Source organism: Flavobacterium chryseum, from assembly GCF_004362015.1.
Lineage (GTDB): Bacteria > Bacteroidota > Bacteroidia > Flavobacteriales > Flavobacteriaceae > Flavobacterium.
The window spans coordinates 230,686-288,356 of record NZ_SNWW01000005.1; the positions used below are offsets into that span (position 1 = coordinate 230,686).

Consider the following 57,671-nt stretch of genomic DNA (forward strand, 5'->3'; position numbering starts at 1 on the left):
GACTATTGGTACTAAACTTGATCCGTTTGTACTCATATTCAGGGCTTGTAATTTGTTTTTTGCTGCTTTTGCTCTGGCTCTTTCAACAGCTAATTTTGCTTTTACTTCCTGAAGAATTTTTCTCGGATTTACATTTTCATCACTTAATGTTTTCTGGCGATTGTATTCTAATTGCAGGTATTCAATATTGGCAATAGCCGAATTATAATCTTCCTGCATTTCAACGACTTCCAGATTTTGAATGGTTGCCAGCACTTTTCCTTTGTTTACAAATATACCTTCAAGAACTAAAATGTCTTTAACGGTTCCGCCAATTAAGGTAGAAATATTGGCCATATTTTGTGGCGGAACTGTTGTGTAACCATTGGCTTTTATCACTAAATTAAGGTTCCTGTTTTCTAAAAAGCCTGTTTGAATTCCTACCGTTTTGAACTGTATTTCAGTTAATGCCACTTCATTTTCTGATTTCTCTTCTTCATGAACAGCTTCTTCGGTTTTTTTATCAGCACAAGAAGTAAGAAGCACGAAGCAAGAAGCAAGAAGTGTTAGTTTTATCTTGATATTTGAAATTGTATTTATATTTTTACTCATAATTTTATTTATTTTTTTGAATTCGTGAATCTTCGATTTCATTATTGAGAAATTTTAGAAGTGGATGGAAACTGCAATTGTATAGCACTTTGATTGTAGGCATTTGTCGCCTCAGCATTTTGTTTTTTAATATCAATTGCCTGATTCAAAAAACTGATGTACGACCAGTAACTCATATCGCCGTTAGCATAACTTTTTTGAGCCGTTGCAATAATTTGTTCGGCATATTGTAAACCTTCGTTTTGATAATAGTCTAATGCTTTTTGCTGCTTATCAAAATCGTTTTTCAATTCTTGCATTTTCAATTTCAAAGCCAATTTATTTTTATCTAACTCTAATTGTGATTGCGAAATACTGATTGCTGATGCTTTAGCTTTGGCGGAATTTACTCCGCCAAATAGCGGAATTTGTAAACCGGCGGTAAATCCCTGAAAATAAGATTTTGTATCAATTGTTTGCCCAAAATATCCCAATCCTAATTTTGGTGTTCGCAACGCTTTAAATGTATTTGCTTCTTTTTCATACACTGAAATTTGTTGTGTATAATAATCCGTTACTAAAGTTTCGGCTTTTAATTGGTTTTCATTTGATTGTATTGAAAACTGTATTGGCGTTGTACTATCGGGCACAATATTTTCTTCGGTCTGAATAAAAAACTGCAATTGCTTTTGATAAATAGCCAAATCAAATTCAAGCTGTGCTTGCTGGGTTTCAATTTCTTTTGATTTTGCTTTGGCACTAATTACTTCAATTTTTCCGCTTTCACCAGTTTCAAACCGAAGTTCTGCATTTTTCAGGAATTTTGAATAAATGGCCAGCAAGTCTGCATTTAGTTTTTGAATCGAAAGTCCATACAAATATTGATAATAGGCAATTGTTACTGCTTTTTCAATTTCATATTCGGATAATGCTTTTCGCTTTTCAGCCAGTTTTACCAATTCTTCCTGCAATTGTCGGTTGGCTTTTGTGATTGTTCCAATGGGAAAATACTGTTGCACCGAAACATTATGATCATAATCGACACTGTTGAATTGCCCGCCCTGATATTGTACCTGCAAAGGTTCAACCTGAAAGGCTGTCTTTTTTAAGACCGTTTGTTTTTCAATTTCTTTATCAGCAATTTTTAAATCGACATTATTGGCTTTTGCCATTTCTATTGCTTTTTGTAATGAAACAGGCTGACTGTTTTGAGCGAAAGAAAAGCTGCTTATCAATAAAATAATTACGGTAACGATTGGAGTTTTCATTTTTTTTCTTCCTTTAATACCTTTTTCAAATAATAAATAAAGTATAGGTAAAACAATAAGTGTTAATAATGTAGCCGATAATAATCCTCCAATAACCACTGTTGCTAATGGTTTTTGAACTTCTGCTCCGCCGCTTGTTGATAAAGCCATTGGCATAAATCCTAAAGATGCGACAGCGGCTGTCATTAAAACCGGTCTTAATCGTGTTTTGGTTCCAATTAAAACTCTTTGCAAAGGATCAGTTATTCCTTCGGTTTTAAGTTGATTGAAATACGAAATTAGTACGATTCCGTTCAAGACTGCAATTCCAAACAAGGCGATAAATCCAATTCCTGCCGAAATACTAAAAGGCATTCCTCGCATCCAAAGAGCAAAAACACCGCCAATGGCTGATAGCGGAATAGCTGTAAATATTAATGCTGCCTGCTTTATACTATTGAAAGTAAAAAACAACAAAATACCTATTAACCCTAATGCAATGGGTAAGGCTATTGAAAGTCTTTTTGTAGCTTCAATCAGGTTTTCAAATTGTCCGCCATACGTAACATAATAGCCTGCCGGAAGTTTGAAATTTTTGTCTAGTTTTTGTTGAATTTCTTCGACAACGCTTTTAATGTCGCGGCCGCGAACGTTTAACCCAACCGTAATTCTGCGTTTTCCATCTTCACGGGAAACCTGAACAGGGCCTTGTTCATAAGAAACTGCTGCAACTTGCGAAAGCGGGACTTGCTGCCCGTTTGGTAATGGAATAAACAGATTACTTACATCCGTAATATCGGTTCGGTTAGCAGCATCCATTCGAACCACGACGTCAAATCGTTTGCTTTCTTCATAGATTTTACCGGCACTTTCTCCTGCAAATGAAGAGCGGATAATTTGATTGATATCTGTAATATTTAGACCGTATAAGGCAATTTTATTGTAATCATATTTTACGGTAATTTGTGGTAAGCCTGTTACTTTATCGGCTTTTAAATCGCCAATGCCTTCGATGTTTTTTACTTTCGAAATCAATTCATTTGCTTTGGCATCCAAAATTTCTAAATCATCACCAAATATCTTAATTGCAATATCGCTTCGGCTTCCCGTCATTAATTCATTAAAACGCATTTGAATTGGTTGCGAAATTTCGATGTTAGCGCCCGGAATAGCTTCCATTTCTTCTTTCATCGCATTGGCCAGGTCTTCCCAGTTGTGATATTTTCCGGTCCATTCTTTTTTATCTTTTAATACAATAATTAAATCGGCACTTTCAATTGGCATTGGATCGGTTGGAATTTCACCGCTGCCAATTTTGGCCACTATGGTTTTTATTTCCGGGAATTTTGCTTTTAGAATTTTTTCGTATTCTGTAGTTGTTTTTATCATTTGCGAAAGCGAACTTCCGGTCATAATTGTAGTATTTAAGGCCAAATCTCCTTCATCGATTGTTGGAATAAATTCTCCTCCCATATTTTGAAAAATCACTATTGCCAATACAAATAAACCAAGGGAAATTGCTAAAACTGCTTTTTTGAAACGCAACGTTTTTTCTAAAAACGGAGTATATATTCCTTCGAACCAAGCCATCATTTTATCACTAAAATTCGATTTATGTTCGGTGTTTTTTGATAAGAACATGGCACTCATCATTGGCACATAAGTTAATGACAAAATAAAAGCACCAAGTACGGCAAAACCTACTGTCATTGCCATTGGTTTAAACATTTTGCCTTCTGTTCCTATTAATGCCAGAATTGGTAAATACACAATTAAGATTATTATTTCTCCAAAGGCAGCACTATTTCTGATTTTCGAGGCAGATTGATATACCTCATCGTCCATTTCAGATTGGGTTAAATCTCTTTGCATTTTGAGTTTTTGAAGATGATGCATCGTGGCTTCGACAATAATTACAGCTCCATCGACAATAATTCCAAAATCGATTGCCCCTAAACTCATCAGATTTCCGCTTACACCAAAATAATTCATCAGAATTACTGCAAAAAGCATCGCCAACGGAATTACAGAAGCCACAATTAATCCTGCACGAAGGTTTCCCAAAAATAAAATCAATACAAAAATTACGATTAATGCTCCTTCAAGCAAATTTTTGGTTACAGTTCCAATCGCATTATCAACTAATTTCCCTCTGTCTATAAAGGCTTCGGCGACAACCCCTTCCGGCAGGCTTTTGTTAATTTGAATCATTTTTTCTTTGATTCTTTTTACAACTGCACTTGAATTTTCTCCTTTTAGCATTAAGGCTAAACCAGAAACAATTTCGCCTTTGCCATCTTTGGTAGATGCACCATAGCGCAATGAAACTCCTTCCCTAACTTCGGCTACATTTCGAACTAAAATTGGCGAACCGTTTTTATTACTCACTACCACATTCTCTAAATCCTTAACACCGGTTGCCATACCAACGCCACGAATAATATAAGCATACTGGTCTTTTTCAATATAAGCACCGCCGGTATTTTGATTGTTTTTTTCTAAGGCATTAAAAATGTCCGTAATGGTTACGCCTAAACTATTTAGTTTATTAGGATTAACAGCGACCTCATATTGTTTCAGTTTTCCGCCCCAGGTGCTTACTTCAGCAACACCTTCAACACCTTGCAATTGCGGAATTATAATCCAGTCCTGAATGGTTCGTAATTGTACTGCATCGTATTTAGTTTCGTATCCTTTTTTGGCGTACACGTCGTATTGGTATATTTCACCCAGACCTGTTGTAATTGGTGCTAATTCGGGAGAACCTACATACTTTGGGATATTTTCTTCGGCTTGCTTTAAACGTTGAAATATTTGCTCTCTTGCCCAATAAATATCCACATTATCTTCGAAAACAACCGTAACTACTGATAATCCAAAACGGGAAATACTTCGTAATTCGATAACTTTAGAAATGGTTTTTACGGATTGTTCGAGCGGATAGGTAATTAATTGTTCTACTTCCTGACTTGCCAAAGTGGGCGCAGTAGTAATAATCTGCACCTGATTATTAGTGACATCCGGCAAGGCATCAAGTGGTAAATTTTTAAGAGAATAGCTTCCCCAGGCTATGAGTACAAGGGTAAGCAGCAGTATAATGAATTTATTCTTTATACTAAATTGTATGATTTTGTCTAACATTGAGAATATTATAATGAATTAGAAATCAGCAAATAAAATATTTGCCGGTATTTGTGATAAGACCACAACTTTCTAACCCGAATTTATTCGGGCATCATTATACTATTTGAGGCGGTTGCCAAATACTTCCGTAAAAATTGGAATAGGAAATAGATTTGTAACCTGGTAATTGTAATTTAATAACTTCTGAAGCAATAGGGAAGTTAAATGTTGTTACAGGAAAGTAGGTTAATATTTGAACACTACAGCAATTGCAGACACAGAATGGCGAACACAAATCATTTTCTTCATTGTGAGAATGTTGATTCTGGTTTGAAGCAAATTCAGCTTTATTATCCAATGAAATATTTACTTTCATATCTGCGCAAGGCATACACGAAAGAATTAATAAAACAATTGATAATATGGTGTTTGTAAGTTTCAAGATTGTAAAAGTAGAATTTTTATAGATACAATTGTAACTTCTGTCATGTTAAATTCAGGATAAATTTTAGAAAATTATTCTGAGTAACATTCAATCGGTTGGAAATCATTTACACTTTATAAATACTTCGGCATCATGATTGCCATCATAAATGAATACTATTTTTTGAAAATTCAATTTAAAAAACAGGATAACTATCTAAATAACAAATTAATATTATTGAAGCTGTAAAATAAATTTTATTAGAATTATGGATTTACTTAAAAAACTCATACATTTAGTGTCCTTAAAAATAACCAAATGATAAAGAACGGAAATATCCTAATAGTGGAAGATGATGCAGATGATAAAGAAATCCTGGAGGATGTAATTGTTTCTCTAGGCAATACGAATAAAATTGTATGGAAGATGAACGGAGCCGAAGCACTTTCTTACCTTTCCTGCAGTGATGAAAAAATGTTAATTATTTTTTGTGATATTAATATGCCTATCATGAACGGACTTGAACTAAAGCGCCTTATAGATGCTGACCCTGTTTTGAGAAAAAAGAGTATTCCTTTTATTTTTTATTCTACTGCAGCATCAGAACAAGCCATTGAAGAAGCTTATACTACGCTGAGTATTCAAGGTTTTTTTACAAAAGAAAATGATTATCATAAAACAAAATCAATGGTTAATGTAGTAATTGAATACTGGAAAAACTGTGTTCATCCTAATACGTAGACTAATTCTGCCTTTGCTAACTTGATGCAATGTTGCTCAACTTAGTTACTTCAAACAAAAATAACGTGTGAGTCAAATGTGACTCACACGTTATTTTTTATGCCGTATTATGATCAAAAAAAACCCGCTTTATACATAAGTATAAAACGGGCCGTCCATAAAAACATAATCTTCCATTTTATGCTTCCATTTAATCTTCTTTGAGTGCATTTTTATAGCAATCTCAATAAAATATACTAATTCTGCTGCGATTTATTTTGCAGCTGGAATAATGTCAATTATCACTGTACGGTTGTAAAAACGTTCTTCAGGAAGTTTGTTTTCAAAAGCCGACATACTTTCGTCTTCTCCAAAACCATGTACTTCAAATTTCACATCTTTTCTGCCTGAATTGGATAATGCATTTTGTATAATACTTTTTACCTCATTGGCTCTGTCTAAAGATAAATTCAGGTTATAAGACTCCTCACCAATAATATCAGTGTGACCATGAATGATGACAACTGCATTTTTAGGTATTTTAGGCGTTACAACATCTGTTAAATATTTCTCATACATCGCAATTGCTTTTGATTTATTAAATTCAAAAATAATGCTGTATCTAAGACCTTCATCTGTTTTAGCAGGTGTCCATAATACCATATGTGTAGTGGTTACTTTTTCTTCAATAGTACCGTTTTTGGTTTTACCAATCATCTTTACTTTATAATCACCTTCGGCACGTGTTCCCATAATGCTTTTACCAGGAATACTTACTTTTTCCTGAGTATAAGGACCAAAAGCTTTTACTTTTCCGTCTGGATCTGTAGTTTCTAAAGACCATGACGAGTATGCATTTCCTGCACCAGCTGCATCAATTGTAATATAACTATCAATCGGTGCTTCTTGTACGGTAACAAGTTCTAAAGGTTTTAACGATGCATCCGGACCAACTTGAAATTCCATCAATAATTCAGGTGAATTGCTTTCAATAGAAACCCTGCGATCTCCTTCGCGAAGCAATACTAATTCTTTTGTTGCGCCAGGCTGTTCTGATGGAATGGTAGGTTTTAGTTGTCCTTTAGTCGTTATTCTGGCAGCATTTATTTGAAATACTGAAACTAAATAAGTCTTAATTGATTCGGCCATCGCAGTACCATCTTCGGTTCCTTTTTCAGAAGAACCAACAAGTGTAATATTAGATCCTGGATTTTTTACCATTCTGTTTCCCAAAATATTAATGACGTTATAATAAACTGTCATTTGTCGTCTGGAACGTCCTGAAGGATTTACACTAGCTGTAACTCCAATCTGATCTTCATCAAAATCTTTTACATCTTCTTTTTTCAATAATTTGTAACGACTTGGTATTTTATTAGAATTAAGGTCGAAAAAAACATAATTTCTTAAAGGAAATACTTCACGTACGCTACGTTCTCCCGGAATATTTTTAGGTGCATTTACAGAAAACTGCACTTTTGATGGAGTAATTGCTGCAACAGGCGTTTCAACTGCACTTCCTCGTCCGAACTTAAGAGCCATACCAACTCTAAGAGCAGTTACACTCCAGGTCTCGGTTGAGCGCGGATGTTGTCCAAAATAAGGCTGAAAATTTATAAAAGGTGATAAAACAAATTGTGTTTTATGATATTGTGATGATAACGGAATATCAAAACCTGCTCCAATCTGCATTGAAATAATCGTTTTGTTTATAGCATCAAAATCACCTCTTACATCAGCCGTTTCTTCCTGATCAGGATAAGCCGGATTAGTTCCTAATGAATATTTAAATGCTTTATCTACATTAAATGCCAGACGCGGTCCTCCATACAAATAAAAATTTGATTTAAAAGGTGCAAAACGAATGCTTGGTTCTATAGTAATATAACTTAAATCTGTAGATAAATCTGCAGGGCAGTTACATGAAGTCATTTTTTGATCAAAAGAACCTTTTCTACTATCATAACCAGCCTGAAACATAAATCCTAACCTCGTATCGGGTTTATGAAATTCAACAAGTGGCGCCAAATAAAGGCCTGCTCCTTCACCATTATGAAAAGTGACCGGAGGCGTTATATTGGAGTTAAGCTGATGGGTCGAACCACGGTAAAAACTATAGTTCGTAGCACCTGCTACACCAAAGAACCAGGAAGGCTTCGTATAAAAGACTTCTTGCGCATGAAGCGTTGCTTGAGCACTTAAACATAAGACAATCAAAAGTAAAAATCTGTTTAACAGAGTTTTACCTGAAGTCTTGGTGCTATATATTTTTGTTTTAAAACTAATGTTAGTTTTCATTTACGTTTATTTAGTTATTGTTTTTTATTGAGAAAAAATCCCGTCCGAAGACGGGATGATATACTATTTAGTAAATGTTATTTAAGGGACATTAATGGTTGTATTGACCATGGTAACAGAAGCAACTAAAGATATTGCTCTTCCGTTTAGCACTGTTTGGTTTGCATTTCCTGCAGTAGAAAAAGTAACGCCAGAGTTAGCAATTATAGTTCCAACCATAGTTCCGCCACCGGCACTGTTAATGGTAGCTGCACTACCTACGTACCAAAAAACGTTGTTAGGTAATCCGCCATTTATCATTTTAACACTTTTGGCACCTGTAGGTCCTGCAATTCCAACTGTTAATCCTGAAGCAGTTTGAAAAATCCAGGTTGCATTAGCATCACCCTTCGCATCAAGCGTCAAGTCACCATTAGTTATTTTGAAAGTACCACTTGCTGATTTGTAAACACCCGGAGCTAATGTCAAGCCGCCTAATTCTCCAGCATTTGGATCTGAACCACCCGGTTTTGCTGCTGGCGAAATACTTAAATATGCTGCATTTGCATCTAATAATGCTTTTTGTGCAAGTAGTAATGAAGTAGCTGTTCCGGGAGCTGGCGGTGCAGTAAAGATATCACCTGTAACATTTCCAACATTTAGAGGAGTTTCGGTGTAAACAATAAGGCCGTCATGAAATCCTGTAACCAGAGTTGAGGCTGCGGTTGTACCTATACTTCCATTGTTTATTACTGTATTTAGTCCCTGATTGGTGATTCCGGCGTTTCCACCAAAAGCTCCAAACATAGCAGCTGTACCAAGATCTATGATTATAGGTGCAGGTGGTAACAATACTGTAGTAAAGTTCCAAACATAGTCGTTAGCTAACGGAGTTCCCGATGCACTTTTTGCGGCATTTGTAATTGTAGCCGTATAAACTTTTCCTAATTCCAGTGAATTTGTTGGATTAAACGAAGCTGTAGTACCAGAGTACGAAACTGAACCGGGAACTGTTGTTGCACCTTGTTTTAAAGTAAATGTTGATGCTGCAGTGATTGATGCTGCATCCATTACCATACTGAAATTTGCGGTTACAGTTTGATTTAAAGCTACATTAATGGCATTATCCATAGGATCTGTAGCCGTTACTGTAGGCACCATATCTGTTGTAAAACTCCACGTATAATCAGCTGCCATTGCTGTATCTAATGAATTTTTGGCACCAGTAGTTATTGTTACGGTATAAATTCTATTTGTTAATAAAGGAGTTGTAGGTACAAAAGATACTATTGATCCTGTATATGAAATTGTTCCTGTTACTGCATTAACACCTTGATTTACCTTAAAAGTGGTATTGTTTAATGTAGCAGCATTCATAGGCATATTAAACGTTGCCGAAATTGTTTGATTTAATGGTACTGCAGTTGCATTATTGATAGGATCTGCAGTAATAACTACAGGTCTTAAAAGTGTTCCTGTCGAAAATACCCAAACATATTCAAGCTGCAAAAAATTACCTTTCAGGTCTTTTGCCTTTGTTGTAATTTTTGCCGTATATGTTGTATTCTCTGCCAGCAAAGTTTGCGGAGTGAATGTGGCTGTTCTTCCAGAATATGTAATTGTTCCTGTAATTGGTGACGTTCCGGCTACAATAAACGAAGTTGAAGTAATTGAACTCGGATCCATTTCTTCGTTGAATGTTGCAGTAATAACTTGTCCCAATGGAACATTTAAGGCATTACTTAGAGGAGTTGTCGACTCAATTATAGGACATACTCCTACGACTTCTTCGAAATCATCATTTTCGCATCCGGTAATTAGTGCGATACATAATATTGCAAAGGTTAGGAGTAAATTTTTAATTTTCATTTTATTTTGTTTTGTTTAAGATTTAAAATTTTTGATGGGGTAAAGGTGATGTCGAATGGAGGATAAACATTATACAATTACTTCTGAAGTTTGTATTATTAACATCTTTTGTCTCATAATACCTGTTTTTTTGATAAATATTTTTAAACATACGTAAAAACTGTCATTTTGCATTTTGCTTTAATTCGTTAAACAATAGTGAAAATTGAAATTATCTGTTCAGTGCCATACTTTATTTTTAATTTTTATGGCACAATTTAAATTGGCAAATCTTATATATTGATTGTATCGTAAATTATTGACTTTTATTGTTGCACCCTAAAACGCAATCGCAGCGTAAAATTTTAATAAATATTATAATAGGGATTGAAGAATAAAAATGCTGAAATTTTAGCTTTATAAACGGTCGCGCTAAACCCTTGACAGAAAACTTACTACATAGGAAATTGTTACTATACCGCGAATTAAGAACATTCCTTTCAATATCTAAAACGGCGGGTAACAACTGAGTTGCCAAAGGGAATAAGTGGTAACTATCTATTACATTAATATTAAAAGCATACAAATAAACTAACAGCTTATCAAGGAGTGAAATTGCCTATCAATTGGAGTTTGAATATCCTCAAACATTCGGAAACCTATTTAAGAAAAAACTAATCTTTCACCGTTGGAATTTAGACAGTTGTTTAATTAAAAGCGATTATAAAATAGCGGCAAGTTTAAAAAAATAGAGTTATGAAGAACAATTGGATTAATCATCCAGTAGTATTAAAAGGAAATGAAATAGAACTAGTCCCTTTAGAAAAGAACATTTAGAAGTCTAGCGCTTAGAAACACTTAAAGTAAATGCAGCCTTTTTGGTGATTTTAAATATTTAATTAGTTAAAAGTTTTTCTAAAACCCATTGGAGTCATTTCTGTGTAGCGCTTAAAGAGTTTGTTAAAAGACTGAGGATGCTCAAATCCTAATTGGTACGCAATTTCCGCTACCGTAAGCCTCGTTGAGCCCAATTTTTCTTTTGCTTTCTCAATCAGTCTGTTATGTATATACTGCTGGGCACTCAGTCCGGTTAAGGACTTTAGCATGTCGTTTAGATATCTGGGAGATACATCAAGGTGAACTGAGGTTTCCAGTACAGTAGGTATTCCCCCATCCTGATGCGCAAATCGACCAGCCAGATAGACATCCATTTCAGTAATAAGGTCATTATGAACGGCTCTACGGGTAAGGAATTGTCGATTGTAAAATCTGTTGCTGTAATTTAATAGCAATTCAATTTGTGAAACCAAAACATCCTGACTAAAATTATCTGTATTATTGTCAAGTTCTGAAGCAATATTCTCAAATAGTCCGATAAGTATTTTTTTTTCTTTATCAGATATAAAAAGTGACTCGTTTACAGCATAAGTAAAGAAACCGTACTGTTGTATCGTTTTTCCCAGCTGATAATTTCTAATAAGATCAGCGTGAAAATATAAATTGTATCCATCCTCATAACAGCTTTCATCAGTCGACATGGTTATAACTTGATTAGGAGCAAAAAAAGCAAGACCTCCTTCTTCAAAATCATAGTATCCTTGTCCATATTTTACATTACCGCTAAAATTCTCCTTAAAAGAAATTTTATAGAAATCTACAAGAAAACTTCGTACGGCATTTTCGCGGCTAACTTTATCGCCATCGTATTTTATAAGCGCAATTAATGGATGCAAAGGTTTAGGCAGTCCTAAAGCTCGCAAATACGAGGAAATCGTGTTGAAAAAAATAGGTTCTGCTTTTGCTTTCATAGTCAGCTAATTTACGAATTATAAAAATACATTAAACTATTTCTATTTTGTCCTGCCATTCAAAACTTCCAATTCTTTTTGATACAAGCCATTGACCATTTTCAAGAATATACTCATCTTCATAAGTCGCCCCTATTGATGTTTTAATCTTTTTATCATTTTCAATTCCTATCAGAGTGATCAGGCAATAAAGAACACCTGTAGCAATATCCTGGTTTATGTTGAGTTTTTGTTGTCCATTAAAATGATAAACAACATCATAGTCTTTTAAAAACTCCGCAAAAGCAGCTTTCATTTCAATTCTTCCTTTTAATCTTAGCAATGACTTACCATTCATAAAGGTTTCAGAAATTGCATCTGAGGAAAATATTGCAATTGTTTATCAAAATCTTTTTTATCTCCATAAATGGAAATGTTATCAACAAGTTCCCTTAACAAGATCTTATCTGTCAGTTCTTTTATATTCATTTTAATTAGTTTTAAGAGAATCATTAAATTACAAGGCTGTCTTTAATTAAAAACAGCCTTGTAATACTTATAAGTTAATCTACTGTAAGAACAATTTTACCCTGAATGTGCCCTTGTTCTGCCCTCTTGTGAGCCAGTTGAGCATCTGCAAGCAGAAATGTACTGTCGATAGCAACACGGATTGTTCCATTTGATAATAAAGGGGCTATTTTTGCAAGTTGAGAACCACTTGATCGTACTTGAGTTGCTGATACAATAACTCCAAGTTTCTCAGCCTCCTCATTCCCTGAGAATCCCAATGGAAATATTGGAAACAATGCACCATTTTTATTTAATGTTTGTAAAAAGCGGCCGCTGGCCGGACCTCCAACAGAGTCAATTACCAAATCAATTTCATGAGCAACTTTTTCAGGTTGTGTTTTAGTGTAGTCGATAAATTCATCAATACCAAGATCACGCAGGAAAGCTTCATGTTTTCCCGAAGCTACCGCAATTACATAAGCGCCCTGCCACTTCGCTAATTGTACAGCAAAATTACCCACTCCTCCTGCGGCTCCATTCACCAAAACCCTCTTCCCTTTTAAGGGCACTGGATGATGCGTATGTGCTTGAAGTGGATTTGGTTCATTATGACCTAGTTCAATCATAAATTGCCATGCTGTAAGTAAAGACATGGGTGCTGCTGCCGCTTCAATATGACTTATTCCGGAAGGCTTGCGAGCCAATTCTGAGGCTGGTACAGTTACATATTCCGCGTAGGCTCTACTAGGTCCATAACTAGGAAAACGAACCATTGCATACACTTCTTCACCAACAGAGAATTCTAACACATCATCCGCTAAAGCTTCTACCACTCCTGAAATGTCAGTACCTAAAATTACAGGAAAAGGCACCTGAGGCTGCCACTCCGGAGGCAGCATTTTATATCCGTCACGAAGATACCAATCTGGAGGATTGACACCAATTGCATGTACTCGGACGCGAACTTCTCCGGGCTTTAAGTCGGGCATTGGAGTTTCTTCATATTTCATTACTTCAGGACCCCCAAATTCATACTGTAAAATGGCCTTCATTTTATGATCTGATTCGATCTGATTCGGTGTTTCTATACTATCTTTCATCATTATTAATTTTATTTAACAAAGGTAAAAGAGTGCAATTACAGAAAATTAGCCTCATTTGTCAAAAGTGTAGCCAAATTGCGGGAAGGTGAAGTTGAATAAGCAGTTTTAATTTAGTTTTGGAATTCTTTTGGAGTTAATCCTCAATATCATAAACTTCAGTTACTAAGATACAAGCATTAAAAAAAACGTATTTTTCTTTTTAGTCCAAATATTTTTCTCTTTTAGTTCTTAAACAATCCATCTATTTATAAGTAGAAAATATTGTTCTTATAGTAATTTAGAAAAATCTATCCCTCTACATCAGATTGTATAAATATCCGCAAATCAATATTAATTTTCAGTTTCTGATAGTAATTAAATAATCTAAAAGAATCAATCTTCGTATATATAGTTAAAGCAATTATATATGGAATCTCATCTATCTTTTTTTACAAAAATTCTTCAGATACTTGCTGACAAATACAGCACGAGCTACACTTTAGAAGAGTTGACAAAAGTTGTAACATCAGTTTCTAATGTTTCGAAATTTACTGATAATATTGCTGAAAGGGAAAATCAAGCAAAGCTGCTAGATACTTTAATCTTGCTGGAATACGAGGGTTATATATTTCTTAATTCAGATACTGACGAAAGTTTAATAACTATAAAAGGCCTTATTAAGATAAATAATAAAATATTATGGAATTAATTTTTTTCAAAAAAAATTGATATTAAAAGTGGTTCGGACTTTAGCTAAAATAACGCTGTTAAAATTATTTTCTACAAAAACAGAGTATAATTCATCCCTTTTATGCTATTTAACAAATCCTTTTTTAAAACAAAGTACTGTAAATCAAATTTTAAAAATGGTTCTAATCCTGTTACCTCATCGAACGCGCACATCGAACCAATTGCATAAAAAAGCTTTAGATAAACCTGAAAGCAGTAATTTAAAGGGTGCAGCAATATTTCGTGATAAAGAAGGTTATTTTTATTGGTAGTAAAAAACGACAAACAGTCCATAATTTAAATAAGAAATTAAATAACTAAAAATCAATTATTTAAAAATAAAACCTTCAAAAATATAAAATATATTTGGAGGTCTGTTGAACGCAGAAGGATTCGAACTACAAGCTCTCAGCTCCTGTAAACGTTGATATTTTAATTTTAAAAATCGTCTCTGCCACACTTTTGCCACAGAAATTTAACAATTTTAAAAAACTAAAATTACGCAAAACAAAAAGAGGATAATCGTTACGATTATCCTCTTGAGTGATCCCAGAAGGATTCGAACCTTCGACCTACGCATTAGAAGTGCGTTGCTCTATCCAGCTGAGCTATGGAACCATAATAAGTTTTTTATAAAAGACTTATAAAAAAAAGTCGGGGTGGCAGGATTCGAACCTGCGGCCTCCTGCTCCCAAAGCAGGCGCGATAACCGGGCTACGCTACACCCCGAAGGCAAAAATTAAGCGGAGAGACAGGGACTCGAACCCTGGCGACGGTTACCCGTCGACAGATTAGCAATCTGCTCCATTACCGCTCTGGCACCTCTCCAAGCTCAAGGAAACATGTCCTATTTTGCGGTTGCAAATGTAAGACAACATTATATTACTCACAACTATTTCTGCGCTTTTTTTTATCTTTTTTCAATCTTTTTTTTAAACCGCTTAACAATCAAACGAATAGAATTAACAAAAAATTCATATTAAATTTAAAATCCAATCGAATTGCTCCAAAATTTGAATTTATTCAAATAAAGAGTAAATTTGCTTGATTAACTAATATTAACAGAAAATGAACAAAAGAGTTGTTATCGTTTCTGCCGTTAGAACACCTATCGGAAGTTTCATGGGAGGTTTATCTACCGTACCCGCACCAAAGTTAGGCGCTGCTGCTATAAAAGGAGCCCTTCAAAAAATTAACCTTGACCCAAAATTAGTTGATGAAGTTTTCATGGGAAATGTAGTGCAAGCCGGAGTTGGACAAGCGCCAGCACGTCAGGCAGCACTTTTTGCCGGATTATCTGAAGAAGTTGTGGCTACAACTGTAAACAAAGTTTGTGCCTCTGGAATGAAAGCTGTAATGTTTGCCGCGCAAGCCATTGCTTGTGGAGATGCAGAAATTGTAGTAGCCGGAGGAATGGAAAACATGAGTTTGATTCCACACTACGTGCAAATGCGTAACGGAAACAAATTTGGTCCTGCAACTATGCTTGACGGAATGCAAAAAGATGGTTTGACAGATGCTTACGATAACAACGCAATGGGAGTTTGCGCTGATTTATGTGCGTCTGAATACAACATTAGCCGTGAAGAACAAGATAACTTTGCTATTCAGTCTTATGAAAGAAGTGCAAAAGCCTGGGATGCAGGAAAATTTGACAGCGAAATTGTTCCTGTTGAAGTTCCGCAAAGACGTGGCGAACCAATTATTGTTTCTAAAGATGAAGAATACACCAATGTTAAACTGGATAAAATTCCTTCTTTAAGTGCGGTTTTTACAAAAGACGGAACTGTAACGGCTGCAAATGCATCAACAATAAATGATGGAGCTGCTGCTTTAGTTTTAATGTCTGAGGAAAAAGCAATTGCATTAGGATTAAAGCCTCTTGCCTATATAAAAAGTTATGCTGATGCTGCTCAGGAACCAAAATGGTTTACAACGAGTCCTGCAAAAGCGTTACCAAAAGCCTTAGACAAAGCCGGAATTGCAATTAGTGATGTTGATTATTTCGAATTCAATGAAGCCTTTGCCGTTGTTGGATTAGCCAATTCAAAAATCCTTAATCTTGACAATAATAAAGTGAACGTAAATGGTGGAGCTGTTTCTTTAGGACATCCTCTTGGTTGTTCAGGAGCCAGAATCATCGTAACTTTACTAAATGTTTTAGAACAAAATAATGCCAAAACCGGAGCTGCTGCAATTTGCAATGGCGGTGGTGGTGCATCTGCAATAGTTATCGAAAGAGCTTAAATAATATTACTAAATCAGGAGTTATTTAGTAATAAATAACTCCTGATTTTCAACTTATAAATTACCCTAAATGTTCGGAATTTGCAATCTAGCCATAGTACCCGTTCGATCTGAGCCAAGTGACAGAAGTGAAATCGTTACACAACTTTTGTTTGGCGAACACATCGAAATCTTAGAACGCCAAAATCAATGGTCGCGAATAAAAATTCATTTTGATGAATATGAAGGCTGGGTAGATTCTAAACAATATCAGGTTATTTCTGAAGCCAATTTTAACCAATTAAGCAATGAAGCCATTATTTTAAATGCTGATTTAATTGATTATATCACTTCTTCAAATAATTTATTATTACCAATTCCGCTTGGAGCCTCTTTATCGTTTTTGAATAATAGCGAAATCAATACCTCTAATTTTGATTTTGAAGGCACAAAAACAAGTGGCATAAAACCAAAAAGCGCTTTAATAAATACCGCTTTTATGTATTTGAACGCACCTTATCTTTGGGGCGGGAAAACACCTTTTGGTATTGATTGCTCGGGTTTTACACAAATGGTTTACAAATTAAACGGATATAAAATTCACCGTGATGCCTCGCAACAAGCACTGGAAGGCGAACCTTTAAGTTTTATTGAAGAAAGTGAAGCCGGAGATTTGGCTTTTTTCGACAATGAAGAAGGAAACATCATTCACGTTGGAATTATTATGGACAATAATTACATCATTCACGGAAGTGGAAAAGTCCGCATCGACCGCTTAGACCATTTAGGAATTTACAATGCTGAACTGAATAAACACACACATAACCTTCGTGTAATTAAGAAGATTATATAATTATTTTCTGCCACAAATTTCACAAATTAACACAAATTAAAAAATTATTTTAATCTGTATAATCAGAGGCAAAAAAAATCCGCGATAATCCGTGTTTTCGCTTGCGAATCCGCGTCATCCGCGTCCCATTATCACGCACTGATACGAATCGTTTTTCTAAATTCTGAAGGACTATTTCCTCGTTGCTTTTTAAAGAATTTATTAAAGTGACTTTCATCAGTAAAACCAAATTCATAAGCAATTTCATTAATTCGCTTTTCACTGAATTGCAAACGATGTTCAATTAATTTTGTTTTATAATTGCTGATATATTGCTGCATCGTTTCGTTAGCGTGCTTCTTGAAATAACGACCTAAATAAGTATTCGAAATTCCGAAATAATCACTTATTGATTCCGCTTTAATTCTTTCCGGATAATAAATATTGGTTTGAATGTATTGCAGAATATCCATCGCTTTTGCTTCAGAACCTACATTTACCTGTTCCGGCAAATACTTCGCAATATTTCGCGCTACAACAATAATTAAAGTATTTACCAATTGCTGAATCAATTCTTTATTATAAACATCTTTATCCTGATGCTCACGAATAATCGCTTCAACCATCACTTTTACCAAACATTTATCGGCATGATTTTTTAAAATGCAACCCGGCTGATGATTTGCATTTTGCAAAATATATTCTAAACGCTGAATATTTTCATTCTGTAAACTGGAATTCTTCAAATAAATATCATTAAATCTTAAAAAGAAAAACTTCGTTTCGGTTTCAATCGTAAAGTTATGACAATCCTCTGGTGTCAATAAAAACATATGTCCTGCATTGTATTCAAAAATATTTTTGTTGATACACTGCCTGCCTGTCCCCTCTAAAATATAGACCAATTCAAAAAAATTATGACGATCTCCAACATCCGGATATTCATCTAAAGTTTCAAAAGAAACGGTAAACGGTTCGTATAAATTTTCTTTTTTCATAATTCTGTTATTATTTGAGTTTGCAAATATACCTAAAAAAGACAAATATGTACAAATTAATAGTCTTAAAAATGGTATAATTTTGTCAAATAATTAAAATATAAAAATAATAAACAGTTTTTGGATGTTACACCGCAGAAAAAGCGGGATGGGGTTATCCGCTACATCTTTTATTTTTTAAAGAAAAAAAAGATATCGCTCCTACCCTCACATAATTCCGGAAACAAGAACATTTACAACATGAAGAAAATATTTATCATCAACGGCAGTCAAAATTTCGCACATTCAGGTGGAAAATTCAATCAAACGGTTACCAATTGGACAATCGAATACTTAAAAAGTAAAAATTACGAAATTAAAACAACCGACATAAAACAAGAATTCGACTTAGATGAAGAAGTCGAGAAATTCGTTTGGGCAGATCTAATTATTTACCACACCCCTATTTGGTGGTTTCAGTTACCAAATGGTTTCAAAAAATACATCGACGACGTTTTCACAGCCGGACACAACAAAGGAATTTACAAAAGTGACGGAAGAACAAGAACCAATCCAGATATTAATTACGGAACCGGCGGACAATTACACGGACGTAAATACATGCTAACCACAAGTTGGAATGCGCCTGCAACTGCTTTTACACTTCCGGAAGAATTTTTCGAAGAAACATCTGTAGATGACGGAGCGATGTTTGGTTTCCATAAAATGAATAAATTTGTAGGTATGGAAAAATTAAATAGTTTCCATTTTCATGACGTTGAAAAAGGTGCAACTGCTGAAAACATTGTCATCTTTGAGAAAAATTACAAAAATCATTTAGAACAAACCCTAAAAACTTTATAATCATGATATCCATAACTGCAATTATCAAAAGTAAACAGGAAAACATCGACGAAGTTCGCAACATAATCCTCAATTTAGTTCAACAAACCCGAAAAGAAGAAGCTTGTCTACGTTACGATCTTCATACAACCGAAAATGTTTTCATCATTTGGGAAGAATGGAAAGATCAAGCCGGACTTGATTTTCATAATAATCAGCCGTATTTGCAAGATTTTATTGTAAAAAGCGAATCATTTGTTTCAGCGCCAATTCAGGTTTATAAAACAACTCAATTACTATGATTTTTTGCCACGAATTGCACTAATTTTCACTAATTCAAATTTAATTTATTAAATAAAAATTTGTGCTAATTTGTGTAATTTGTGGCAACCTTTTACATTATTTAATTCCTCCAAAAGCGCCAAAACACATGTTCTTGTGTAAAATTTCAACACTTTTAAAACCAACTTTTTTCATTAAATCTAACTGATAATTCATTGATCTCGGTGTGTCCTCTTTTTCTATATAATCAAAGACATTTTGGCGATATGCTGCGCCGCCAATTCCTTCTAAATATTCGCCATAACGTTGCCACGTAAATTCATTTAATAAATCGCTATCTTGGGTAATAAAGTCCGAAATCATAAAGCAACCGCCCGGTTTTAGCAACTTAAAAATTTTGGTAAAAGTGGTTTCCCAATCCTGATCATCTCGTAAATGATGCAAAACGGCGCCCGCCAAAATAATATCAAAATGATTTTCTTCTAAAACTACTTCGCGAATATCGCCTTGCTTTACTTCTACTCTTCCGTTGGTTGCTGCAGACACTCTTTCAGAAGCTCTATCCAACATCGGCAAACTCAAATCGACCAGAGTGCAGTTTAAATTCGGTAATTTAGACAACATTTTTAATGTATAATTCCCGGCACCGCAGCCAATATCTAAAACATTTTTAGCATTTGGAATAATTACTTTAGAAGCTTCTGTAATTAATTCTAAAGAAATTGTAGCGTCTATTGTCGCGACCTGACCCGTTTCTAAATTTGAAAATCGTTCGACATCATTATCAAACCTTTCTCTGATCTCTGTAATAGTTGATTTTTTCATGGTTTTTATTTTAATTTTTCACGCAGATTTTAGACAGATTAAAGCAGATTTTATAATGATTTTCTTTTTTATTAATTTATATAATTAACATAAGATCTGCGATCATCCGCTTAAATCTGCACAAATTTGCGTGAAACTATTTTTTCTCAAAATTAGTACTTTGATATATACTTCAAAAATACTTATTTTGTTATTTATTAATACTTAAAAGGTATTTATGGAATTACGTCATCTGAAGTATTTTTTGGCTGTAGCCGAAGAATTAAATTTTACAAAAGCTGCTGAAAAACTTTTTATTTCACAGCCACCTTTAAGCAGGCAGATTATTGAATTGGAAAATGAAATTCAGGCGAAGCTATTCATTCGAAACAATAAAAAAGTTGAGCTTACGGAAGCCGGAAAATATTTTGAAAAAGAAGTAAGAGAACTTTTTCAGAATCTGGAACGCATTTCTGTAAAAACGAAAAAAATAGCAGAGAATGTTTCCGGAGAATTCAGAATCGCATATATCAGTTCTATTTATTCGGCTGTAATATCAGATTTAATAAAACATCTCAAAGAACACTTTCCGTATGTAAATTTTAAACTTTTTGAAGTCTCGACAACCAAACAAATTGATGCTTTAGAACAAGGAAAAATTGAATTGGGAATTATTCGTTCTCCCATAAAATCTCCCAAAATAAAATCGCAATTATGGTTTCACGACGGATTTTCTGTAGTTTACAATAAAAGTTTAATCCAGATTAATACTGAAAAAGAAATTCCAAATCTAAAAGAGGAAACCTTTGTGTTTTTCAATAAAGATTATGCGCCGCATTATCATGAAGTTTTACTGGAACTTTGTGCTTTTTATGGTTTTACACCAAAGATTATTCACGAAGCCAATAATATTAATTCGATTGTTCAATTGGTCAAAAATGGTTTGGGAATTTCGATAGTTCCTTCGAATATTGCCAAAAATAATCAGGATCCGGAAATTGGTTTTGTAGAATTGAAAAAAGTGAATTTATTTACGGATGTTTCCTTAATCACTTTAAAAGAAGATGATTCTGAAATCACAAAATCAGCCGTTGATTTTTTATTGAATTTTTCTAAAAAATAAATAGTTAGCAACAACCCGAGCGATAACGAACTGGCGAAACAATTCCACAAATTTCCACCAATTAATTTAAACTACGGTAATCCGTAAAAATTAAAATCAAAAGATATATAAATTGCACACAATAACAAGTAGAAAAAAATTAGCAAAAAATAGTGCAATTCGTGGCGAAGAAAAACGTTACAATTTATCACACCTTACTTCACCTTTAGAAGATAACTTTTAAATATCTTAGCAGATTATAATTCTACACAATAAAATCAATAAAAATGGCAGAGCAATCTTCAATTCAGTGTCCAAATTGCGGAACTAATATCGATGTAAACGACATACTGAAACATCAGTTAGAAGATAGCATCCGTAAAGAATTTCAGCAAAAAGCCAATGCTCAAGCCAGAGAATTAGAGCTTAAAAACGAACAATTCGAAAAAGCCAAAACTGAATTTGAAGCCAAAAAGAAACAGGAAAATGAACTTTTTGCAGAACGTTTAGAGCGCGAGAAAAAAGCAGCAGAGAAAGAAATTACACAAAAGCTAAAAACCAAACTCGACGAAGAAAACAAAGATCGTATGCTTTTGATGGAAAAGGAACTTTCTGAAAAATCAGAAAAACTTCGGGAATTGAATAAAATGACGGGGGAAATTGCCAAACTTCAACGTGAAAAACTGGAAATGAAAGAAGCCATTGAAGCCGAAGCACAAAAACAATTGAACGCTACTTTGGTTTTGGAAAGAGATAAAATCCGTAAACAGGAAGAAGAAAAAAACGAACTGAAAATTAAAGAATACCAAAAGCAATCTGACGACCAAAAGAAGCTGATTGAAGAAATGAAACGCAAGCAGGAACAAGGTTCTATGCAATTGCAAGGCGAAGTAATGGAATTAGCAATTGAAGAATGGCTGGCCAATAATTTCCCACTTGACAGTATTGACGAAGTTAAAAAAGGTGCAAATGGTGCTGATTGCCTTCAGATTGTAAACACTCGTGAATTGCAAAATTGCGGTTCTATTTATTATGAAAGTAAACGTACAAAAGCGTTTCAACCCGCCTGGATTGAGAAATTCAAAAATGATATCAGAACTAAAAGAGCCAATATTGGAGTTTTAGTTACAGAAGTTATGCCGGCCGGAATGGACCGAATGGGAATGCGTGACGGCATCTGGATTTGTACTTATGAAGAGTTTAAAGGTTTAAGTGCCGTTTTGCGTCAATCCTTAATTCAGGTGAGTCAGGCGGTTCAGGCTCAGGAAAATAAAGGTGATAAAATGTCGATGTTGTATGATTTTCTAACAAGCAATGAATTCCGTTTACAAATTGAAGGAATTGTTGAAGGCTTCACGCAAATGCAAGGCGATCTTGATGCAGAAAAACGAGCGATGCAGCGTATCTGGAAACAACGTGAGAAACAAATCGAAAAAGTCGTTCACAATACGTTGGGAATGTACGGCTCGATTCGTGGTATTGCCGGAAATGCAGTGCAAACCGTGAAAGCTTTAGAACTTGATTTTATTGAGGATGATAAAGAAGATACTAAAGAATTATTTGAATAATAACTTGAAATGGAACGCGGATTAAATGGGTTCGCTAAAGCGAAAACGCGGATTTACACAGATTTTTATTTGCATTTTGTTCACATTGTCATAAAAAAAGGGCTTCGAAATTAATCGAAGCCCTTTTTATTACTCTCTTTTTTAATTAACCTTTTTTGAAAGACATTGTTAATCCAAATTGATTAGAAAGGAATAGCTTATTATTCTCAATAGAATAACCTGAATTCGTTCTTAACAACTGCAAAAATTCATTTTCTTTTTTTGCATCACATTTTTTAGTTTCTGAAGTTAGATTCTGAAACTGAACTAGTCCTGCACCTTTTGAAACTAAATTTCCTTTAATCGCATTACATCCTGTAGATCCTGAAAAAGTAGAAGAAGTCATTACGATTCTTGGAAGGCTTGAAAAATCTTTTTCAGTAACAACTTTTCCATTTAAATTTTCCAAAACCCAGTTTTGTTGCAATTTCTTTTCAACTGTTTGTGCATTTGTACTTGTTGTAGAATTTGCAGTAGAATTTGCATCTTTACTTGATTTGCAGCTACAAGCTAATGATACTGCAATACATAACATTAAAATCTTTTTCATGTAAAATAAATATATAAGTTTTATTTTACAAAAATATTGCAAGCTTAATGCCTCTCTATGTATTCAGACGTCATTTTTAAACCATTCTAAGACATTTTTAAAATCTGAATTTTAATCTACTTTTCTAAAAACTAAAAGTTTCCCTGACGGATTAGAAAGTGTTAGTCTATTATTTTCAATCGAATAAGTAGTTGTACTTTGAAGTGCTTTTGAAAATTCATTTTCTTTATTCCCAGAAGCACAAGCCATTAAAGTTGAAATAACTTTAGAAAATCTAAGCAAATCTTTTTCATAAAAAATGGTACCGCTAATAGCATTACAACCTCCATAACCCATAAATGTATTTTCGGTCGAATTGATTTCAATTCGAGGCAATTCTCTTTGAAAATCAGTTATAAAAACTTTAAATCCGTTTAGTTCTTCCAAAACCCAAATATCGTGAAGTCTGTAATCAGTATTATATTTTCCGCAGCCGTCCATTTTTGTAGATTCCAATTCAGTATTACTTTTAATTTCTATCGAAACCTTATACGATAAAATAATACCGGACATCGAATTTTGACAATCTAATTGTTGAATCGTAATTGTTGCGCGTGAGGTTTCGTTACTTACTTTATACATTTTAACATTCGCATCCATAGCTTTTACAGCTTCAACAGAAGAAAAAACAAGCTTTTCTTTTCCCGGAATTAATGATGTAAAAACTGTATTTTCATTTCCCATCTTTAATCCCCAAAACGGTTCATTTCCTGTTGCTGTAAAATAATACTTCATCTCATCCTCCTGAGATCCATATTCAGAGATAGGTTCTGTAATCGAAGTTTTGCCTGCTGAAGATTTACAGCCTACCATTAAAGAAAGTAAAAGCAAGATTGAAAGTATATTTTTCATAACGTTTTTATTAAGAATATCATTTTTTACACAAAACATAGATAAAATTCTTATGAATTTACGACAATTTTTTGAAATCATTATTTAGAATGTTTTCAAATTTAAAATATTTTAAATGAATACATTCTTCCAAAACCTGCATTATGTAAATCATTACGATAAAATACGTAGTCAAAAAGTATTTATTCAATCAAAAAATAAAAATAATAAGTATTTATATAAGTATAAATACTTATATTTGCATAGTAATACTTAATTAAAGAAATCATGATTAGAGTAATAGTAGTTGGAAACGGCATGGTTGGTTATAAATTTTGCGAAAAATTCATTGCAAAATCAGGACAGGAAAAGTATCAGATTACCGTTTTTGGAGAAGAACCAAGACGTGCTTACGACAGAGTTCACTTAAGTGAATACTTTGGCGGAAAAACTGCAGACGATTTATCTTTATCTACAAGCAACTGGTATGCAGAAAACAACATTATTCTAAATACATCAGAATTAATTACAGACATTAACAGAAACGAAAAAACAATTCATACGCATTTAGAAAAAACACATACGTATGATTACTTGGTTTTGGCCACAGGTTCTTCGGCTTTTGTTCCTCCTATTGACGGAGTCGAAAAAGAAGGTGTTTTTGTATACAGAACCATTGAAGATCTGGATGCAATTATGGCCTACGCCAAAAAAATAAAACAAAAAGGCGCAACAGAAGCAGCCGTTCTTGGCGGTGGATTGTTAGGTCTTGAAGCTGCAAAGGCAGTTAGAGATTTAGGCTTAAATCCGCATGTTGTTGAATTTGCGCCACGTTTGATGCCGAGACAATTAGACAAAGGCGCAAGTGATATGCTGCAATCCAAAATCGAAGAATTAAACATAGGCATTCATCTTAACAAAGCCACGCAATATATCGATGGAAAAGAAAGCATAACAGGAATGATGTTTGCCGATGACGAATTGTTAAAAGTAGACATGTTGGTTATATCTGCCGGAATTAAACCTCGAGATGAACTGGCTCGTGTTTCAGGACTTGAAGTTGGCGTACGAGGCGGTGTTGTGGTAAACAATCAAATGCAGACATCAGATCCTTCTATTTATGCGATTGGCGAAGTGGCACTTTACAATCAAAACATTTACGGACTTGTTGCTCCAGGTTACGAAATGGCCGATGTTGCTGCTGAACAAATCTTAAATGGTTCTAAAACCATGAGAGAAACGATTGATATGTCGACGCAATTAAAATTAATTGGTGTTGAAGTGGCGAGTTTTGGTGATCCTTTCGTAGAAAATAACGACGTAACAGCCATTATTTATGAGAATAAATTAAGTGGAATTTACAAACGAATCAACGTTACCAAAGATTCTAAAACCTTATTGGGCGGAATTTTGGTTGGAGATTCCAGCGATTACAATGCTCTTTTTCAAATTTTCAGCAACGCAATGGCCTTGCCAAAAAACCCGGAAGATCTGATTTTAGGTTCTCGCGATGGCTCTGAAGGTTCTTCTTTAGGAAGCGTTATGGATCTTCCTGATACTGCTGTAATTTGTTCTTGCGAAAATGTAACCAAAGGTGCTATCTGCTGTAAAATTTTAGACGAATCTTGTACTAGTTTTTCAGATGTTGTAAAAGCAACCAAAGCAACTTCGGGCTGTGGAGGCTGTAAACCAATGGTTTCAGATTTGGTAAAAGCCACTCAAAAATCACTTGGAAAAGAAGTAAAAGATGTTATTTGCGAGCATTTTAGCTACACGCGTCAGGAATTATTCGACTTGGTAAAAATTAATAAATATCAGAGTTTCTATGATGTTGTAGATCATCACGGTAAAGGCGACGGTTGCGAAGTTTGCAAACCTGTTGTGGCTTCAATTTTCTCCAGTATCTATAATGATACGGCAAACAAACATGTTACTACACAAGATACTAACGATAGATTTCTGGCTAATATTCAACGAAACGGAACTTATTCTGTTGTTCCGAGAGTTGCCGGAGGCGAGATTACTGCGGAGAAATTAATTGTCATAGGAGAAGTGGCCAAACAATTTGATTTATATACTAAAATTACCGGAGCGCAAAGAGTTGATTTATTTGGAGCGCATTTGAGTGATCTTCCTAAAATCTGGAAAATATTAATCGATAATGGTTTTGAAAGCGGTCACGCCTACGGAAAATCGCTTCGTGCCGTAAAAAGCTGTGTTGGAAATGCCTGGTGCCGCTACGGAATGGATGACAGCGCCGGATTTGCCATCGAACTTGAAAACAGATATAAAGGAATTCGTTCTCCGCATAAATTAAAAGGCGGTGTTTCGGCTTGTATTCGCGAATGTGCCGAAGCTCGCGGAAAAGATTTTGGATTAATTGCAGTTGAAGGCGGGTGGAATTTATACATCGCAGGAAATGGTGGTGCAAATCCAAAACACGCTGTTTTATTGGCCGAAAAAATCGACAAAGAAACGGTTATCAAATATATGGACAGATTTTTAATGTATTACATCCGCACAGCTGGTCCGCTGATTCGAACTTCGACCTGGTTAGAAAAACTGGATGGTGGTTTAGAATATTTAAAAGAAGTAATTATCGAGGACAGTTTAGGAATCTGCGAAACACTTGAAGCCGAAATGGAAACTCTGGTAAACACTTTTGAATGCGAATGGAAACAAGTATTAGAAAAACCAAGATTATTAAAACGTTTTAATCATTTTGTAAACTCTGAAGAGAAAGATGACAATGTTGTTTTTGTTCCTTTACGAGATCAAAAGGCTCCAAAAGCGTGGTTGTAACTTTATGAATAATTTTAAACACATAGAAACATAGATTTATATAAATCAATAAAAAAGGCGTTTCACTTGCATTAAAACACATAGCTATTACAACGAATAGCAGTCTCAAAGATTTTTAATTTTTAATTCTCAATTTTTAATTAAAAAACAGCTCCAAAAAAAGAAAAAATATCACAAAAACGTTTGCTGTCCTTCTTACCCTCTTTTTTACTGCGCCATCAATTCTTGATTGTAAAAAGAGGGATAAGAAACAGGAAACAAAAAAATGTTATCATGGAAGAAATCTTAAATCAATACGAAACAGTGCATCCAAACGATGCAACAATTTGGTTCAAAGCAGGTAAAGTAGAAGATTTTCCAACCAATCGCGGTGGCTGTATCAAATACAAAAACAAGCAGATTGCTATTTTTAATTTTACGCGCCGTAACGAATGGTACGCTTGCCAAAACGCCTGCCCGCACAAAATGGAAATGGTTCTGGCCAGAGGAATGACGGGATCTGCTGATGATATTCCGAAGATTGCCTGCCCAATGCATAAAAAAACTTTTTCATTAGTTGATGGTTCGAACTTAAACGGCGAAGAATATAAAATTGCAATCTATCCAATTAGAGTAATTGAAAATGAGGTTTTTGTTGGTTTTGTTGATTGATTGCAAAATTTTAGATCTTATTGCGCAATCTTGTCATTTCGACGAAGGAGAAATCTCCACAAGTAACTCCGCAATGAGAATTCAATTCTTTGTCGAGCTTCTCGCGAAGATTTCTCCTTCGTCGAAATGACAAAACTATCGTAATTACATTCTATATTGCTATGTGCATTCATGCAAGTGAAACGCCTTTAGCCGCAAAACAAACCTATGTTTCTATGTGTTTAAAAAACTAAGCTTTAAAACTTAATTCCGTATATTTGAAAATCTATTATTTTACCAAAAAATGACTACACCTTTTCAAAAAGCAAGCGAATGGATTGATGCTGAAAACGCTCAGGATACAAATATCGAAATGGATCAAAATACAGAATATCCAAAGGAATTATTATATTCTAACCGAATGTATGAGCGATTATTGCAGTTTGAGCCTGAGGCTTCTGAAGAAATTCAGATTGCTTCGAAAGCACAGCATATTTGCAGATGGAAAGTATCGCGCGAATCGTACCCAATGGATCGTGTGGGCTATTTGAAATGGAGAGAAGATCTTAAAAAATTTCACGCCAAAACCACAGCCGAAATTTTAGAGAAAGCAGGATACAACTCGGATTTTATTGCAAGAGTTTCTTTTTTAATCGAAAAGAAATTACTTAAAAAAGATGCTGAAACACAATTGCTTGAAGATGTAATCTGTCTTGTTTTTTTAGAATATTATTTAGATCCTTTTGTACACAAACACGACGAGGAAAAACTAAAAAACATCATCAAAAAAACCTGGGATAAAATGTCTGAAAAAGGACATCAGGAAGCCTTAAAAATCAATTATTCTGAAGAAAATCTGAACCTTATAAAAGCTTCTTTAGGATTATAATCTCGTATGAAAAAAAACAATCAGGAAGAAGACAAAATCACTTTCAAAAATTTACGCCGTTTGTATTTTTTTGCGCTTCTTACTATTGCTGTAACTATAATTGTAAGTCAAATTTTAGTTCAATACAATCTAAATCAGCAACTAAGCGATTCTAAAATCATTAATTTTTCCGGTAAACAAAGAATGCTGAGCCAGAAAATCGTCAAAGAAGTTTTGATTTTACATTATGTTTCTGATACTGCTTCCTCAAAACAAATCTCACATTTAAAAGGTGTTCTTTCACTTTGGAAAAAGAATCAAAATGCACTTGAAAACGGCAATGACAGTTTGGCTTTTCCGAAAGAAAAATCAGAAACACTTCATAAATTATATCTGGAAATCAATCCGATCTTCAATAAAATTGCGCAAACAACCGATTCATTTCTGCTGAATTTAGAGCAAAAAAAATCGACTGAAAATCAAAAACTGGTACAAATTATTCTGGAAAACGAAGGTTTTTTTCTTTCAAAAATGAATCAGATAGTAACACAATACGATCTTGAAGCACACGAAAAAGTTACAGAACAACGCAAAATAGAATACTGGATTTTCGGTTTTACGTTATTGATACTTCTCTTAGAATTCTTCTTTATTTTTAAACCGACAAATAAAAAAATAGAAAGGTTAATCACAAGACTTTTATCTTCTGAAAAGAAAGCTTTAAAACTCGCATACGACACAGAAATTATCAGCGAAATAAAAGAAAACTCGGTAAAAGAATTAAAGTCACTGAATTATGCAATGGAAAATACGCTGTTGTATTGCCGAATTGCACCAGACGGCTCGATCATTCATATTGGAGAAAAATTCGCAAAACTTATCAATTATACCAAGTTTTCATCTAATAAAAAATTCTCTGAAGTTTTAACTACAGATGAAAAAGAACAACTCAACATTGACCGCATTATTTTTGAGAAACACAGAAGTGGCTGGCAAGGCGAAATTAAAATCATCAATAAAGAAAGTCAAACCATCTGGCTCGATTTATCAATGGTTCCCGTAACGATTAAAAAAGAAGAATTAGAACTTTTAATTGTTTGTTTTAACATTACCGAACGCAAAAAAGCACAGCGTGAAGTCGAACGCCTGAACATTGAAAACAGTACTGAAAAAATCAATCAGCAAAAGATTATTTCGAGTAAAATTGTTGAAAATCAGGAAAACGAACAAAACCGAATTGCGAAAGAAATTCACGACGGAATTGGGCAAATGCTTACGGGCTTAAAGTTTAGTCTGGAAAGTATTAATTTGGACGACAAAGAAAAAGCGGCTCAAAAAATAGAATATCTTAAGAAATTATCGCTGGATATTATAAAAGGCGTTCGAACAGCAACTTTCAACTTGATGCCTCCGGAATTAAGCGATCACGGAATCGTTTCTTCGTTAGCAAAACTTACTCAGGAACTTTCGAAATTGACAGGAAAAGAAATTCTCTTTTATAATAAAACAGATTTCAACCAGCGTCTTGATTCTTTAATAGAAATTAATATTTACCGCCTTACGCAGGAAGCCATAAACAATGCGATAAAATATGCCGAATCATCGCATATTATTGTTCAGCTTTCGCATAGCGGCACTTTGCTGAGTATTATTGTAGATGACAACGGTAAAGGATTCGATATTAATGCAGTAGACAAAAAACGCAACAGCGAATCCGGAATGGGAATGTTGTTTATGAAAGAACGAATTCAATACATCAACGGGCGCGTTTTCTTTAAATCAATTCCAGGTGAAGGAACGAGAATTACTTTTAATATCCCGATTTAAAAAGGGAAATTCCAAATTTTTTAAATTCTAAATTCCAATAGCACAGTTTGTCAGACTGAGCGATCCCGAGGCTTCGGGAGAAGTCCTGCAAGACAAACCAATTTACCCAATTTTTGTCATCTCGACGGAGGAGAGATCACGCTAGAAGCTCTACAATCAAAATCGCCAATCTTTGTCGAATCCCGAGTGTGATCTCTCCTCCGTCGAGATGACACAGATTGTAAAGGTTATATTGAAATTGATTTTTGAAATTGATATTCTAATTGCAATTGGAATTTGGAATTTCAAATTTGGAATTTCAAATTTGGAATTTCTTTTCAAAATTACGTACCTTAGCCTAATATTTATAGATGAATATACGTAATAATTCAGCATCAAAATTAAGTAACCATGAGTAATACTATTCGAGTAGTTCTGGCAGATGATCATGTTTTTGTTCGAGATGGAATAAAATCTTTATTAGAAAACGAAGCAAACATCGAGGTTGTAGGCGAAGCAATTGACGGAGCCGATGCTCTTGAAGTTGTGGCAACTAACAAACCAGACTTACTTATAGTAGATATTCGTATGCCGAATTTAACTGGCATTGAGGTAGTAGAAAAACTTAGAAGTGATAGTAATGATGTAAAAATCATTATGCTTTCGATGCACGAATCTGAAGAATATGTTTTGAAATCTATAAAAGCAGGAGCCGATGGATATTTATTGAAAGGTTCCAGTAAAGAAGAATTTTTAAAAGCATTGCATACTGTTGCAGCTGGCGGAAAATACTTTAGCGGCGATATTTCTTCAATATTAATCAGTCAGTTAACCAATCCTTCAACATCTCTAGAACCGAAACAAAATTTAGGCGAAGAAATGATGATTACCAAAAGAGAGAAAGAAATCCTGACGCTTTTATTATCCGGAAAAGGAAATAAAGAAATTGCTGAAGCACTTGAAATCAGCAAAAGAACTGCCGAAGTACATCGCTTTAATTTGATGAAAAAACTGAAGGTGAAAAATTTAATAGAGCTTTCTAATAAAGCGACAGAATATTCTCTTTTGTAAATCTGTTTAAACTTTAAAAATGAGGTTGTAAAAATAGCATTTTGATAAAATAGCCAATCAATTTTATCATCTTGACAAATCTACTTTATAAACTAAAAATACTTAGATTTAAATACGTATTAATACTTACATATACTTAAATTTGATCAAACAAATCTAAGTACTATGAAAAATACAAACTCTTTATCGCAATCACACAAGATTTTATTTTTGAATACTTTAGCATTCACCGTGTGTTTTGCTTGTTGGACATTAAACGGTGTATTGGTAACTTTTCTCGTAGATAATAGCATTTTTCATTGGAGCGTTGTACAAGTTGGCTGGCTTCTGGGAATCCCAATTTTGACCGGTTCAATCATGCGTTTACCAATCGGAATACTTACGGATAAATTTGGCGGCAAATACATTTTTTCAGTTTTGCTCCTACTCTGCTCCATTCCGTTATTTTTATTGCCTTTAGCGGATAGCTTTTTCCTGTTTGCCTTATTAAGCTTTTTGTTTGGAATGGTCGGAACCAGCTTTGCCGTCGGAATTGGCTATACTTCAATTTGGTATCCAAAAGAATGGCAAGGAAGAGCTTTGGGAATTTTCGGAATAGGAAATGCCGGAGCAGCAATCACAACCTTTTTAGCTCCTTCATTACTCAATCATTTTTCAATAGCTGATCCTCAAAACGGCTGGAAAATACTTCCTGTTATTTATGCAACAGCTTTGGTTGTTATTGGAATTGCATTTTTAATTTTCGCTAAAAACAAAAAATTAGAAAACGATACCAGAACGGTTTCAGAAATGCTTCAATCTTTAAAAAGTGCACGTGTCTGGCGTTTTGGAGCTTACTACTTTTTAGTTTTTGGCTGCTTCGTTGCTTACTCTCAATGGCTTTTACCCAATTTCATGAACGTTTACCAAACCAGTTTAGTTATGGGCGGTTTGTTTGCCACACTTTTCAGCTTGCCTTCTGGCGTTATCAGGGCTTTTGGAGGCTATTTATCTGATAAGTTCGGAGCCCGAAAAGTTATGTATTGGGTTTTGAGTTCATCCGTAATTTTGAGTGCATTGCTAATGATTCCAAAAATGGAAATAACAACAACCGGACCGGGAGTTTTAGCTTCTAAAAAAGGAACTATCACTTCGGTTTCGAATGAAAATGTAAAAATTGGAGATACGGATTTTCCTATTGCACAGAAAAAAGAGCTTGAAACTGAAAATGCTATTTTCCCAACCAGAACTTCATGGCAGCAAGTTGTTGTAAATCAAAATCAAACCGTAAAGAAAAAAGAACTTATTGCCAAAGGAATCACGGTAATAAAATTCGACGCCAATATGTGGGTGTTTCTGGTTTTGGTAATTTTAATTGGAATTTCATGGGGAATAGGAAAAGCGGCCGTGTACAAACATATTCCGGAATATTTTCCAAAAGATGTTGGTGTTGTGGGCGGAATGGTCGGAATGATTGGCGGTTTAGGAGGTTTTTTTGGTCCGATAATTTTTAGTTATCTGTTAACTTCAACGGGTATTTGGTCAAGCTCATGGATTTTTATTCTGGTATTTTCAGCCATTTGTTTGATATGGATGCATTACACTATCACCAAAATCATGAATGAAAAGCAACCAATTTTATCAAAAGTAATTGATATACAATAAGTTAACTTATATACCAAAAAAGAATTCATTTATGATATTTACATTACAAAATAAATGTATTAATCATTTAAATTTGCCTCGTAATTAAAAAGCCAGTTATGAAAAAACTAAGAATAATTATTCTATTACTATTGGGTGCAATTAGTGCTGATATTCAGGCGCAGGAATTGGATGTAAATCTGCAAATCAGACCTCGTTTTGAATACCGAAACGGTTATAAAACGCTTTTAGCGGAAGGTCAGGAAGGAACTTCTCAGATTTCGCAACGCTCAAGGTTGAATTTCAATTACAAACAGGATCAACTTACAGTAAAATTGACTTTTCAAAATACCAGAACCTGGGGAGATGTTACTCCTAGTGCGGCGGCTGATAAAAATGGCGTTGCTGTTTTCGAAGCCTGGGCTCAATATGATTTAACAGAAAAATGGAGTGCCAGAATGGGACGTCAGGTACTTTCATACGATAATCAGCGTATTTTAGGTGAACAAGATTGGGGACAGCAAGCACAAAGTCATGATGCATTAACGGTTTCTTTTCATACTGAAAAACAACAATTAGATTTTGGTGGAGCTTATAATTCTGATGCAGAAAATACATTTCAAACTCAGTATACTGTAGCGAACTATAAAGCAATGCAATATGCCTGGTACCATGCTAATTTAGACAAATTAGGAGTGAGTTTTCTATTGTTGAATACAGGTTATGAATATAAAAATACTGTTGAAAAATTATTAGTAGATTACAAACAAACTTTTGGTCCTTATTTAACCTATAAAACAGCCAAAATAGACAGTAATTTTTGGTTGTACGGACAAACCGGAAAAAGTACAGATCGACAAGTAAGTGCCTGGAATGCTGCTGTAAATTTTGGATACAATATAACAGAATCGTTTAAGGCTGGTGTAGGATATGAATTTTTATCCGGAAAAAACACGAATGACGGAAGCCGGGTTATAAAATCATTCAATCCAATTTTTGGAACGAACCATGGTTTTAATGGTTATATGGATTATTTTTATGTAGGCGGAGGACACTTAAACAATGTTGGTTTACAGGATGGATTTCTAAAACTAAATTACAACGTAAACAAATGGCAGTTTGCTTTGATTCCGCATCTATTTTTATCTGCTGCCGATGCCGTTACGCCTTTAAATGAGAAACTTGATTCTTATTTAGGAACCGAAGTTGACTTTACTGTCGGCTTTAATTTCAAAAAAGAAATTACGTTAACAGGAGGTTACTCTCAAATGTTCGGATCTAAAACTTTAGAATTCATAAAAACCGGAGACGCCGGCCACACCAACAATTGGGCTTGGTTGATGATTTCTGTAAATCCTCGAATTTTTACGTGGAAAAAATAGTTTTTATTCAAAATTAACATATAAATTCTACCCTTTTCCTATTTCGCGAAAAGGGTATTTTTTTTGACTCTCTAAAAGCTTGTTATATGTTTTAAATAGGTATATTTGAATCGATTATGAATCCCCAAATTCTATCCTATGAAACAATTTTTAAAATTATCGATGCTTACTTTTGTTGTAACTCAAACTTCTATTGCTCAAAAATTTAATGATGCCTTAATTTCAAAAGACTCAGAAATTAATTTTGCAAAAACACAAAAAAGAGGAATTAAAAAAAACAACATTATCTACTATGTTGAAAATGATTTACAAACAATATCTGCTTATAAAAGCAATAAACTGAAATGGCAAACCAATGTAATTTCTGTTTGTGGAAAACCAAAACTGGGAGAACCTCAAATAAGATATGTAGGATATAATTCAGACAAACTCCTTATCGTTATGGGAAAACATAATTTTGCAGAAATCGACATAAGTAGCGGTATTACAAAACTTGTTGGTTAAGATTTACTTTTAAGAAATAGATTTTTCGAAAATATACATTATAACTTGCCCTTTTTCAGTTTTGGAAAAGGGTATTTTTTTTTTACATAAATTATTTTGCATTTTAAATTGGTATATTTGGTAGATGAAGAAACTTAAAAACTTAACATTTTTATTAGCATTTATTCTTTTTTCTAGTTGTGAAAATAAATGGATTATTGATGAAGTTGAAGGAACTTGGGTTGCTTAATCTTTATTCTCTTTTTAAAATTTCTAGTAAATGAAACTCATAGCCTGGAACTGCAACATGGCATTCAGAAAAAAAGCTGAATTTATTCTGGCTTATAATCCTGATATTGCAGTAATTTCAGAATGTGAAAATCCGGAAAAACTTAAATTTCCAAGCAATACAAAATTACCAACCGATATTCTTTGGTATGGAACAAATCCGCATAAAGGACTTGGCGTTTTCTCTTATAGCGATTATCGATTTCAATTATTGGATTGTCGTAACCCTGATTTCAAAAACATTTTACCAATTGCCGTAACAGACGGAAAAATTGATTTTAATTTATTTGCGGTTTGGGCCAATAATCCGGCAGATAAAGATGGCGCTTACGTTACTCAGGTTTGGAAAGCGATTCATTATTATGAAGATTTAATTCAGGAAAGTAAAACTATTTTAATTGGCGATTTCAACAGTAATACCATTTGGGACAAACCGCGACGAGAAGGAAACCATACAACTGTGGTAAATAAATTAGGCGAGAAGAATATTTTTAGTACTTATCATAAATATTTTAATCAGGTTCAGGGCAAAGAAGAACATCCAACTTTATACCTTTATAGACACGAAAATAAACCATATCATATGGATTATTGTTTTGCATCAAATGATTTTATCGAAACTTTAGAAAGCGTTGAAATTGGAACTTACCAAGATTGGACGCTGTACAGTGACCACAAACCCTTAATCATTAAATTTAATATATAATTATGAACAACTGGACTCAAAGATGGGACGACCGCTACAGCAATGAAGAATTTGCGTACGGCGAAGAACCCAACAATTACTTCAAAGAACAAATCGCAAAATTAGATCCAGGATCGATTCTTTTTCCTGCCGAAGGAGAAGGACGAAATGCGATTTTCGCAGCAAAATTAGGCTGGAATGTCAGTGCTTTTGATATTAGTGCCGAAGGAAAAAACAAAGCCTTAAAACTGGCAGAAGCCAATAATGTTTCAATTGATTATCAGGTTGGAGAATTAGAATCGCTGAATTATCAGCCAGAACAATTTGATGCTATTGCTTTAATTTACGCTCATTTTCCTGCTGAAATTAAATCTTCGATCCATAAAACGCTGGACAAATATTTAAGCAAAAACGGAATTATTATTTTCGAAGCTTTCAGTAAAAAACATTTGGAATATCTGGCTTTAAACGATAAAGTCGGCGGGCCAAAAGACATTGAATCATTATTTTCCATTGAAGAAATTCAATCCGATTTTCCCAATTATGAAATCATCGAATTAACAGAAAAAGAAATTGAACTGAACGAAGGTTTATTTCACAACGGAAAAGGTTCCGTAATTCGATTTATTGGAAGAAAAAAATAAATTCTGCAAAACGTTACGTAGAGGCGCCGCTGTGCGTCTCTACAAAAATAGTAAATACTGAAAACGAACTGCGACTCTGCAATACTTCTTCATTTTACCTCTCTCCTTCTACTTTACTTTAAACTTAAAAATAAAATCTAAAAAATTACGTATTTATACGTAAAAATACTTATTTTTGTTTATATCATTATACGTGAATTATCTTATATAAAGAAATTTACTCAATAGTATTCAAAAACGAATTCTAATGCAAAATACCAAAATCAAAACTACCTGTTCGTATTGTGGCGTTGGCTGCGGTATCATCGTTACTAACGACACTAAAAATGGCGTGATGGTAACGGGCGACAAAGACCATCCTGTCAATAAAGGAATGTTGTGCTCGAAGGGAATGAATTTGCATTACGTAGTAAATGATACTTCAGACAGGATTTTATATCCTGAAATGCGCGGTAGCAAATCCTATCCGCTCGAACGCGTAAGTTGGGACACGGCTCTTGATCGCGCTGCAGCTGTTTTTACATCCATCATAAAAAAACACGGACCGGACAGCGTTGGTTTTTATATCTCAGGCCAATGTTTAACCGAAGAATATTATCTGGTCAACAAACTCGTAAAAGGCTTTTTGAAAACTAATAATATCGACACCAACTCCAGGCTTTGTATGAGTTCTGCCGTTGTAGGTTATAAAAAAACATTTGGAGAAGATTCTGTTCCAATTGCTTATGACGATATCGAATTGGCTGATACTTTTCTGATTACAGGCGCAAATCCGGCTTGGTGTCACCCCATTTTATTCAGAAGAATCGAAAAACACAAAGAGAATAATCCAAAAATAAAAATCATTGTAATTGATCCGAGGCGAACGGATACGGCCGCTTTCGCCGATTTGCATTTGCAGATTATTCCCGGATCTGATATTATTTTATACCATGCCATCGCCAAACGCATTATCGAAAAAGGCCATGTAGATCATGATTTTGTAAAAAATAATGCCGAAAATTTTAAACAATATAAAGACTTAGTTCTAAGTACTTCTTTTGAAAAGGCTTCTAAACTTTGCGGAATATCGGTAAATGACATCAAACTTGCCGCTGATATTATTGGCAAAGCAAAAGGATTTATTTCGCTTTGGGCAATGGGATTGAATCAAAGTGCCGTTGGCGTTAATAAAAACACCGCTTTGCTAAATTTATCTTTATTGACAGGACAAATTGGTAAACCGGGTTCAGGTCCGTTTTCTTTAACGGGACAACCCAACGCTATGGGCGGACGCGAAGTTGGCGGAATGGCAACATTATTAGCGGCGCACAAAGACATCTCAAATCCGGAACACCGAAAAGAAGTCGCTGATTTTTGGGGCGTTAATGAAATTTCAGATAAACCGGGTTTAACCGCAACTGAAATGTTTGAAGCTTTAGAATCCGGAAAAATGAAAGCCGTTTGGATCATCTGTACCAATCCTTTAGTGAGTTTGCCCGATTCCCGTCGCATCGAAAAAGCATTACAAAAAGCAAAATTCGTAGTTGTTCAGGATATTTCGCATAATGCAGACACTTCAAAATATGCCGATTTACTATTGCCTGCCGCCAGTTGGTTAGAGAAAGAAGGCACCATGACCAATTCTGAACGTCGTATTTCGTATTTACCAAAAGGAATCAATGCGCCCGGAGAAGCACTTCCGGATATTGAAATCTTAATTCGCTTTGCGAAAAAAATGAATTTCAATGGTTTTAATTACAACAGTGCCGAGGAAATTTACAAAGAACATTGTGCTTTGACCAAAAATACCAATATTGATATTTCATTTTTAAATTATCATCGTTTAAAAACCGAAGGCACTTTTCAATGGCCTGTTCCTGATTATGGACATCCGGGAACGCCCCGCCTTTTTACCGATAAAAAATTCTATACGCCATCGCAAAAAGCAATTTTCAATTTACCAACGGCGATTGAAAATACTTCGGAACAGCCAACACCACAATTCCCTTTTATTCTAACAACAGGAAGGGTTCGGGATCAATGGCACACAATGACCAAAACCGGAAAAGTGTCCCGATTAATGACACATACGCCAAGTCCGGTTTTAGAGATAAACCCGATTGATGCTTATAAAAATGAAATTAAAAATGGTGACATTGTTATTGTAAGCAGCAAAAACGGAGAAGTTAGGGTAAAAGCAAAAGTAACAGATTCGATTAGAGAAAAAGTACTTTTCCTTCCAATGCATTGGGGAAAACAGCTGGAAAATGATTTAAACAGAACTAATAATTTAACGAATACTGTTGTCGATCCTGTATCAAAAGAACCTGATTTTAAATACACAACCGTTGCCATTACGAAATATGTAAAACCGTTTCAAAAAATTGCGATTATTGGTGCCGGAGCAGCATCTTTCAGATTTATTCAAAACTATCGTGAATTCAATTCTACCGATGAAATTATTGTTTTTTCGAATGAAATAAATCCGTTTTACAATCGTGTTTTGCTTCCGGAATATATGACGGGCGAATTTACCTGGGAACAACTTTTAAAAGTAAAAGATGGCGAAGCTTTAAACAAGCTAAACATTACCATGAAAGCCGGAGTAGCAATTGATAGTATTAATACTTCTGAAAAAACAATAAAAGACAGTTTAGGACAGACACATACTTTTGATTCTTTGATTATGGCCACCGGAAGCCGTCCGTTTGTGCCTGAAAATGCGCAGCTTCATCTTCCGGGACGATTTACGGTAAGACGCAAAGAAGATGCTGATCGCTTAAAAAAACATCTTGACAGCACAAATTTACCGCCCGAAGAACAGCACGTTGTTATTATTGGCGGTGGTTTATTAGGATTAGAATTGGCTGCGGCATTAAAACATAAAAAAGTAAAAATTACTATAATTCAAAGGGCTTCCCGTTTGATGGAACGCCAGTTAGACCGGGTTTCAAGCAAATTATTGGCCGAAGAAGTGCAGCTTCGTGATATTCAAATTTATTTTGATAATGAAGTGAGTACGGTTTTTGAAACCGATAATGATAATGAACTCGAAATCGCTTTAAAAAGTGGCAGAACCATCACGGCAAACGCAATTGTTTATACGATCGGAACAATTCCAAACATTGAAATTGCGCGCGAAACCGGATTGGCCTGCGGTCGTGGTGTTAAAGTAAATCAATATTTACAATCTTCGAATCCTGATATTTATGCAATTGGAGAAATCGCCGAATTCGATAATAAATTATTCGGAATAACTTCTGCCGCTGAAGAACAGGCTGATGTTCTGGCTAACTTTTTGGCGGGCGATATCAGCAGTTTTTACAAAGGTTCTGTTTTAATGAATATCCTGAAACTCGAAGATATTAATTTGTGCAGTATTGGCGAAATTGAAATTCCGGAAAATGATGACTCCTACGAAGAAATTGTTTTCGCCGATTTGAAACAGCGTTATTATAAAAAATGCATCGTTAAAAACGATTTGCTGGTTGGTGCGATTTTAATGGGAGATAAAAATGAGTTTGCCGAATTTAAAACGATGATCGAAAGCAAAATCGAATTATCAGACAAACGAAATTTATTGCTTAGAGGAAGCTCAAATGCAAAACCGGTTTTAGGAAAATTAGTGTGCTCCTGCAGTCAGGTTGGAGCCGGAAACATTGAAGAAACAATTAAAAGCGGAGTTAATAATTTTACCGATTTATGTAAAAATACCGGAGCCGGATTAGGTTGTGGAAGTTGTAAAACAGAAGTTAAAGAGATTTTAGCGAAATGTAAAGTTTAGTTTTTTGACAAAGTATTGTCATTTCGACGGAGGAGAAATCACATAACGGATTTACGCTTCGTTGCTCTCTGGATGTGATTTCTCCTCCGTCGAAATGACACAAAATGTGGTAACCTTAATCCTGAAACAAAGAAAACCCGAAACAAAAATTAAAAAAATGGAATTGACAAGACTAATAGTAAAAGGAGGCGTTATTTCGCCTGGAGAGCTTCGGGAAGTTGTTAATATGGCTATGGAACACGGTTTAGATTCCATTTCGTTTGGTTCAAGACAGGATATTATTTTTCCGAAAGGATTAAAATATTTAGATAAGGAAAAATTAGGCAAACATCATTTTGTGCTTCCTAATGAACAAAGCGGCAATAATATTGTTTCCTCTTATGTTTCTACAGATATTTTCAGAAATACCAATTGGCTTACCGGAAATAAATTTCTTTATATTTTAGAGCAGTTTAAAGAACAGCCAAAACTTAAAGTTAATATCACAGATCCTAAGCAACAGTTAGTTCCGCTGTTTACAGGACATCTTAATTTTATAGCTTCAGAACACGAAGATTATTGGTATCTCTACCTTCGTTTACCAAAATGGGAACGCATGGAAGTATATCCTGTTTTGATTTACAGTTGGGATATTGCAACTTTTTATTATCAAATCGAAAAAATAATCGCCGAGGAATCGTGCGGAATCGAAATACTTTTCAGTCTCCTTAGCGAAGTTTTAGACACCAATAACAGAACAATCGACAAACCTTTAAATATTCCTTTTTATCCTTTTCCCTATTACGAAGGCATGAACCGAATGGGAATCGATCAGTATTGGCTGGGTTTGTACTGGAGAAATAATTTATACGATTTAGATTTCCTGAAAGAAATGTGCGATTTGTGTTTTGATTGCAAAATCGGAAAGATATGCATCACGCCCTGGAAGTCGTTTATTGTAAAAGGAATTCCGAAAGACCGAAAACTTGAATGGGAGAAATTTCTCGGCAAAAAAGGAATCAACGTTCGTCATTCTCTTTTAGAATTAAACTGGCATTTGCCTGTTGCGATGGAATGGGCTTTGAATCTTAAAACTTTTCTCGTCCGTACGCTCGATCAATTTGACATCAGCACGTACGGACTTACTTTCGGTTTGTCCGAATACAATCGCGATGGTCATTATTTTACTTCAATCGTGGTTGAAAAAAATGAATTGCCGGCAGCTCTCGAATCAATCAAAATTCGTGATACGTATAATGTTCTGTTTGCAAAGAATTTCGACCCAAATACACGAGAATACATTGTGCATTCGCAGGATATTGACAAACTCGAATTGCCTACCATCTTAATTGAATTAAGCCGAAGATATTTCGATGAACTCGGAAATTCTACAACGGAAACTACAGAAAATATTCAGAAAAAAGAAAAACCGCAATTAGAGATTTATCAATGTCAGGAATGTTTAACGCTTTATAATACAGAATACGGAGATGAATCTCAGGGAATTCCGAAAGGTATTTTGTTTACCGATTTAGCCGAAAATTACTGCTGTTCTTTATGTGAAGGCCCAAAAAGCAATTTTAAGCTTTTAGAAGTTGTAGCCAATTAATTAAACTTCAATATTTATCAGAATAATTTTTAGAAGCTAATCCCGCTGTCCTTACAAAACGTAGTTTACTGAACACAAATTAAAATAAACATAATAGTCAAGTAATCTTTTGTACTTCCCGAAAACTCGGGACCGCACAAAAGGACTTTCCCTCCCATCGGGGCTAGTACACTCGTTTCAAAAGAAATCAATTAGAAACAAATTCCTTCCAAACGTTTTAATTATACAGTAATTTACTTCATTTTTCATGTAGAATTGTTAAGAGATTTCATTTTTTATTTTCTACTAAAAAACTAAAAGTTTAGCAGTCAATATTTTAACTCTTAAATTTAATGAAAAACTTAACATTGGGGAGTTTGTTTTATAATTATCTTTACTTAACCGTAAATTAACAATTTGTTTACATTGTTAATAATATTCTCTTTTAAAAGCACAATAATATGGAAAACAACAACGAAGAAATTACCCCTGAGAAAATCGATTCACCTGCGACTGAAAATAGCAAGCCGGTTACAGAGACTACCAATCCTGTAAATACTCCAGCTGCAAAAACGCCAGTTCGCAAAGCAACAACAACTGCCAAGCCTGCTGCATCTGCAACAATAAAACCAATAGTTGCAACGACTACTCCAAAAACAACGGTACGTAGAACACCTGCAAAAAAAGTATTAACTACTGTTGCAAAACCACAAGAAAAAGTACCGCCAATTGAAATTACAGGTACAGATTCAAAAGAAGAAAATACAAATGAAGTAGTTGGATTAGAAGAAGCTACTAAAGACAAATCAAAAGATAAAAAGAAGAAAAAAATGAAAGAAAAGGAAAAAGAGCAAGCCAAAAAGAAATTAGCAAAGAAAAAAGAAAAAGCTAAAAACGATAAGAAGAAAGAGAAAGCTAAAAAAGCAAAACAAAAAGCTACAGCAAAGAAAAAAGAAAAAGCTAAAAAAGCAAAGGATAAAGCTAAAGCTAAAAAAATAGCAAAGAAAAAAGTGAAGTCTCAAAAAAAGGCAAAAGCTAAAAAGAAAAAATAATATTTTAAAAAGGTTTAACTTGAAAAAGTTGAAACTTTTTTTTTGTTCTCATTTTATGTCATTGCGAGGAACGAAGCAAACACACTAATGATAAGCAAAGTTTAGGGATTATAGTCGTGAGATTGCTTCGTTTCTCGCAAGGACAATCTGTACGGTCATAAAGAAATTCATCCCCCAATCGCAATCATACTGCGATTATCAAAATGCAAATTCGGATCATCCATTTCTTCAATGGTAACCATTCCGGCACGAACTTTCTTTTTGTTTTTAATTGATTCTGAAATTAAATTCGTGATCGATTCGCCGTTTCTGAATGGTGTCAGTAAATCCGTTTCTGAGTTTGAAAAAAGACAGTTTTTAATTTTGCCGTTGGCTGTCAGGCGGATTCGGTTGCAGCCATCACAAAAAGGATTTGTAATCGAACTTATGATCCCGAAATCGCCCTGAAAATCTTTTATTTTATACGCTCTGGCTGTAAAATTTTTTTCGTCTTCTAATTTCAGAATATCTTCAGCTGAAAAAGATGCTTCAACCTGCGATAAAATTTCGTTTTGAGAAACCATTTTGCTTCTGTCCCACTCGTTTCCCGCAAAAGGCATAAACTCTATAAACCGAATTGAAATGGGCAAAAACTGTGTTAGTTTGATAAAATCTATGATTTCGTTTTCATTGAAACCCTTCATCAAAACTACATTTACTTTTACCTGAAAATCATTGTTCAAAAGCAAATGCAAGTTATCAATTACTTTATCAAACTGATTTCTAAGCGTTATGGTGTGAAATTTAGAAGCTACCAAAGTATCCAAACTCAAATTGATTTTATTGACATTAAATTGCTTTAAAACATCAATATGACGATCAATTAAAATTCCGTTAGTTGTAATAGAAATAGAAACTTCAAGCGAAGCTAACTTGGAAATAATCTCTGGAAAATCTTTTCTTAGCAAAGGCTCTCCACCGGTCAATCTTATTTTATCTACACCATTTTCTACGAAGGTTTGGGCAATCGAAAAAATCTCTTCAGCCGTCATTAAACTGGCTTTTGGAGATAATTCAATTCCGTCAGCAGGCATGCAATACGTACAACGCAAATTGCATTTCTCTAACAACGAAATACGCAAGTAGTTGTGTTTTCGCCCAAAATCATCCGTCAAAATAGTGTTAGAGGGTATCATGATTTTTTCCTTTTAAAATATGAAAAACGTGCATAACATGCGGAAAAACAGCATCCATCGATTCTCTGGCGCCGTTTGTTGATCCCGGCAAAGCCAAAACCAGACTTTTCCCTAATGTTCCTGCAACTGTTCTTGAAAGCATTGCATATGGCATACGTTGTTGTCCGTAATTGCGAATTGCTTCTTCAATTCCCGGAATTCTGCTTTCTAACAATGGCGCTAAAGCTTCTGGCGTAACATCTCTTGGAGATAATCCGGTGCCACCCGTAAAAATGACCAACTGATGTCCTTCGGCGAAAGCCTTAGTTCGTTCCTGAATAATATCCAATTCATCAGGAATAATTTCATAATGCGCAGTTTCAACTCCGTACGAATTTAATTTTTCTACTATTATTTTTCCCGAACGATCTTCTTTATCGCCGGCAAAAATGGAATCAGAACAAACAAAAACGGCTGCTTTTATGGTGTCCGGAAATTTATTTTTGAAAGACGATTTTCCGCCTTCTTTATTGATTAATTTGATGGTTGAAATTTCGATTTCTTTATCAATTGGTTTCAACATATCGTACATTGTTAAAGCTACTATTGATGCGCCGTGCATGGCTTCCACCTCAACTCCGGTTTTGTAAACCGTCTTTACATTGAAGATAATCTGAATCGTTAGACCTTCAATTTTATATTCAACAGAAGTAAATTCAATTGGAATTGGATGACAATCCGGAATCGATAAATGCGTGTTTTTTACTGCAAATAATCCGGCCGTTTTAGCCATTTCCAGTACATTTCCTTTCGGTACCAGATTATTTACAACGGCATCAATTGTTTCTTGTTTGCTGACTTTGACAATTGCTGTGGCTGTTGCAACTCTTAATGTACTTATTTTATGCGTAATATCTACCATTCTGTTTTTTAGGTATTTTGTTTCCAGGTGAATGTATCGTTTTCAAACATCTCTTTACCAAAAATCGGAACATCTGTTTTTATCCAGTTTACAATGGCTTCTGTCGCTTCATAAACTTGTTTGCGTCGCGTTGCAGAAACAAATACAAAAAGACAAATTTCACCTGCTTTTACAATACCTAAACTATGGTAAATGTGCATGCAGGTTAAGTCGAATTTAGCAAAAGCTTTTTCCCGAATGGCGTGCAATGCTTCGTTTGCCATATCTGTATAAGCGGAATAATCGATCGCTACAACCGTATTGTCGTGAATGACATCAGCACGAACTTGTCCTAAAAAAATATTGTGCGCACCAATCGTATGTTTCGATTGATGTTTGGCGATTGACTCGGCTATAAATTCAGGAGCAATTGGTCCTTCTACAAATACATTTTTACTCATTGTTTTCTATTTTTTGCCACAGATTATAAGGATTTCTTTTGCCACGAATTACACGAATTTTCACTAATTTTTATTTTAAATTAAAAAATCAACCACAATCTTGTCATTTCGACGGAGGAGAAATCACACTAGAAACTCCGTACAGCATTTCGTTAATCTTTGTCGAATACGAGTGTGATTTCTCCTCCGTCGAAATGACAAACGAGACGTACCCACTAACTATATTGTAACTCTGCCTATATTTTTATTTCTTCATTTAATAATTGCTTCATTGCTAAAACTCCACCAGCAATACTTTTTACTTTATTAAATTCTTTTTTCTGAAGCAATTCGACCGCAATTTTACTTCTTATTCCGGATTGACAGAAAACATAGATCGTTTGGTTTGAATTCAGTTTTTCTATTTCGTTTTCTAAATTCATTAACGGAATCTGAATACTATTTTCAAAATTAATTTTCGGCAATTCATCTTCATTTCTAACATCTAAAAAAAGAACCTCATCCTTATTAATTTCATTTACAATTTCTTCAAAAGATATTTCTTCAACTTGATTTTCAACGAGATTATATTTCTGAAGAAATGTGTTTTTATCTATTACAAGATGAGTGTTTTTTTCGAAGTCATACTTTTGCTGTTCGTTGTTTAAAATATTATACACCAGTATTTTACCACTCAATACCTCTCCTATTTCTAGAATCATTTTTATGACTTCGTTGGCTTGCAGCATTCCGATTATTCCAACTGAAATTCCGATCACTCCAGCATCTTCACAATTTAATGCGTTGCTGTTTCCATCAGGATACAAACATCTGTAAGTGGGTCCGTTTTGATAATTGAAAACCGAAACCTGACCCTGAAACCTAAAAATAGATCCGTAAACCATTGGTTTATTAGTTACTAAACAAGCATCGTTTATGAGATATTTTATCGCAATATTGTCTGTTGCGTCAACAATAATATCATAGTTTTCAAATAAATCGATAACGTTTTTTGCTGATAATTTTTCTTCAATTGCATTGACTTTTACCAACGGATTCAATTCTGAAACCATCAATTTGGCTTCGTTAACTTTGTGTTTTCCAACAGCCGAACTTTTATAAATTACCTGTCGCTGTAAATTCGAAAGTTCAATAACATCGTTATCGACAATTCCAATTTCACCTACACCAGCGGCAGCCAAATAAGGCAATACAGCAGCTCCTAAACCTCCTGCTCCAATAATAAGAACTTTAGCTTTAGTTAGTTTTTCCTGACCAGAATCTCCAATTTCAGGAAGGATTATTTGTCTGTTATAACGTGCTGTTGTATTCATACCATTCATTTTAACCTCCGGCAAATGGAGGTAACAAAGCAACAACATCACTAGTTTGTAACTTTAAATCAGCTGCTTTTTGTACTATTTTTTGATTTACTGCAACGCTAAAAGACAGGGAGTCGAATTGGTATTTTTCTTCTAAATCCTGCAGCAAATCCTGCAATGAAATATCAGAAAAAGATACTTTTTCGAAATCACATTTTGTTTTTTCAGCGACAGCTCCAAAATATTTAACTTCAATCATTATTATAAATTTAAATTCTGAAAAATAAATTCATCATCAAAATGCTCCTGAAAATAAGAAGTTAGTTTTGAAGTATTTTTCACCACTTCACCAATCACAATAATTGCCGGCGAAGAGATTTTATTTTCTGATACTAATTTAGCAATAGAATTTATAGTTCCAACTACTTTCTGCTCTGTATTTTTTGTTCCGTTTTGAATAATGGCAATTGGCAAATCATCGGTACGGTTCTCTTTATAAATCGAAATTATTTCTTCTAATTTATGCATTCCCATCAAAATAACTACTGTCGCAGCTGATTTTGACGCTAAATGAATATCTTTTGATAATGCGTGATTTGATGTTGTTCCTGTTATAACCCAAAAACTTTCGGCAATTTGGCGTTGTGTCAAACTAATTCCCACCGAAGCCGGAACGCCTAAAGCTGATGAAATTCCGGGAACAATAGCAGTTTCTAAACCAAATTTTTCTACGTATTCTATTTCTTCACTTCCTCTTCCAAAAATAAAAGGATCACCGCCTTTTAAACGCACTACATGACCGTGACGATTGGCCATCGAAACAATCAATTCGTTAATTTGATCCTGCGTATAAGCGTGACAGCCTAAACGTTTGCCTACAAAATGAATTTCGGCATTGGTTGCGTACTGCAATAATTCTTCGTTTACCAAAGCATCATACAAAACTACATCTGCAGCTTCTAAGGCTTTTATTGCTTTTAGTGTGATCAATTCGGCATCACCTGGACCTGCGCCTACAATCGTTAATTTTGGTGTTTTTGAATTTCGCATAGCTTTTAACTTAAATTGATATTAAGGTCGTTTAATTCGTCTGCCGAATTAATATTGGTTAAATGAAAGTTTTCACTTTCTTCAATTGTGATGATTTGATGCGGAACATTCGCAATTAAATTCATCATTTTTAAATCGTCGTTATCAATTGCGCTTTTGATAACAGGCAATACTTTTTTAGAATAAATCCCGATCAACGGATGTAATCTGCTTTCTGAAGCAAAAACGGTAATCAGTGCTTCTTCATTATGTTTTGAAATTAATTCTGATAATAATTCGGTTGAAATTAACGGAATATCACAGCTTAGTATCAGATTAAACTCGGTTTCAGAATGTGATAATGCGGTGTAAATTCCACCTAAAGGACCTTTATCTAAAATAATATCGGGTATTTTTTCATAGTCTAAATAATCGTATTCTTTTGTATTTGTTATTAATGTAATGTTTTTTGTAATGGGCAAAATTGCCTGAATTATATGCTCAATAAATGGTTTTTCCTGAAACAGAACTAGTCCTTTTTCTGACTGCATTCTAGTGCTTTTTCCTCCACATAGAATAAATACGGTTAGTGTTTCCATGACTTTTTATTTTGTTTCAGATTTCAGGTTTGCCATTCTTTATTATTTTTTTTCACGCAGATTTTGCAGATTGATCAGATTTTAATCTAACTTCATCTGTGGCTTTTATTTCAACACATAGAGACATAGCTTTTTGGAACGTTAAAAGGCGTTTCACTTGCATCAATTCACATAGCTATGTGTGATAACTTGTTATCTTAATTATCTTTTTTACACACTATAAAATCTATGTTTCTATGTGTTTAAAAATGCTCATTTAAGGAAAAATCAATTTTATGCTTGCCATTAAAATCACAGTTCCTAAAACGAATTTTAATGTTTGATTAGAGAATTTTCCGCTTCCATAAAAGCCGCCTAAAACGCCACCTACAACTGCAATTGGCACTAAATAAAAACTTTCTGTCGGAATTGTTTTTCCTCCCAAAAAGAATCCTAACATTCCGGCAAATGAATTTACAAATATGAATAAACTCGAAACTGCTGCTGATTCTTTTACAGATGCCCATCCTAAAAACAATAAAATCGGACTTAATATAATTCCACCGCCAATGCCTAACATTCCTGACAGTAAACCGATTGCAAAACCTATTGCTAATGCAAATGGTAATTTTATTTCTACTGCTTCTTTTTCTTTAAAATTGAATATTCCGAACAATCTTAGTGCTGCAAAAACCAAAACTATTCCTAAAATAATTTTATAAATCGTATTGTCTAAAGTGACAAAACCACCAATAAATGCTGCAGGAACAGAAGCTATTGCAAACGGGTAAAAGAGCTTCGGTTTAAAATAATTCATTCGGTAATAAAAGAAAAACGATATACTCGAAACAAACAAATTCAACAACAAGGCCGAAGGTTTCATAACCGCCACCGGAAAAGCAAAAATGGTCATCAAAGCCAAATATCCTGATGCTCCGCCGTGCCCAACACTTGAGTACAAAAATGCAATCACAATTAAGGCAAAGCTGAATAAGAGAATATTTTCGGAATTCATTTTTTAAGGTTCAAAGGTTCAGAGTTACAAAGGTTCAAAGGCTTTCTACACTCTTTTTTCTATTTTCTAAAAATCTAACAATCTAAAATCTAAAATCTAACAATCTAAAATCTAAAATTTCTAATCAATCGGCAATAACATTACAAGCTGCTCTTGTTTGTATTCTTTTACATCATGAGGAATAATTAATAAACTGTTTGCAATGGCAAATGTATTGAGCATTGCAGAACTTTGTCCGTCTAAAATGGTAACATGCGTTTCATCGTACAAGGCTTTTAAAAACAATGTTTTCCCGGTTGTGTTTGTAACATCTGTATTCAATTTTCTAATCAATTTTGGAAGATGCGTTTCAGAAAAACCCGTTCTCTTTTTGATTGCCGGATATACATAAATGTAAAAATTAGTTAATGATGATGCCGGATTTCCGGGCAAAGCAAATACTAAGGTTTCATTTTTAGAGCCAAAAAACATTGGTTTTCCAGGTCTTTGATTGATTTTATAAAAATGTTCTTCCACTCCATTTTTCAACAACGCTTCTTTTACAAAATCATAATCTCCAACTGAAATTCCGCCGGAAATTAAAACAATATCATATTTTGGCAAGATACTTTTTAATGCTCTTTTAGTTGCTTTAAGATTATCTTTTACTTTATAAACTTTCGTTTTTTGAATTCCAATTGTTTGAAGCGCAGCTTGAAGCATTATAGAATTGCTTTCGTAAATTTTTCCTTTTGGCAATTTTTTTCCCGGTTTTACCAATTCGTTTCCGGTTACTAAAATCGCTATTTTAGGCTTTTTGTAAACGGCAATTTCCGTAATTCCCAAACAGGCTAAAAAACCAATTGCTGCGGGCGTAATTAAAGTATTGGCTTCAAAAACAACTTCATCTTTTGCAATTTGTTCTCCTTTAGCACGAACATTTGCCAATCGTTCCGGCATTTCAGCTATTAAAATCGAATTTTCATTCGCTAATACATCTTCCTGCATGACAACCGTATCTGCATTATTAGGAACAAAAGCGCCTGTAAAAATACGTACGGCTTCATTATTTTTCAATTTGATATTAGAATGATCTCCAGCCTGCGACGTAGCTACCACATCATATTGATGTTTTATACTGTGAATAAAGGCATAACCATCCATAGCAGATTGGCGAAAAGGCGGCATATGTATTGGCGAATACACTGTTTCGTCCAAAATATAACCTAATGCTTTTTGAACAGGAAGTTTTTGAATTGGCATTTTTGTGCTATTCTCTGCAATTATTGATAAGGCTTGTTCGACTTGAATCATGGCTGTTATTTTTATAAACCAGCAAAATACTTATTACAAATATAAGTATTTTTACTTAGTTTTAATCATTATTAATTTAAAATAGAAAAAGGATATAAATTTAGGCTTAATTCTTCTAATTCTTTCAGAAAAAATGATCAAATAGCTTTATTACTTATTTAAAATTAAATTGTCCAAAGGTTATTTTTTAAAATTCTATTTGGGAAATACAATTGCATTCAAAATCAATAAAGAAAAAAAAATGAGCATTCAAAAACAAAGAGAATCGTTTCGTAAATCTTGCTTTAAATGCTAAACTTATGTTTTCCAGACGTTTTTAATTCTGTTTCTAAGTTTTGCAATGCATTAAAACTAGAAAAATTAAGTATAAAATACTACATTTTAAAGCGTATCAAAAAAATATTTTTAACATTTATTTTATTTGAAAAATTACTCGTAAATAATTACAAATCAATATATTAAATAATTACTTTACCTCCTTTACAACTTCCCTATTTCCTTATTTTGAAAAAAAGTTAAACATTTTTTTGGATATTATTATATTAAAATTAACTTTGTCTATAGAATTAGTAGAGTTTATGAATAATATTTGAAACCAAAAAACTATATTTTGAAAACAACCGCAAGCATATCGTATAACATTCTTCTTAAAAAATACACTTATAACACTTTCTGTTATATGTGCTTCTGTTGTTAAAGCTTGCGATACTTTTTCGTTTATGATCGATTTTTTTACATCGAATCGAAATTAAAAACGAATATCATAATTCACCCAATAATTTATATTGAAAATTCCAAAAATCTATTTGATGCATTTATTTGTATCGAAAGGATTGTTGAAACTATACCTATAATTCCAAAAAAAAAAAAATAACCAATTAACTAAAAACTAAAATGAAAAAGATGCAAACTTGTTGCTGTAAATAAAAAAAGCCATTTCTGCGGCAACAGAAATGGCGAGGCTTAAAGAACATTTATCACTAAATCAAGGAAACAATTAGAGCGTTGAAAATTCAACACTCAGGGCGCCTTGTTAATTACTTAAACCAGTACAAAGAAATGAAAAAAAATTTAAAAACATACTCATTACTATTTCTCCTGCTCCTGACGGCGGGGATTAATGCCCAAAATACAACACCGCTTATACAGTCTAAACTTGATGGAACTGTTGTCGATGACATTACAAATCAACCCATTATCGGCGCTTCTGTAAATATTAAAGGAACAACACACGGCGTGGTAACAGATGCAGAAGGAAAATTTTATTTTCAGACGGGTCAAAAACTGCCTTATACCTTAATCGTAAGTTATATTGGATATAAGAAACTAGAAATAATTGTAGATAAAAATCCGGTTACAATTAGCTTAAAAGAGGAAAGACAAGAGCTGGACGAATTAGTTGTTGTTGGATACGGAACGCAAAAGAGAAAAGACATTACAGGTTCTGTCGCTTCTGTACCTAAAGCAAATTTATCTCAGGTAACTTCATCGGCAGATAACCTTTTAAGAGGAGCTGTTGCCGGAGTTGTAGTTACACAAAGTTCAGGTCGTCCGGGTGCTTCTTCAAGTGTACGTATTCGCGGCGGAAACTCAATAACTGCGGGTAATGAACCTTTATATGTTTTAGACGGAATTTTAATTTACAATGACAATAATAACGGTTCAGCAGGAGTATCTTTTGCCGGAGCAAGCATCAATGTATTGTCTACCATAAATCCTGCTGATATTGAATCTATTGAGGTTTTGAAAGATGCTTCTGCAACGGCAATTTATGGTTCTCGAGGATCAAATGGTGTTGTTATTATTACGACTAAAAAAGGAACAAAAGGCCATGACAATATTTCTTACCAGGGTTATTTTGGATTTCAGGATGTTTCAAAAAAACTTCACTTAATGAATGCCAGCCAATGGGCAAGTTTACGAAATAATGTTCAGGCAAGTATAGGTCAGGCGCCTTCTTTTACTGATGCACAAATTGAGGCTTTTAAAACTTCAGGCGGATATGACTGGCAGTCAGCTGCTTTTAGATCTGCTGCTCCGGTTCAAAATCATCAGTTGTCTTTTTCAGGTGGTGACGAAAGATCTCGTTACTCTGTTTCTGCAGGATATTTTGATCAGGAAGGAACTGTTATTGGATCTGATTTTAAAAGAATCTCACTTCGTATTAACTATGAAAAAAACTATTCTCAAAACTTTAAATTTGGTGTAAATGCTAATTATAGTAACTCAATCGCAAATGGTGTTGGAACGAATGGAAATGGCGGAAGAACTCCAAACCCGATCGTTAGTGCAGTATTAACAGCGCCCGTTGTTCCGATTAAAAATGCTGACGGAAGTTATAACGTAACCAATAATATCTACGCAACTTCTGTAAATGGTTTTGTTCCGAATCCGATTAACGATTTAGAAAACACGATCAACGAAACTAAAATCAACAGAATCCTAACGAGTTTATTTGGAGAATATAAAATCACTAAGAAATTAACTGCTAAAGTTGCGGTAAGCGGAGACGTAATCAACACGAAACAAAACTATTATGCGCCTGCCAATACAACAAACGGTGCGGGAACAAAAGGTTTAGCTTCTATTGGTGACCGATTAGTTAGTTCTGTTTTGAATGAAAACACGCTGAATTACAATACTACTTTCGGTGAAAATCATAAATTTTCAGCTTTAGGAGGTTATACACTTCAATATACACAAGGCGAAACGGTAACAGCAGGTGCAAACACTTTTGTAAACGATTCTAATACCTATAACGCTATTCAGGATGGGGTTGCGGTAAAACCGTATAGCGATGCCTTTGAAAGTGTTTTAAAGTCATGGCTTGCAAGAGTAAATTATTCTTACAGAGGGAAATATAATTTTACGCTTTCTGCACGTGCGGATGGTTCTTCAAGATTTGGTGCTGAATCGCTTTGGGGTTATTTCCCTTCAGCAGGTTTCTCCTGGAATATTACGGATGAAGAATTCGCTAACAATATTAAAGGTGTAACCGAAGCTAAACTTAGACTTACAACGGGGACAACAGGAAACCAAGAAATTGGAAATTATCTTTCGCTGGCCTCAATGGGTTCTGTAAATTATTCTTTTGGAGGTACATTATACACAGGATTAGCTCCTACCCGTTTGGCAAATCCGGATTTGAAATGGGAAAAAACAACGCAATATAATGTTGGTTTAGACTTATCTTTATTAGACAGAAAAGTGAATTTTGTTTTTGATGTTTATTACAAAAAAACAAACGATTTATTAATCAGCGTTCCTGTGCCGTTAACTTCAGGTTATGCAAGTGTACTTCAAAACATTGGAGGTGTGGAAAATAAAGGTCTTGAAATTGGTTTAACGACTGAAAACCTAAAAACAGAACATTTTTCATGGAACTCAAACATTGTGTTTTCTGCTAACAGAAACAAGGTAGTTTCTATCGGAAATGGAGTTGACCAGTTTTTTCCTGTAGTACCAAATGGTTCCTTATTACAGCAACAACCGGTAACGGTAAAAGTGGGTCTGCCTCTGGGAACTTTCTGGGGATATAAAACCAATGGAATTTTCCAGACTCAGGACGAAATCAATACACAGCCAAAAATAAACAGTTTAGCCAACACAAAAGTGGGTGACAGAAAATATGTTGACACTAATGGCGACGGCGCAATTACAGCGCTTGACAAAGGAAATCTTGGAACTTCTCAGCCAAAATTTGTGGCAAGTTTCAGCAACACGGTTTCGTATCGTGATTTTGATTTGAATTTCTCTTTTCAGGGATCTTATGGTGCAAAAATATTCAACGCTTTAAACCAGCAGTTAGAAATTTCTACACTTGGAACCAATGCTAATGTTACTTTAGAAGACCGCTGGACACCAGCAAACCCAAGCAATGAAGTTCCGAGAGCATCAAGTTCTCCGTTAGGAATTGTTTCTGAGCGTTATGTAGAAGATGCTTCTTTCGTAAGATTAAAATTAATCACGCTTGGTTATACATTACCAAAAAGTACTTCCAAAAAACTGGGAGCAACAAGCGTAAAATTTTATGTGTCTGCAGAAAATCTGGTAACATGGACAAAATACACCGGATATGATCCGGAGGTAAGTTCATACGAACAAAACAACTTATATCCGGGAATTGATTTTGGTTCTTATCCGAACTCAAGAACATTCATCTCGGGACTGAACGTAACTTTCTAAGTAAAAAAAATATAAAATGAAAAAGATTATTATACTATTCCTTTTAAGTGCCGGTCTATTTGTATCGTGCGCAGATTTAGAGGTAACACCAACCTCTTTTGTAACCGAAGATAATTACTTCCAAACCCAGGATGATGCCGTTGCGAGTGTAACTGCTGTTTATGCCTCATTAAGCCTTGATCCGGGAGAGCAGAGTTTATTTGGCAGAAACCTTTATTTCTTAACCGATATGGGTTCTGATTATGCAGCAGCGGGAGTTTCTGCAACAAATCCGCAGGTAAGGGCAATGAGCGCTTTAACGCATGATGCCACTAATGACCGCGTTCAGGTTGCGTGGAGACAAATTTATGCCGGAATTAACAGAGCCAATGTTGCTATCGATAATATCCCGAAAGTATCAGGTTCTGAAACTGTTAAAACCAGATTAATAAATGAAGCCAAATTCATAAGAGGATTGCTTTATTTTCAGGCAGTTCGTCTTTGGGGCGGCGTTCCAATTGTTTTGCACGAACCAACTTCTATTCAGTTAGAAAGTTTAAAATCAAGAAGAGCAACTGTTGATGAAGTATATACGCAAATTATTTCTGATTTAACAGCTGCAGAAAGCTTGCCAGCTACTTACACCGCAGCCGATGCCGGCCGTGCAACTTCCGGAGCTGCAAAAGCAATTTTAACAAAAGTATACTTGACAAGAAAAGATTGGCCCAATACGATTTTAAAAGCCAGAGAAGTAATAAACGGCGGTTACGGATATGCATTATTTGAAAACTTTCAGGACATATTTACCAAAACAAAAAAGAACGGAAAAGAACATATTTTCTCTGTTCAGTTTGAGCCAAATCAGGCCGGAAACGGATCTAGTGGAAATAATTTTCAAGCTACATCTTTTACCGGATTTACAGCTACAGAACCTGCAGATATTATTTCAGACGTAGCATTGTTTTATGACATTTATGCTCCCGGAGATACGAGAAGAGATGTGAGTTATGCTAAACAATTACTAAACCCAACAACTGGAACGCTTTATACGTTTCCGAAGCCAATCTTCAAAAAATATCTGGACTTAACCAATTTGGCAACTCCTGGAAATGTATCGATCAATTTTCCAATCATTCGTTATGCTGATATTTTATTGTCTTTAGCGGAAGCTATAAATGAACAAGGAGCGCCAACGTCTGAAGCTTACGAACTAATCAATCAGGTTAGAAGAAGAGCTTTTGGAAAACCCATTACAACTCCGGATGCCACTGTAGATTTAGTGGGATTAGACCAAACCGCTTTCAAAGCTGCTATTCAGGAAGAACGCAAAAAAGAATTTGTTCAGGAAGGTCAAAGATGGTTCGACCTGGTACGTTGGGGAACTTTAGTAACCGAAGTAAAAAAAGTAACCGCTAAAAATTCGGTTTCAGAAAAAAATAACCTTTATCCAATTCCGCAAAGCGAAAGAAATTTTGATCCGGTTGGATTACCACAAAATCTGGGTTATAATTAAAAGGCTTACATACAAATAAAATAAAATGATTAAAAAACTGTTCATTTTTGCCTTGTTGGTTGTTGCACAATTTCAGCTATTTGCTCAAAAAAAACAACCTAATATCATCGTCATTTTGGCTGATGATTTAGGTTTCTCAGATATTGGTGCTTTTGGCTCAGAAATTAAAACTCCAAACCTGAATAAGCTCGCTAAAAACGGGCTTATTCTAAACCAGTTTTACAATGCGGGGCGTTGCTGTCCTTCCCGTGCTTCATTATTAACGGGTTTGTATCCCCATCAGGCGGGTGTGGGAGACATGGTTCAGGACAAAGGATTTCCGGCTTACCAAGGATATTTAAACGAGCATTGCATCACAATTGGGCAAGCACTCAAACAAGCAGGATATAATACTATTGTTTCGGGAAAATGGCACGTTGGTTTAGTACCATCGGCATGGGCAGTTAATCGAGGGTTTGACGATTCTTTTACTTTACAAAATAATGGGAGCAGTTATTTTAATTCGGAACCTTTGTATAATGACGGAAGAAAAGTTACTTTTTTGAAAGGAGATAAAGAAATTATCCGCAAGGATACTTCTACCTATCTGACACAGGAGATCACCAATTTCGCCATTAATTCTTTAGAAAAACAACGAAATCAGCAACATCCTTTTTTCCTATATGTAGCTTATAATGCTCCGCATTGGCCCATTCAGGCATTGCCGGAAGATATTGCAAAATACAAAGGCAAATACAGAGAAGGCTGGGATAAATTGAGAGCAAGCCGTTTTAAAAAATTAAAAGGACAGGGAATTATTGATAAAAATTGGGCCTTATCAAATCGTTTTGAAAAAGTTCCGGATTGGGAAAAACTAAGCCCCGAAGAAAAAGACAAATGGGATACCCGAATGGCAATTTACGCCGCCATGATTGACCGAATGGATGCTGGAATTGGAGAAATCCTTCAAAAAGTCAAGTCTTTGGGAGAAGAAGATAATACCCTTATTCTTTTTCTTTCAGATAATGGCGGAAGTGCCGATGACGTAAAAAACTGGAATTATGTTACACAAAAAAATGGAATACCAGGTTCGGTTGCATCGATTGATAGTTACGAAAGTCCTTGGGGAAATGTGAGTAACACGCCTTTTCAATTATTCAAAAAGAACACCCACGAAGGCGGTATTGCTTCACCTTTTATTGCTTA

Annotated in this window: 45 protein-coding genes and 3 tRNA genes (2 of these 48 only partly in view); 24 read left to right on the plus strand and 24 right to left on the minus strand. The window is 34.5% G+C overall.

The window, feature by feature from the left end:
• From EV143_RS11675 to EV143_RS11685, 3 genes are all read right to left on the minus strand, one after another.
• Positions 1-633, minus strand: the 5' portion of a protein-coding gene (locus EV143_RS11675) for an efflux RND transporter periplasmic adaptor subunit (protein WP_133508119.1). The gene continues 627 nt to the left of window position 1, outside the view; 633 of the gene's 1,260 nt are visible here — the first part of the coding sequence; its start codon is at positions 631-633; its stop codon lies beyond the left edge, outside the window.
• The gene (locus tag EV143_RS11680; protein ID WP_133508120.1) at positions 633-4,958 is read right to left on the minus strand and encodes a CusA/CzcA family heavy metal efflux RND transporter; all 4,326 of its coding nucleotides are present in this window, start codon (positions 4,956-4,958) and stop codon (positions 633-635) included. Before EV143_RS11680 ends, EV143_RS11675 begins: the two co-directional genes overlap by 1 nt.
• 97 nt (positions 4,959-5,055) lie before the next feature.
• Positions 5,056-5,382: a DUF6660 family protein gene (locus EV143_RS11685; protein WP_243739850.1), complete on the minus strand. Its 327-nt coding sequence runs from the start codon at positions 5,380-5,382 to the stop codon at positions 5,056-5,058.
• A 300-nt stretch (positions 5,383-5,682) separates the two neighbouring features.
• Here EV143_RS11685 and EV143_RS11690 point away from each other — a divergent pair, with 300 nt between their 5' ends.
• Positions 5,683-6,105, plus strand: a complete 423-nt coding sequence (locus EV143_RS11690; RefSeq protein ID WP_133508121.1) for a response regulator — start codon at positions 5,683-5,685, stop codon at positions 6,103-6,105.
• A gap of 252 nt (positions 6,106-6,357) precedes the next feature.
• Here the strand turns inward: EV143_RS11690 and EV143_RS11695 are convergent, their stop codons facing one another.
• The 5 genes from EV143_RS11695 to EV143_RS11720 form a co-directional block, all read right to left on the minus strand.
• Positions 6,358-8,382: an OmpA family protein gene (locus tag EV143_RS11695; RefSeq protein ID WP_133508122.1), complete on the minus strand. Its 2,025-nt coding sequence runs from the start codon at positions 8,380-8,382 to the stop codon at positions 6,358-6,360.
• 81 nt (positions 8,383-8,463) lie between these two features.
• Positions 8,464-10,230: an Ig-like domain-containing protein gene (locus tag EV143_RS11700; protein ID WP_133508123.1), complete on the minus strand. Its 1,767-nt coding sequence runs from the start codon at positions 10,228-10,230 to the stop codon at positions 8,464-8,466.
• 878 nt (positions 10,231-11,108) lie between these two features.
• Positions 11,109-12,017 (minus strand): helix-turn-helix domain-containing protein, encoded by a 909-nt coding sequence (locus EV143_RS11710; protein WP_133508124.1) that lies wholly within the window; start codon positions 12,015-12,017, stop codon positions 11,109-11,111.
• Positions 12,018-12,048: 31 nt separating this feature from the next.
• Positions 12,049-12,354, minus strand: a complete 306-nt coding sequence (locus tag EV143_RS11715) for a nuclear transport factor 2 family protein (protein ID WP_208111269.1) — start codon at positions 12,352-12,354, stop codon at positions 12,049-12,051.
• Between the two features lie 205 nt (positions 12,355-12,559).
• The gene (locus tag EV143_RS11720) at positions 12,560-13,609 is read right to left on the minus strand and encodes an NADP-dependent oxidoreductase (protein ID WP_208111270.1); all 1,050 of its coding nucleotides are present in this window, start codon (positions 13,607-13,609) and stop codon (positions 12,560-12,562) included.
• Between the two features lie 406 nt (positions 13,610-14,015).
• On the opposite strand from EV143_RS11720, the gene EV143_RS11725 reads away from it, so the two are divergent.
• Positions 14,016-14,297, plus strand: coding sequence for a hypothetical protein (locus EV143_RS11725; protein WP_133508125.1), 282 nt, complete (start codon positions 14,016-14,018; stop codon positions 14,295-14,297).
• A gap of 564 nt (positions 14,298-14,861) precedes the next feature.
• On the opposite strand, the gene EV143_RS11730 is transcribed toward EV143_RS11725, so the two are convergent.
• From EV143_RS11730 to EV143_RS11740, 3 genes are all read right to left on the minus strand, one after another.
• Positions 14,862-14,935: transfer RNA gene (locus EV143_RS11730), tRNA-Arg, on the minus strand.
• Positions 14,936-14,971: 36 nt separating this feature from the next.
• A tRNA-Pro gene (locus EV143_RS11735) sits at positions 14,972-15,046 on the minus strand.
• A gap of 15 nt (positions 15,047-15,061) precedes the next feature.
• Positions 15,062-15,145 (minus strand) — tRNA-Ser (locus EV143_RS11740).
• Positions 15,146-15,385: 240 nt separating this feature from the next.
• Between EV143_RS11740 and EV143_RS11745 the strand changes: the two genes are divergently transcribed.
• Both EV143_RS11745 and EV143_RS11750 read left to right on the plus strand, forming a co-directional pair.
• On the plus strand, positions 15,386-16,564 hold the full coding sequence (locus EV143_RS11745; protein ID WP_133508126.1) for an acetyl-CoA C-acyltransferase: 1,179 nt from the start codon (positions 15,386-15,388) through the stop codon (positions 16,562-16,564).
• 70 nt (positions 16,565-16,634) lie between these two features.
• Complete coding sequence (locus tag EV143_RS11750; RefSeq protein WP_133508127.1) at positions 16,635-17,396, plus strand: C40 family peptidase; 762 nt, start codon at positions 16,635-16,637, stop codon at positions 17,394-17,396.
• Positions 17,397-17,527: 131 nt separating this feature from the next.
• On the opposite strand, the gene EV143_RS11755 is transcribed toward EV143_RS11750, so the two are convergent.
• Complete coding sequence (locus EV143_RS11755; RefSeq protein WP_133508128.1) at positions 17,528-18,373, minus strand: AraC family transcriptional regulator; 846 nt, start codon at positions 18,371-18,373, stop codon at positions 17,528-17,530.
• Between the two features lie 240 nt (positions 18,374-18,613).
• Between EV143_RS11755 and EV143_RS11760 the strand changes: the two genes are divergently transcribed.
• Positions 18,614-19,216, plus strand: coding sequence for an NAD(P)H-dependent oxidoreductase (locus EV143_RS11760; RefSeq protein WP_133508129.1), 603 nt, complete (start codon positions 18,614-18,616; stop codon positions 19,214-19,216).
• Positions 19,217-19,218: 2 nt separating this feature from the next.
• Complete coding sequence (locus EV143_RS11765) at positions 19,219-19,497, plus strand: putative quinol monooxygenase (RefSeq protein WP_133508130.1); 279 nt, start codon at positions 19,219-19,221, stop codon at positions 19,495-19,497.
• A gap of 97 nt (positions 19,498-19,594) precedes the next feature.
• On the opposite strand, the gene EV143_RS11770 is transcribed toward EV143_RS11765, so the two are convergent.
• Positions 19,595-20,302 (minus strand): class I SAM-dependent methyltransferase, encoded by a 708-nt coding sequence (locus EV143_RS11770; RefSeq protein WP_133508131.1) that lies wholly within the window; start codon positions 20,300-20,302, stop codon positions 19,595-19,597.
• Between the two features lie 217 nt (positions 20,303-20,519).
• Here EV143_RS11770 and EV143_RS11775 point away from each other — a divergent pair, with 217 nt between their 5' ends.
• On the plus strand, positions 20,520-21,404 hold the full coding sequence (locus EV143_RS11775) for a LysR family transcriptional regulator (protein WP_133508132.1): 885 nt from the start codon (positions 20,520-20,522) through the stop codon (positions 21,402-21,404).
• A gap of 266 nt (positions 21,405-21,670) precedes the next feature.
• Positions 21,671-22,951 carry a DUF2130 domain-containing protein gene (locus EV143_RS11780; protein WP_133508133.1) on the plus strand — a complete coding sequence of 427 codons (1,281 nt, stop codon included), beginning with the start codon at positions 21,671-21,673 and terminating at the stop codon, positions 22,949-22,951.
• Between the two features lie 145 nt (positions 22,952-23,096).
• Here the strand turns inward: EV143_RS11780 and EV143_RS11785 are convergent, their stop codons facing one another.
• Both EV143_RS11785 and EV143_RS11790 read right to left on the minus strand, forming a co-directional pair.
• Entirely contained in the window at positions 23,097-23,540 is a 444-nt protein-coding gene (locus EV143_RS11785) for an META domain-containing protein (RefSeq protein ID WP_133508134.1), read from the minus strand.
• Between the two features lie 111 nt (positions 23,541-23,651).
• Positions 23,652-24,431 (minus strand): META domain-containing protein, encoded by a 780-nt coding sequence (locus EV143_RS11790; protein WP_133508135.1) that lies wholly within the window; start codon positions 24,429-24,431, stop codon positions 23,652-23,654.
• Between the two features lie 267 nt (positions 24,432-24,698).
• Between EV143_RS11790 and nirB the strand changes: the two genes are divergently transcribed.
• From nirB to EV143_RS11855, 13 genes are all read left to right on the plus strand, one after another.
• Positions 24,699-27,212 carry a nitrite reductase large subunit NirB gene (gene nirB / locus EV143_RS11795; protein ID WP_133508136.1) on the plus strand — a complete coding sequence of 838 codons (2,514 nt, stop codon included), beginning with the start codon at positions 24,699-24,701 and terminating at the stop codon, positions 27,210-27,212.
• A 273-nt stretch (positions 27,213-27,485) separates the two neighbouring features.
• Complete coding sequence (gene nirD, locus EV143_RS11800) at positions 27,486-27,863, plus strand: nitrite reductase small subunit NirD (protein WP_133508137.1); 378 nt, start codon at positions 27,486-27,488, stop codon at positions 27,861-27,863.
• A gap of 283 nt (positions 27,864-28,146) precedes the next feature.
• Complete coding sequence (locus EV143_RS11805) at positions 28,147-28,731, plus strand: DUF4202 domain-containing protein (RefSeq protein WP_133508138.1); 585 nt, start codon at positions 28,147-28,149, stop codon at positions 28,729-28,731.
• 6 nt (positions 28,732-28,737) lie between these two features.
• Complete coding sequence (locus EV143_RS11810; RefSeq protein ID WP_133508139.1) at positions 28,738-30,537, plus strand: PAS domain-containing sensor histidine kinase; 1,800 nt, start codon at positions 28,738-28,740, stop codon at positions 30,535-30,537.
• A gap of 390 nt (positions 30,538-30,927) precedes the next feature.
• Complete coding sequence (locus tag EV143_RS11815; RefSeq protein ID WP_133508140.1) at positions 30,928-31,587, plus strand: response regulator transcription factor; 660 nt, start codon at positions 30,928-30,930, stop codon at positions 31,585-31,587.
• Positions 31,588-31,752: 165 nt separating this feature from the next.
• A complete protein-coding gene (locus EV143_RS11820; protein WP_133508141.1) occupies positions 31,753-33,231 on the plus strand; it encodes an MFS transporter in 1,479 nt (492 codons plus the stop codon).
• Positions 33,232-33,329: 98 nt separating this feature from the next.
• Entirely contained in the window at positions 33,330-34,592 is a 1,263-nt protein-coding gene (locus EV143_RS11825) for an alginate export family protein (protein WP_133508142.1), read from the plus strand.
• A 138-nt stretch (positions 34,593-34,730) separates the two neighbouring features.
• On the plus strand, positions 34,731-35,096 hold the full coding sequence (locus tag EV143_RS11830; protein ID WP_133508143.1) for a hypothetical protein: 366 nt from the start codon (positions 34,731-34,733) through the stop codon (positions 35,094-35,096).
• A 259-nt stretch (positions 35,097-35,355) separates the two neighbouring features.
• Positions 35,356-36,069 (plus strand): endonuclease/exonuclease/phosphatase family protein, encoded by a 714-nt coding sequence (locus EV143_RS11835; protein ID WP_133508144.1) that lies wholly within the window; start codon positions 35,356-35,358, stop codon positions 36,067-36,069.
• A gap of 2 nt (positions 36,070-36,071) precedes the next feature.
• Entirely contained in the window at positions 36,072-36,692 is a 621-nt protein-coding gene (locus EV143_RS11840; protein WP_133508145.1) for a class I SAM-dependent methyltransferase, read from the plus strand.
• A 247-nt stretch (positions 36,693-36,939) separates the two neighbouring features.
• A complete protein-coding gene (locus EV143_RS11845) occupies positions 36,940-40,458 on the plus strand; it encodes a nitrate reductase (protein ID WP_133508146.1) in 3,519 nt (1,172 codons plus the stop codon).
• A gap of 157 nt (positions 40,459-40,615) precedes the next feature.
• A complete protein-coding gene (locus tag EV143_RS11850) occupies positions 40,616-42,046 on the plus strand; it encodes a rubredoxin (protein ID WP_133508147.1) in 1,431 nt (476 codons plus the stop codon).
• Between the two features lie 440 nt (positions 42,047-42,486).
• The gene (locus EV143_RS11855; RefSeq protein ID WP_133508148.1) at positions 42,487-43,077 is read left to right on the plus strand and encodes a hypothetical protein; all 591 of its coding nucleotides are present in this window, start codon (positions 42,487-42,489) and stop codon (positions 43,075-43,077) included.
• Between the two features lie 167 nt (positions 43,078-43,244).
• Here EV143_RS11855 and moaA read toward each other — a convergent pair whose 3' ends face one another.
• The 9 genes from moaA to EV143_RS11900 form a co-directional block, all read right to left on the minus strand.
• Complete coding sequence (gene moaA / locus EV143_RS11860; RefSeq protein WP_133508149.1) at positions 43,245-44,252, minus strand: GTP 3',8-cyclase MoaA; 1,008 nt, start codon at positions 44,250-44,252, stop codon at positions 43,245-43,247.
• Positions 44,239-45,153: a bifunctional molybdenum cofactor biosynthesis protein MoaC/MoaB gene (moaCB, locus tag EV143_RS11865; RefSeq protein WP_133508150.1), complete on the minus strand. Its 915-nt coding sequence runs from the start codon at positions 45,151-45,153 to the stop codon at positions 44,239-44,241. Before moaCB ends, moaA begins: the two co-directional genes overlap by 14 nt.
• A gap of 8 nt (positions 45,154-45,161) precedes the next feature.
• Positions 45,162-45,593 carry a molybdenum cofactor biosynthesis protein MoaE gene (locus tag EV143_RS11870; protein WP_059118501.1) on the minus strand — a complete coding sequence of 144 codons (432 nt, stop codon included), beginning with the start codon at positions 45,591-45,593 and terminating at the stop codon, positions 45,162-45,164.
• 236 nt (positions 45,594-45,829) lie between these two features.
• A complete protein-coding gene (moeB, locus tag EV143_RS11875) occupies positions 45,830-46,906 on the minus strand; it encodes a HesA/MoeB/ThiF family protein (RefSeq protein WP_133508151.1) in 1,077 nt (358 codons plus the stop codon).
• Between the two features lie 10 nt (positions 46,907-46,916).
• A complete protein-coding gene (locus EV143_RS11880) occupies positions 46,917-47,153 on the minus strand; it encodes a MoaD/ThiS family protein (protein WP_133508152.1) in 237 nt (78 codons plus the stop codon).
• Between the two features lie 2 nt (positions 47,154-47,155).
• The gene (gene cobA / locus EV143_RS11885) at positions 47,156-47,944 is read right to left on the minus strand and encodes a uroporphyrinogen-III C-methyltransferase (protein ID WP_133508153.1); all 789 of its coding nucleotides are present in this window, start codon (positions 47,942-47,944) and stop codon (positions 47,156-47,158) included.
• A 5-nt stretch (positions 47,945-47,949) separates the two neighbouring features.
• Positions 47,950-48,522, minus strand: a complete 573-nt coding sequence (locus EV143_RS11890) for a molybdenum cofactor guanylyltransferase (protein ID WP_133508154.1) — start codon at positions 48,520-48,522, stop codon at positions 47,950-47,952.
• 256 nt (positions 48,523-48,778) lie between these two features.
• Positions 48,779-49,516 carry a sulfite exporter TauE/SafE family protein gene (locus EV143_RS11895; RefSeq protein ID WP_133508155.1) on the minus strand — a complete coding sequence of 246 codons (738 nt, stop codon included), beginning with the start codon at positions 49,514-49,516 and terminating at the stop codon, positions 48,779-48,781.
• A gap of 120 nt (positions 49,517-49,636) precedes the next feature.
• The gene (locus tag EV143_RS11900; RefSeq protein WP_133508156.1) at positions 49,637-50,809 is read right to left on the minus strand and encodes a molybdopterin molybdotransferase MoeA; all 1,173 of its coding nucleotides are present in this window, start codon (positions 50,807-50,809) and stop codon (positions 49,637-49,639) included.
• A 1,059-nt stretch (positions 50,810-51,868) separates the two neighbouring features.
• On the opposite strand from EV143_RS11900, the gene EV143_RS11905 reads away from it, so the two are divergent.
• The 3 genes in view from EV143_RS11905 to EV143_RS11915 are tightly spaced (at most 25 nt apart) and all read left to right on the plus strand, a layout consistent with a single transcriptional unit that may run on beyond the window.
• Positions 51,869-54,994: a SusC/RagA family TonB-linked outer membrane protein gene (locus EV143_RS11905; RefSeq protein ID WP_133508157.1), complete on the plus strand. Its 3,126-nt coding sequence runs from the start codon at positions 51,869-51,871 to the stop codon at positions 54,992-54,994.
• Positions 54,995-55,010: 16 nt separating this feature from the next.
• Positions 55,011-56,486 (plus strand): RagB/SusD family nutrient uptake outer membrane protein, encoded by a 1,476-nt coding sequence (locus tag EV143_RS11910; protein WP_133508158.1) that lies wholly within the window; start codon positions 55,011-55,013, stop codon positions 56,484-56,486.
• Positions 56,487-56,511: 25 nt separating this feature from the next.
• Positions 56,512-57,671: the 5' portion of an arylsulfatase gene (locus EV143_RS11915; protein ID WP_133508159.1), read on the plus strand. It continues 409 nt past the right edge of the window; 1,160 of the gene's 1,569 nt are visible here — the first part of the coding sequence; its start codon is at positions 56,512-56,514; its stop codon lies beyond the right edge, outside the window.

Bases quoted from the DNA above. Each gene is read 5' to 3' on its own strand.
- EV143_RS11680 (WP_133508120.1), bottom strand. From the start codon at position 4,958: ATGTTAGACAAAATCATACAATTTAGTATAAAGAATAAATTCATTATA.
- EV143_RS11690 (WP_133508121.1), top strand. From the start codon at position 5,683: ATGATAAAGAACGGAAATATCCTAATAGTGGAAGATGATGCAGATGAT.
- EV143_RS11695 (WP_133508122.1), bottom strand. From the start codon at position 8,382: ATGAAAACTAACATTAGTTTTAAAACAAAAATATATAGCACCAAGACT.
- EV143_RS11700 (WP_133508123.1), bottom strand. From the start codon at position 10,230: ATGAAAATTAAAAATTTACTCCTAACCTTTGCAATATTATGTATCGCA.
- EV143_RS11710 (WP_133508124.1), bottom strand. From the start codon at position 12,017: ATGAAAGCAAAAGCAGAACCTATTTTTTTCAACACGATTTCCTCGTAT.
- EV143_RS11715 (WP_208111269.1), bottom strand. From the start codon at position 12,354: ATGAATGGTAAGTCATTGCTAAGATTAAAAGGAAGAATTGAAATGAAA.
- EV143_RS11720 (WP_208111270.1), bottom strand. From the start codon at position 13,609: ATGATGAAAGATAGTATAGAAACACCGAATCAGATCGAATCAGATCAT.
- EV143_RS11725 (WP_133508125.1), top strand. From the start codon at position 14,016: ATGGAATCTCATCTATCTTTTTTTACAAAAATTCTTCAGATACTTGCT.
- EV143_RS11745 (WP_133508126.1), top strand. From the start codon at position 15,386: ATGAACAAAAGAGTTGTTATCGTTTCTGCCGTTAGAACACCTATCGGA.
- EV143_RS11750 (WP_133508127.1), top strand. From the start codon at position 16,635: ATGTTCGGAATTTGCAATCTAGCCATAGTACCCGTTCGATCTGAGCCA.
- EV143_RS11755 (WP_133508128.1), bottom strand. From the start codon at position 18,373: ATGAAAAAAGAAAATTTATACGAACCGTTTACCGTTTCTTTTGAAACT.
- EV143_RS11760 (WP_133508129.1), top strand. From the start codon at position 18,614: ATGAAGAAAATATTTATCATCAACGGCAGTCAAAATTTCGCACATTCA.
- EV143_RS11765 (WP_133508130.1), top strand. From the start codon at position 19,219: ATGATATCCATAACTGCAATTATCAAAAGTAAACAGGAAAACATCGAC.
- EV143_RS11770 (WP_133508131.1), bottom strand. From the start codon at position 20,302: ATGAAAAAATCAACTATTACAGAGATCAGAGAAAGGTTTGATAATGAT.
- EV143_RS11775 (WP_133508132.1), top strand. From the start codon at position 20,520: ATGGAATTACGTCATCTGAAGTATTTTTTGGCTGTAGCCGAAGAATTA.
- EV143_RS11780 (WP_133508133.1), top strand. From the start codon at position 21,671: ATGGCAGAGCAATCTTCAATTCAGTGTCCAAATTGCGGAACTAATATC.
- EV143_RS11785 (WP_133508134.1), bottom strand. From the start codon at position 23,540: ATGAAAAAGATTTTAATGTTATGTATTGCAGTATCATTAGCTTGTAGC.
- EV143_RS11790 (WP_133508135.1), bottom strand. From the start codon at position 24,431: ATGAAAAATATACTTTCAATCTTGCTTTTACTTTCTTTAATGGTAGGC.
- nirB (WP_133508136.1), top strand. From the start codon at position 24,699: ATGATTAGAGTAATAGTAGTTGGAAACGGCATGGTTGGTTATAAATTT.
- nirD (WP_133508137.1), top strand. From the start codon at position 27,486: ATGGAAGAAATCTTAAATCAATACGAAACAGTGCATCCAAACGATGCA.
- EV143_RS11805 (WP_133508138.1), top strand. From the start codon at position 28,147: ATGACTACACCTTTTCAAAAAGCAAGCGAATGGATTGATGCTGAAAAC.
- EV143_RS11810 (WP_133508139.1), top strand. From the start codon at position 28,738: ATGAAAAAAAACAATCAGGAAGAAGACAAAATCACTTTCAAAAATTTA.
- EV143_RS11815 (WP_133508140.1), top strand. From the start codon at position 30,928: ATGAGTAATACTATTCGAGTAGTTCTGGCAGATGATCATGTTTTTGTT.
- EV143_RS11820 (WP_133508141.1), top strand. From the start codon at position 31,753: ATGAAAAATACAAACTCTTTATCGCAATCACACAAGATTTTATTTTTG.
- EV143_RS11825 (WP_133508142.1), top strand. From the start codon at position 33,330: ATGAAAAAACTAAGAATAATTATTCTATTACTATTGGGTGCAATTAGT.
- EV143_RS11830 (WP_133508143.1), top strand. From the start codon at position 34,731: ATGAAACAATTTTTAAAATTATCGATGCTTACTTTTGTTGTAACTCAA.
- EV143_RS11835 (WP_133508144.1), top strand. From the start codon at position 35,356: ATGAAACTCATAGCCTGGAACTGCAACATGGCATTCAGAAAAAAAGCT.
- EV143_RS11840 (WP_133508145.1), top strand. From the start codon at position 36,072: ATGAACAACTGGACTCAAAGATGGGACGACCGCTACAGCAATGAAGAA.
- EV143_RS11845 (WP_133508146.1), top strand. From the start codon at position 36,940: ATGCAAAATACCAAAATCAAAACTACCTGTTCGTATTGTGGCGTTGGC.
- EV143_RS11850 (WP_133508147.1), top strand. From the start codon at position 40,616: ATGGAATTGACAAGACTAATAGTAAAAGGAGGCGTTATTTCGCCTGGA.
- EV143_RS11855 (WP_133508148.1), top strand. From the start codon at position 42,487: ATGGAAAACAACAACGAAGAAATTACCCCTGAGAAAATCGATTCACCT.
- moaA (WP_133508149.1), bottom strand. From the start codon at position 44,252: ATGATACCCTCTAACACTATTTTGACGGATGATTTTGGGCGAAAACAC.
- moaCB (WP_133508150.1), bottom strand. From the start codon at position 45,153: ATGGTAGATATTACGCATAAAATAAGTACATTAAGAGTTGCAACAGCC.
- EV143_RS11870 (WP_059118501.1), bottom strand. From the start codon at position 45,593: ATGAGTAAAAATGTATTTGTAGAAGGACCAATTGCTCCTGAATTTATA.
- moeB (WP_133508151.1), bottom strand. From the start codon at position 46,906: ATGAATACAACAGCACGTTATAACAGACAAATAATCCTTCCTGAAATT.
- EV143_RS11880 (WP_133508152.1), bottom strand. From the start codon at position 47,153: ATGATTGAAGTTAAATATTTTGGAGCTGTCGCTGAAAAAACAAAATGT.
- cobA (WP_133508153.1), bottom strand. From the start codon at position 47,944: ATGCGAAATTCAAAAACACCAAAATTAACGATTGTAGGCGCAGGTCCA.
- EV143_RS11890 (WP_133508154.1), bottom strand. From the start codon at position 48,522: ATGGAAACACTAACCGTATTTATTCTATGTGGAGGAAAAAGCACTAGA.
- EV143_RS11895 (WP_133508155.1), bottom strand. From the start codon at position 49,516: ATGAATTCCGAAAATATTCTCTTATTCAGCTTTGCCTTAATTGTGATT.
- EV143_RS11900 (WP_133508156.1), bottom strand. From the start codon at position 50,809: ATGATTCAAGTCGAACAAGCCTTATCAATAATTGCAGAGAATAGCACA.
- EV143_RS11905 (WP_133508157.1), top strand. From the start codon at position 51,869: ATGAAAAAAAATTTAAAAACATACTCATTACTATTTCTCCTGCTCCTG.
- EV143_RS11910 (WP_133508158.1), top strand. From the start codon at position 55,011: ATGAAAAAGATTATTATACTATTCCTTTTAAGTGCCGGTCTATTTGTA.